The 57,671-nt window shown below is 61.2% G+C and carries 46 protein-coding genes, 1 tRNA gene and 1 pseudogene (2 of these 48 only partly in view); 19 read left to right on the top strand and 29 right to left on the bottom strand.

The genetic code is table 11. The features are described 5' to 3' along the window. Positions 1–36 (top strand): annotated as a pseudogene (locus ACODSZ_RS10670) (helix-turn-helix domain-containing protein) (its annotated part extends 108 nt beyond the left edge of the window); the annotation flags it as partial. A gap of 14 nt (positions 37–50) precedes the next feature. After that, complete coding sequence (locus ACODSZ_RS10665; RefSeq protein ID WP_488927548.1) at positions 51–1,040, top strand: tyrosine-type recombinase/integrase; 990 nt, start codon at positions 51–53, stop codon at positions 1,038–1,040. A gap of 85 nt (positions 1,041–1,125) precedes the next feature. Here ACODSZ_RS10665 and ACODSZ_RS10660 read toward each other — a convergent pair. Then, positions 1,126–1,215, bottom strand: a tRNA-Ser gene (locus ACODSZ_RS10660). A gap of 274 nt (positions 1,216–1,489) precedes the next feature. Here ACODSZ_RS10660 and ACODSZ_RS10655 point away from each other — a divergent pair. Further along, positions 1,490–3,370, top strand: a complete 1,881-nt coding sequence (locus tag ACODSZ_RS10655; protein ID WP_488927547.1) for a GGDEF domain-containing protein — start codon at positions 1,490–1,492, stop codon at positions 3,368–3,370. Positions 3,371–3,473: 103 nt separating this feature from the next. Here ACODSZ_RS10655 and serS read toward each other — a convergent pair whose 3' ends face one another. Further along, positions 3,474–4,775: a serine--tRNA ligase gene (gene serS, locus ACODSZ_RS10650; protein ID WP_488927546.1), complete on the bottom strand. Its 1,302-nt coding sequence runs from the start codon at positions 4,773–4,775 to the stop codon at positions 3,474–3,476. Positions 4,776–4,979: 204 nt separating this feature from the next. Between serS and ACODSZ_RS10645 the strand changes: the two genes are divergently transcribed. Continuing rightward, complete coding sequence (locus ACODSZ_RS10645; RefSeq protein WP_488927545.1) at positions 4,980–5,603, top strand: anaphase-promoting protein; 624 nt, start codon at positions 4,980–4,982, stop codon at positions 5,601–5,603. A gap of 6 nt (positions 5,604–5,609) precedes the next feature. Here ACODSZ_RS10645 and ACODSZ_RS10640 read toward each other — a convergent pair whose 3' ends face one another. Next, positions 5,610–6,557, bottom strand: coding sequence for a LysR family transcriptional regulator (locus tag ACODSZ_RS10640; protein ID WP_488927544.1), 948 nt, complete (start codon positions 6,555–6,557; stop codon positions 5,610–5,612). A gap of 96 nt (positions 6,558–6,653) precedes the next feature. Here ACODSZ_RS10640 and ACODSZ_RS10635 point away from each other — a divergent pair, with 96 nt between their 5' ends. Further along, positions 6,654–7,295 (top strand): alanyl-tRNA editing protein, encoded by a 642-nt coding sequence (locus tag ACODSZ_RS10635; protein ID WP_241822524.1) that lies wholly within the window; start codon positions 6,654–6,656, stop codon positions 7,293–7,295. Positions 7,296–7,388: 93 nt separating this feature from the next. On the opposite strand, the gene ACODSZ_RS10630 is transcribed toward ACODSZ_RS10635, so the two are convergent. After that, positions 7,389–8,693 carry a replication-associated recombination protein A gene (locus ACODSZ_RS10630; protein ID WP_175342389.1) on the bottom strand — a complete coding sequence of 435 codons (1,305 nt, stop codon included), beginning with the start codon at positions 8,691–8,693 and terminating at the stop codon, positions 7,389–7,391. A gap of 265 nt (positions 8,694–8,958) precedes the next feature. Here ACODSZ_RS10630 and fdxA point away from each other — a divergent pair, with 265 nt between their 5' ends. Continuing rightward, positions 8,959–9,297, top strand: coding sequence for a ferredoxin FdxA (fdxA, locus tag ACODSZ_RS10625; RefSeq protein ID WP_008327929.1), 339 nt, complete (start codon positions 8,959–8,961; stop codon positions 9,295–9,297). 64 nt (positions 9,298–9,361) lie between these two features. On the opposite strand, the gene lolA is transcribed toward fdxA, so the two are convergent. Together lolA and ACODSZ_RS10615 are read right to left on the bottom strand one after the other, a co-directional pair. Further along, complete coding sequence (lolA, locus tag ACODSZ_RS10620; RefSeq protein WP_008327926.1) at positions 9,362–10,075, bottom strand: outer membrane lipoprotein chaperone LolA; 714 nt, start codon at positions 10,073–10,075, stop codon at positions 9,362–9,364. Between the two features lie 98 nt (positions 10,076–10,173). Next, entirely contained in the window at positions 10,174–12,519 is a 2,346-nt protein-coding gene (locus tag ACODSZ_RS10615; protein WP_008327922.1) for a DNA translocase FtsK, read from the bottom strand. A 393-nt stretch (positions 12,520–12,912) separates the two neighbouring features. Here ACODSZ_RS10615 and trxB point away from each other — a divergent pair, with 393 nt between their 5' ends. The 3 genes from trxB (at position 12,913) to ACODSZ_RS10600 (ending at position 15,070) form a co-directional block, all read left to right on the top strand. Then, entirely contained in the window at positions 12,913–13,866 is a 954-nt protein-coding gene (gene trxB, locus ACODSZ_RS10610; RefSeq protein ID WP_008327920.1) for a thioredoxin-disulfide reductase, read from the top strand. A gap of 141 nt (positions 13,867–14,007) precedes the next feature. After that, positions 14,008–14,349, top strand: a complete 342-nt coding sequence (locus ACODSZ_RS10605; protein ID WP_008327914.1) for an I78 family peptidase inhibitor — start codon at positions 14,008–14,010, stop codon at positions 14,347–14,349. Between the two features lie 67 nt (positions 14,350–14,416). After that, positions 14,417–15,070: a Smr/MutS family protein gene (locus ACODSZ_RS10600; RefSeq protein ID WP_175342387.1), complete on the top strand. Its 654-nt coding sequence runs from the start codon at positions 14,417–14,419 to the stop codon at positions 15,068–15,070. A 17-nt stretch (positions 15,071–15,087) separates the two neighbouring features. Here the strand turns inward: ACODSZ_RS10600 and ACODSZ_RS10595 are convergent, their stop codons facing one another. Then, a complete protein-coding gene (locus tag ACODSZ_RS10595; protein ID WP_488927543.1) occupies positions 15,088–16,413 on the bottom strand; it encodes a leucine-rich repeat-containing protein kinase family protein in 1,326 nt (441 codons plus the stop codon). Positions 16,414–16,472: 59 nt separating this feature from the next. Next, positions 16,473–17,717: a PA0069 family radical SAM protein gene (locus tag ACODSZ_RS10590; RefSeq protein ID WP_008327909.1), complete on the bottom strand. Its 1,245-nt coding sequence runs from the start codon at positions 17,715–17,717 to the stop codon at positions 16,473–16,475. A gap of 188 nt (positions 17,718–17,905) precedes the next feature. Between ACODSZ_RS10590 and ACODSZ_RS10585 the strand changes: the two genes are divergently transcribed. After that, positions 17,906–19,921 (top strand): sigma-54-dependent Fis family transcriptional regulator, encoded by a 2,016-nt coding sequence (locus tag ACODSZ_RS10585; RefSeq protein ID WP_488927542.1) that lies wholly within the window; start codon positions 17,906–17,908, stop codon positions 19,919–19,921. On the opposite strand, the gene ACODSZ_RS10580 is transcribed toward ACODSZ_RS10585, so the two are convergent. The 4 genes from ACODSZ_RS10580 to ACODSZ_RS10565 all read right to left on the bottom strand — a co-directional run bounded on the left by ACODSZ_RS10580 (position 19,902) and on the right by ACODSZ_RS10565 (position 24,748). Then, positions 19,902–20,282, bottom strand: a complete 381-nt coding sequence (locus tag ACODSZ_RS10580; protein ID WP_175342384.1) for a DUF779 domain-containing protein — start codon at positions 20,280–20,282, stop codon at positions 19,902–19,904. The genes ACODSZ_RS10585 and ACODSZ_RS10580 overlap by 20 nt on opposite strands. 104 nt (positions 20,283–20,386) lie before the next feature. Continuing rightward, positions 20,387–21,907, bottom strand: a complete 1,521-nt coding sequence (adh, locus tag ACODSZ_RS10575; protein WP_175342383.1) for an aldehyde dehydrogenase — start codon at positions 21,905–21,907, stop codon at positions 20,387–20,389. Positions 21,908–22,170: 263 nt separating this feature from the next. Further along, positions 22,171–22,509, bottom strand: a complete 339-nt coding sequence (locus ACODSZ_RS10570; protein ID WP_006463535.1) for a P-II family nitrogen regulator — start codon at positions 22,507–22,509, stop codon at positions 22,171–22,173. A 181-nt stretch (positions 22,510–22,690) separates the two neighbouring features. After that, positions 22,691–24,748, bottom strand: a complete 2,058-nt coding sequence (locus tag ACODSZ_RS10565; protein WP_488927541.1) for an NAD(+) synthase — start codon at positions 24,746–24,748, stop codon at positions 22,691–22,693. A gap of 119 nt (positions 24,749–24,867) precedes the next feature. On the opposite strand from ACODSZ_RS10565, the gene ACODSZ_RS10560 reads away from it, so the two are divergent. Beyond that, complete coding sequence (locus ACODSZ_RS10560) at positions 24,868–26,022, top strand: GNAT family N-acetyltransferase (protein WP_488927540.1); 1,155 nt, start codon at positions 24,868–24,870, stop codon at positions 26,020–26,022. 157 nt (positions 26,023–26,179) lie between these two features. Here the strand turns inward: ACODSZ_RS10560 and ACODSZ_RS10555 are convergent, their stop codons facing one another. From ACODSZ_RS10555 to ACODSZ_RS10530, 6 genes are all read right to left on the bottom strand, one after another. Next, on the bottom strand, positions 26,180–27,352 hold the full coding sequence (locus ACODSZ_RS10555; protein ID WP_488927539.1) for a DUF6708 domain-containing protein: 1,173 nt from the start codon (positions 27,350–27,352) through the stop codon (positions 26,180–26,182). 53 nt (positions 27,353–27,405) lie between these two features. Continuing rightward, positions 27,406–28,599, bottom strand: coding sequence for a DUF6708 domain-containing protein (locus ACODSZ_RS10550; RefSeq protein ID WP_488927552.1), 1,194 nt, complete (start codon positions 28,597–28,599; stop codon positions 27,406–27,408). Positions 28,600–28,777: 178 nt separating this feature from the next. Further along, positions 28,778–32,251 (bottom strand): T6SS effector BTH_I2691 family protein, encoded by a 3,474-nt coding sequence (locus ACODSZ_RS10545; RefSeq protein WP_488927538.1) that lies wholly within the window; start codon positions 32,249–32,251, stop codon positions 28,778–28,780. Positions 32,252–32,294: 43 nt separating this feature from the next. Next, positions 32,295–33,305, bottom strand: coding sequence for a hypothetical protein (locus tag ACODSZ_RS10540; RefSeq protein ID WP_488927537.1), 1,011 nt, complete (start codon positions 33,303–33,305; stop codon positions 32,295–32,297). 327 nt (positions 33,306–33,632) lie between these two features. Beyond that, entirely contained in the window at positions 33,633–34,667 is a 1,035-nt protein-coding gene (locus ACODSZ_RS10535) for a Fe(3+) ABC transporter substrate-binding protein (protein ID WP_008327901.1), read from the bottom strand. Between the two features lie 288 nt (positions 34,668–34,955). Beyond that, on the bottom strand, positions 34,956–36,413 hold the full coding sequence (locus tag ACODSZ_RS10530) for a Ppx/GppA phosphatase family protein (RefSeq protein ID WP_008327900.1): 1,458 nt from the start codon (positions 36,411–36,413) through the stop codon (positions 34,956–34,958). A gap of 201 nt (positions 36,414–36,614) precedes the next feature. Between ACODSZ_RS10530 and ACODSZ_RS10525 the strand changes: the two genes are divergently transcribed. Continuing rightward, on the top strand, positions 36,615–37,379 hold the full coding sequence (locus tag ACODSZ_RS10525) for an SAM-dependent methyltransferase (RefSeq protein ID WP_175342380.1): 765 nt from the start codon (positions 36,615–36,617) through the stop codon (positions 37,377–37,379). Between the two features lie 74 nt (positions 37,380–37,453). Here ACODSZ_RS10525 and ACODSZ_RS10520 read toward each other — a convergent pair whose 3' ends face one another. The 4 genes from ACODSZ_RS10520 to rluC form a co-directional block, all read right to left on the bottom strand. Beyond that, entirely contained in the window at positions 37,454–38,485 is a 1,032-nt protein-coding gene (locus ACODSZ_RS10520; RefSeq protein ID WP_488927536.1) for a S49 family peptidase, read from the bottom strand. A 49-nt stretch (positions 38,486–38,534) separates the two neighbouring features. Beyond that, the gene (locus tag ACODSZ_RS10515) at positions 38,535–38,915 is read right to left on the bottom strand and encodes a Rieske (2Fe-2S) protein (RefSeq protein WP_008327897.1); all 381 of its coding nucleotides are present in this window, start codon (positions 38,913–38,915) and stop codon (positions 38,535–38,537) included. Positions 38,916–38,920: 5 nt separating this feature from the next. Continuing rightward, positions 38,921–39,580, bottom strand: coding sequence for an HAD-IIIA family hydrolase (locus ACODSZ_RS10510; RefSeq protein WP_008327891.1), 660 nt, complete (start codon positions 39,578–39,580; stop codon positions 38,921–38,923). Positions 39,581–39,705: 125 nt separating this feature from the next. Further along, positions 39,706–40,773, bottom strand: coding sequence for a 23S rRNA pseudouridine(955/2504/2580) synthase RluC (gene rluC / locus ACODSZ_RS10505; RefSeq protein ID WP_488927535.1), 1,068 nt, complete (start codon positions 40,771–40,773; stop codon positions 39,706–39,708). Between the two features lie 821 nt (positions 40,774–41,594). On the opposite strand from rluC, the gene ACODSZ_RS10500 reads away from it, so the two are divergent. The 4 genes from ACODSZ_RS10500 to moeA all read left to right on the top strand — a co-directional run bounded on the left by ACODSZ_RS10500 (position 41,595) and on the right by moeA (position 48,205). Next, the gene (locus tag ACODSZ_RS10500; RefSeq protein ID WP_488927534.1) at positions 41,595–44,804 is read left to right on the top strand and encodes an Rne/Rng family ribonuclease; all 3,210 of its coding nucleotides are present in this window, start codon (positions 41,595–41,597) and stop codon (positions 44,802–44,804) included. A gap of 346 nt (positions 44,805–45,150) precedes the next feature. Then, positions 45,151–46,266 (top strand): GTP 3',8-cyclase MoaA, encoded by a 1,116-nt coding sequence (moaA, locus tag ACODSZ_RS10495; RefSeq protein WP_488927533.1) that lies wholly within the window; start codon positions 45,151–45,153, stop codon positions 46,264–46,266. Positions 46,267–46,295: 29 nt separating this feature from the next. After that, positions 46,296–46,913 carry a molybdenum cofactor guanylyltransferase MobA gene (gene mobA, locus ACODSZ_RS10490; RefSeq protein WP_175342378.1) on the top strand — a complete coding sequence of 206 codons (618 nt, stop codon included), beginning with the start codon at positions 46,296–46,298 and terminating at the stop codon, positions 46,911–46,913. Beyond that, positions 46,910–48,205 (top strand): molybdopterin molybdotransferase MoeA, encoded by a 1,296-nt coding sequence (gene moeA, locus ACODSZ_RS10485; protein WP_488927532.1) that lies wholly within the window; start codon positions 46,910–46,912, stop codon positions 48,203–48,205. The genes mobA and moeA overlap by 4 nt, the downstream gene beginning before the upstream one ends. Before the next feature lie 87 nt (positions 48,206–48,292). Here moeA and ACODSZ_RS10480 read toward each other — a convergent pair whose 3' ends face one another. From ACODSZ_RS10480 to ACODSZ_RS10465, 4 genes are all read right to left on the bottom strand, one after another. Then, positions 48,293–49,780 (bottom strand): DNA recombination protein RmuC, encoded by a 1,488-nt coding sequence (locus ACODSZ_RS10480; protein ID WP_241822513.1) that lies wholly within the window; start codon positions 49,778–49,780, stop codon positions 48,293–48,295. Positions 49,781–49,799: 19 nt separating this feature from the next. Continuing rightward, entirely contained in the window at positions 49,800–50,201 is a 402-nt protein-coding gene (locus tag ACODSZ_RS10475; RefSeq protein ID WP_488927531.1) for a group II truncated hemoglobin, read from the bottom strand. A gap of 92 nt (positions 50,202–50,293) precedes the next feature. Continuing rightward, complete coding sequence (locus ACODSZ_RS10470) at positions 50,294–52,792, bottom strand: ABC transporter permease (RefSeq protein ID WP_488927530.1); 2,499 nt, start codon at positions 52,790–52,792, stop codon at positions 50,294–50,296. Positions 52,793–52,883: 91 nt separating this feature from the next. After that, the gene (locus tag ACODSZ_RS10465) at positions 52,884–53,234 is read right to left on the bottom strand and encodes a hypothetical protein (protein WP_175342375.1); all 351 of its coding nucleotides are present in this window, start codon (positions 53,232–53,234) and stop codon (positions 52,884–52,886) included. Between the two features lie 219 nt (positions 53,235–53,453). On the opposite strand from ACODSZ_RS10465, the gene ACODSZ_RS10460 reads away from it, so the two are divergent. From ACODSZ_RS10460 to ACODSZ_RS10450, 3 genes are all read left to right on the top strand, one after another. Continuing rightward, the gene (locus ACODSZ_RS10460; RefSeq protein ID WP_008327867.1) at positions 53,454–53,843 is read left to right on the top strand and encodes a lysozyme inhibitor LprI family protein; all 390 of its coding nucleotides are present in this window, start codon (positions 53,454–53,456) and stop codon (positions 53,841–53,843) included. Positions 53,844–53,933: 90 nt separating this feature from the next. Continuing rightward, positions 53,934–54,224, top strand: coding sequence for a PsiF family protein (locus ACODSZ_RS10455; protein WP_008327861.1), 291 nt, complete (start codon positions 53,934–53,936; stop codon positions 54,222–54,224). Positions 54,225–54,377: 153 nt separating this feature from the next. Continuing rightward, positions 54,378–54,944, top strand: coding sequence for a hypothetical protein (locus ACODSZ_RS10450; RefSeq protein WP_441318670.1), 567 nt, complete (start codon positions 54,378–54,380; stop codon positions 54,942–54,944). Here the strand turns inward: ACODSZ_RS10450 and ACODSZ_RS10445 are convergent. From ACODSZ_RS10445 to ACODSZ_RS10435, 3 genes are all read right to left on the bottom strand, one after another. Further along, positions 54,910–55,644 (bottom strand): hypothetical protein, encoded by a 735-nt coding sequence (locus ACODSZ_RS10445; RefSeq protein WP_441318669.1) that lies wholly within the window; start codon positions 55,642–55,644, stop codon positions 54,910–54,912. The two genes, ACODSZ_RS10450 and ACODSZ_RS10445, sit on opposite strands and share 35 nt — an antisense overlap. Before the next feature lie 367 nt (positions 55,645–56,011). Then, positions 56,012–56,221: a KTSC domain-containing protein gene (locus ACODSZ_RS10440; protein WP_441318668.1), complete on the bottom strand. Its 210-nt coding sequence runs from the start codon at positions 56,219–56,221 to the stop codon at positions 56,012–56,014. 10 nt (positions 56,222–56,231) lie between these two features. After that, positions 56,232–57,671: the 3' portion of an ATP-binding protein gene (locus tag ACODSZ_RS10435; protein WP_441318667.1), read on the bottom strand. The gene runs 426 nt beyond the window's last position; the window shows 1,440 of its 1,866 coding nt (coding positions 427–1,866); its start codon lies beyond the right edge, outside the window; its stop codon occupies positions 56,232–56,234.

The following is a 57,671-nucleotide window of genomic DNA, read 5'->3' as shown; positions in this document are numbered from 1 at the left end:
GGTCGCCGGATCACTTTCAACCGACAAGACATTCTCGACTATCAAGAATCATGCCGATTTATCGCGACAAAAAGAGAGGTTGCTTCGTCTTTGAGTTCGACCGCCGTATCGATGGCCAGAGGGTCCGGACTCGAAAAGCTCTTCCAAAAACATGGAATCAAGCCCAGGCTGACGCCTACGACCGGCAAGAAAGCGCGAAGCTCTACGCCGTCGCAACCAGCGTCGAACGTGCTCAGCATTCAATCGATGAAGCTGTCGCCGTCTACATAAAGCACCGCCTGCCCCACCTCAAGACCGGCAAGAACGTGGAGCGGGAACTAGCGCTCATGTTCTTCGCCTACCAGGGGCGCCCCCTCACCCCGTCCGGCGTCTCGGATGCCTGCAAGTTCTACATCGCCAAGGCCACCCGAGACAATGAGGGCATGGAGACCCCGCTCTCGGCCGCCTCGCTGCGCAACCGTATCCGCTACCTCACCGCCGCCTGCCGCTATGCCTGGAAGGAGCACGGTATGGGCCAAGAGGATCCAGCTGCCAAGGTGGTGGTGCCCGCCGTGCGCAACGAGCGTCAGGAATATGCCAGCAGGCAGGACATGATCCGCATGGTCCTGGCCATCCAGAACAGGAACGTGCGCCGGGCCTTCCGCATCCTTTTTTACAGTGGCATGCGCTTATCTGAGTTGCTGAAATACAAACTAAGTGGGGAAGTTTTTGCCCTGGCTGATACCAAGAACGGATCGCCTCGCATGGTGCCGGTACATCCCCGGATCAAGTACGCCGCCCGGGTGTTCGACCAGTCCATCCCCAAGATCACCATCCAGGCGAACTTCCGGAAAGCTCGGGAGCGGGCTGGCCTCGATCACCTGCACCTGCATGACCTGCGCCACAGCGCGGCCAGTGAGCTGATAAACAACGGGGTCGACCTCTACACCGTGGGGCGGGTGCTGGGGCACAAGGATTCGCGCAGTACCCAACGGTATGCGCACCTGGCCATCGATACCCTGACCGATGCCGTGGCGAAGATCGGGAAGAAGCGCGCCTGATTTCTTGGTCAACTTCTTCCCCACCAGACGTAAAAAAAGCCGCACAAGGCGGCTTTCTCTACAGCGCGGAAACCCGCGTAAATACTGGCGGAGAGGGTGGGATTCGAACCCACGGTACGGGAAACCGTACGCCTGATTTCGAGTCAGGTACATTCGACCACTCTGCCACCTCTCCGGTCAACTTCGGTCGTTTCACTGCGTGGTGCAGCGAAGACAGCGACTATAGCAGAACTATTTTCAGAGTGAAACTATTTTTTAAAAAAATTCAAAAAAATTATCTTCCCGTCATTGCTTCTGCCGCCGGACAGACTAAAGGAAGCAAAGTTCACACATAAAAGCATAAAGCTGAATTGCTTATCATCATCTTGTCATAAATCACTTCTAGCATCCGTAAACTATTTCGCCTTGCTTTGTCGTTCTTTGACTCTTTCGAACCCGGATTCAGCCAGATGGCTCCCCTTTCCAGCCCAATCTTTCCGCTCGGCGCCGAAGTCGTCGACCTGATCGCCGGCGCCTCCGGCGCGGCCCTGCGCGGCGCCGATGACCCGATGTTGTCGCTGCTGCACGAGATCATCGCGCAACGCAAGCTGTCAGCCTTGTTCCAGCCCATCGTACGCATGCGCAACGGCGAAATCCTGGGCTATGAAGGTTTGATCCGCGGCCCCTCCAATACCCCGCTGCATTCGCCCCTGGCGCTGTTCAAGGTAGCGCGCGCACACAATCTGTCGGTACAGATGGAGTACCTGTGTCGCCACATCGTGATGACCCGCTTCGCGCAACTGGGTCTGCCGGGCAACCTGTTTCTCAACGTCTCGCCGGGTGCGCTCATGCAGCCCGAGGCGATCCAGGGCGAAACCCTGCGCTACCTGGAAAAGCTGGGCGTCAATCCGCAGCGCATCATCATTGAGCTCACCGAGAACGAGCCGACCTACGACTATGCCCTGCTGCGCAATGCCGCCATGCACTACCGCGACATGGGTTTCCAGATTGCCATCGACGATCTGGGTGAAGGTTTCTCCAGCCTGCGCCTGTGGTCGGAGCTGCAGCCGGAATACGTCAAGGTGGACATGCACTTCGTGCAGGGCATCAACCACGATCCCATGAAGCTGCAGTTCGTGCGCTCGATCCAGGAGATCGCCGAGAAGTCCGGTTCCATCGTCATCGCCGAAGGCATCGAATCGCAGGCCGAGCTGCTGACCATCCGCGATCTGGGCATCGCCTGCGGCCAGGGCTATCACATCTCGCGTCCGCTACCGGAGCCGCCGGTGTCGATCTCGGACGATGTCACCAAGACCCTGCGGCGCGACAAGGTACCGCTGGCGGCCAACAAGTATGGCCCCGGCAAGCGCAGCGCCACGGTCGCCAAGCTGCTGCGCGAGACCCAGTACGTGAGCCCGGAGGTCACCAATGACACGGCTTACGACATGTTCGTCAACGATCCGCAGTTGCAGGCCCTGCCGGTGGTCAGCAATGGCCTGCCGATCGGGCTCATCAACCGCTACAGCATGGTCGAACGTTTCGCCCGCCTGTACGGGCGCGAACTGTATGGCAAGAAGTCCTGCGCCTTCTTCATGGACCCCAACCCCATCCTGACCGAGCAGGACACCAGCCTGCAAGAGCTCTCCAACCTGCTGGTGCATGCCGAATCGCACCACCTCTCCAACGGCTTCATCATCACCGACCGCGGCCAGTACGTGGGACTGGGCACCGGCCACGATCTGCTGCGCGAAATCACGCAGATGCAGATCGACGCCGCGCGTCACGCCAATCCGCTCACACAATTGCCGGGCAACGTGCCCATCAACGATCACATCGAATACCTGCTGCAGAGCGGCGTGGAGTTCTGCATCTGCTACTGTGACCTGGACCACTTCAAGCCTTTCAACGACGTCTACGGCTACCGCAAGGGCGACGACATGATCCAGACCACCGGCCGCGTGCTGCAGCAGGCCTGCGACCCCAACCTGGACTTCATCGGTCACATCGGCGGGGACGATTTCCTGATCCTGTTCCAGAGCGAAGACTGGGAAAAACGCTGCCGCGCCATCCTCGACGGCTTCGAGGTTCAGGCGCGCGCTTTCTACTATGACGAAGACGTACAGCGCAACGGCTACTACACCGAGGACCGCCAGGGCAATCGCGTCCTCCATCCGCTGGTGTCGCTGTCGCTGGGGGCGGTCAAGATCGAGCCTTCGCAATACTCCTCGCCGCACCAGATCGCTTCAGCCGCCACCCGCGCCAAGAAGGAAGCCAAGAAAATCCAGGGCAACAGCCTGTTCATCGAGCGCCGCATCCCCACCACCTTCTCCTGGGCACTCAAGGACGCCTAGCCAGCGCCGTCAAGAAAACGTTTTCGCAAACCTTGCGACGATAAAAAAAAACGGCTGTCTCTCGCGAGACAGCCGTCTTCATTTCCTGCACCGTCAAACTGAATCAGGCGCCCGGTACCAGCTTGGTCACGCCGCCCATGTAGGGCTGCAGCACCTCGGGGATATCCACGCTGCCATCGGCCTGCTGGTAGTTTTCCAGCACCGCCACCAGGGTACGGCCTACGGCCAGGCCCGAACCGTTCAGGGTGTGCAGCAGTTCCGGCTTGCCCTGGGCATTGCGGAAGCGGGCCTGCATGCGGCGTGCCTGGAAGGCTTCGCAATTGGAGACCGAGGAGATTTCACGATAGGTGTTCTGCGCCGGCAGCCAGACTTCGATGTCATAGGTCTTGGCTGCACCAAAGCCCATGTCGCCGGTGCACAGGGTGATGACGCGATACGGCAGGCCGAGCTTCTTCAGAATGGTTTCGGCATGGCCCAGCATCTCGTCCAGCGCTTCGTAAGACTTCTCGGGATGCACGATCTGCACCATTTCCACCTTGTCGAACTGGTGCTGGCGGATCATCCCGCGCGTGTCGCGGCCGTAGGAACCGGCTTCCGAGCGGAAGCAAGGCGAGTGGGCGGTGAACTTCATCGGCAGCGCATCCCCGGCGACGATTTCATCCCGCACGAAGTTGGTCAGCGGCACTTCAGCGGTCGGGATCAGGTACAGCGCGGCATTCTCGGCCTCGCCTTCCTGACCGCCCTTCTTGGCCGCGAACAGATCGGCCTCGAACTTGGGCAGCTGGCCGGTGCCGCGCAGGCTGTCGGCGTTGACGATGTAAGGGGTGTAACACTCGGTATAGCCATGCTCCACGGTGTGGGTGTTGAGCATGAACTGCGCCAGCGCGCGATGCAGGCGGGCGATACCGCCCTTCAAGACGGCAAAGCGCGAACCGGTCAGCTTGGTCGCGGTATCGAAGTCCAGGCCCAGCGGTGCGCCGACGTCGACGTGATCCTTGATCTCGAAATCGAAGCTGCGGGGCGTACCGACCTTGCGCAGCTCGACGTTGCCGCTTTCGTCATTGCCGGCGGGCACCGATTCATGCGGCAGGTTGGGTATGGCCTGCAGGAACAGGTTCATCTGCTGCTGCACTTCTTCCAGACGGGTGGCGGAGGCTTTCAACTCGTCGCCGATACCGTTGACCTCGGCCATCACGGCGGAGGCGTCCTCGCCCTTGCCCTTGAGCATGCCGATCTGCTTGGACAGCGTATTGCGCTTGCCCTGCAGTTCTTCGGTACGGGTCTGGATCTGCTTGCGCTCGGCTTCCAGCGCATTGAAGCCGGCCACGTCCAGGACGAACTTGCGGGCCGCCAGGCGGGCTGCGACGTTCTCGATGTCTTTACGGAGGAGTTGAATGTCGATCATGGGAAGAAATTACGATAGATTTGGTGCTCGAAACTGCGATTGTACCAAGTCGCGCGCCCGCTACGGGCTTCCCGTGCACCCCCGCCACAATAAAATGCGCCGGCCCCGGTAGCCGCCAGCGCCCATGCGGGTTACCATGCGGCCCATTGCAGCCCTCTTCAGCCCTCTTCAGCCTTCTTCAGCCTTCTTGAGACCCGATTGCCCATGTCCGTCCAGCCCGAATCCCGTCCGCCACGCGAAGTCCCTGTCCTGTTCTCCCTGCTGGGCCTGGTGGCCGCCTTTGCCCTGGGCTTGTGGGCCGGCATCCATTACATGTCCAACGAGGCCAGCCTGTTCTATGGGCTGATCGCGGGCCTGTCCTTCGGCGCCGCCTTCGCCTTCGGCCAGCAGATCAAGAACCGCTTGGTGCCGCCCAAGGTCCGCAAGACCGACTGGAAGGTGCAGGCACCGGGTGCGACCGAGCTCTCGCCGACACGACTGGCCGCGCAGCAGGCACGCAAGATCAGCGTGGAATTCGACGACGAAGAAATCCGCACCATGGTGCGCGGGACCAAGCGCGAAGGCATAGCCTGGCGTGAAGTGGATGACGTCACGATTCGCATCAGCGAGGATGCCCTGCCGCAACCGCAATGGATCCTGGCGGGCAAGAGTGCCGAGGGCATCAAGGGGGTGCTGATCCCCAACGATGCCGATGGCCTGGAAGCGCTCATGGATGCCATGAAGACCCGCCTGCCCGGCTATGACGACGACAAGAATTACGAGACCGTGATCGCCGCCATGTCGGCCATGGAAGGCAGCTTCCACGTCTGGCACCGTCCTGCGGCCTGACGGGCTTCAAGGCACAGGCTTGGCACCCGGCGCCAGGGCCGGTTCCTGCGCCAGGCGCTGCGCCAGGAACTGCACGAAGGCGCTCAGGCGCGGTGGCAGGTGGCGCGTGGCCGGATACAGCGCCCACAGCTCGCCGCAATAGCGCGTCCTGAAACTCCACTGCGGCAGCACCTGCACCAGACTCCCCTCCTCCAGCCGTGGCCTGGCGATGAAATACGGCAGGCTGGCAATCCCCAGATGGCGCAAGGTGGCATCGAGACGCACGCCCGTGTGGTTGGCCGCATACCTCCCCCGTACCTCGACATTGACTGATTTGCCCTGGCGGCGAAAGCGCCAGCGCGCGTCTGCCGGCGACTCACCCAGGTAGATGCAGTCATGCTCCTTCAAGGCCCGGGGATGGTCCGGCATCCCGTGGCGCTGCAGGTACTGCGGCGTGGCGCACAGCAGATGATCGATGCGCATCAGGCGCCGCCCCATCAGGCCCGGCGGCGGCTGGTCGGTGATGCGGATGGCCAGGTCGACCTGGTCGTCGATGAGATCCATGTAGCGGTCTTCCAGCCTGAGCAGCACGTCCACCTTGGGATGGGCCGCCAGGAAATCCGGCATGTGCGGGTGAATCAGTGCATGCCCGACCGCCTTGGGCACACTCACCCTCACCTGCCCCTGCGGCTCGGCGTCGAAGGCACCGGACACCGACAGCACGGCCTGCGCGGCGTTGAGCATGTCGCGGCAACGGGCGTGGATCTCCTCGCCGCTTTCGCTCAGGCGCAGCTTGCGGGTGGTCCGTTGCAACAATTGCGTGCCGAGGGCTTTTTCCAGGCGGGCGATGGCGCGGCTGGTGGCCGACGGTGTTGCGCCCAGCTGGCGGGCCGCTTCCGAGAAGCTGCCGGTCTCCACTACCTTGGCGAAGATGGCCATTTCGTTGAGCAGGGCGATGCTTTTATTTGTGCTCATGGAGCAAAGATCCTTTGCAGTGTTGCTGGATTATCGCAAGTCCATCCTGTCGATACAATGCACGACACTCGCCGCAGTTTCATTGAAAGCCTCGTCATGACCGAACGTCTCTACCTCACCGACCCCGCCTTGCGCGCCGACATCCAAGTGCTGGACTGCACTGCGCAGGACGATGGCCGCTACGCCGTGCGGCTGTCGGCCACACCCTTTCATCCGCAGGGTGGCGGACAGCCCAGTGATACCGGTCGGATCGGTGCGGTGGAAGTACTGCGCGTGAGCAGCGAAAGCGAGGGCATCGTCCACTACACCACCGCCCCCGTGGCGCCTGGCCCGGCGCTGGCCTGCGTGGATGCGCAGCCGCGCCAGCTGCACGCCCGGCTGCATTCAGCGGGCCACGTGATCGGGCAGGTACTGGCCGAACTGGGATGGAAGCCCACCAAGGCGCATCACTGGCCGGGGGAAGCGCGCGTGGTGGGCGTGGCTGCCGCCGCAGATGGCACAGCCCAGGAACTGGTGCCGGCAGAGCTGGAGCGCCGCTGCAATGACTTGCTGGCGCAGGATTTACCCTGCGTGATGGCCATGGAGAATGGCTTGCGGCAGATCGGTTTTGGCGAGCTGCCCGCCTACCCCTGCGGCGGAACGCACGTGGCGTCGCTGGGAGAGATCGGGCGAATTCGTATTGACTCCGTACGGGTCAAGAAGGGGGAGGCGTCGGTGCGTTATGACGTTACTCCCTGAGCGAATATCTGCCCTCAAAAAACACTGGTTTGATTCGCGCTCATGGCGGTGAAAAAAACCGTCTCAAAAGACGGCTACTCCCCAAGAATTGACTCACTCTTTTTGCGCATCTTCATCCCACTGCCGCAAGGTCGCCAGCTTTTCGCCTATCTTGATTTCCAACCCCCTTGGAACCGGCTGGTACCAGCCCGGCTCAGCGATCCCCTCCGGCAAATAAGTCTCCCCCGCCGCATAGGCATTGGGCTCATCATGGGCATACCGGTATTCATGCCCGTAGCCCAATTCCTTCATCAACTTGGTCGGCGCATTGCGCAGATGCACCGGCACTTCCCGGCTCTTGTCCTGCTTCACGAAAGCGCGCGCAGCGTTGTAGGCGTTGTAGCCGGCATTGCTCTTGGCCGCCACCGCCAGGTAGATCACCGCCTGCCCCAGTGCCAGTTCGCCCTCGGGGCTGCCCAGGCGCTCATAGGTCAGCGCAGCATCGTTGGCGATCTGCATGGCGCGCGGGTCGGCCAGGCCGATGTCTTCCCAGGCCATGCGCACGATGCGCCGCGACAGGTAGCGCGGATCGGCGCCACCATCGAGCATACGGGTCAGCCAGTACAACGCCGCATCCGGATGTGAGCCGCGTACCGACTTGTGCAAGGCCGATATCTGATCGTAGAAATTGTCTCCACCCTTGTCGAAACGACGGCTGTTGAGCGTCAGCGCATTCTGCAGGAACTCGGCCGTAACCAGCTGCGTGCCGGTCGTGCGGGCGGCCGTCTGGGTCTGCTCCAGCAGATTGAGGAAGCGGCGAGCATCGCCATCGGCGTAGCCGATGATGGTGTCGGTGGCCTGTCCGTCGAATTGCAGATCCCCCAGCGCCTTGTCCTGCGCACGCTTGAGCAACTGCTTCAGTTCCTCATCGGTGAGCGACTTGAGCACGTAGACCTGCGCCCGCGACAACAGCGCCGAATTGACCTCGAAGGAAGGATTCTCGGTGGTGGCGCCGATGAAGGTCACCAGGCCGCTTTCCGCATAGGGCAGCAAGGCATCCTGCTGCGACTTGTTGAACCGGTGAATTTCATCCACGAACAGGATCGTGTGCTTGCCCATCGCCAGATTCTGCTCGGCCTGCTCCATGGCCGCACGAATATCCTTGACCCCCGAAAACACCGCCGACAGCGCAATGAATTCACACGCAAAGGCGGTGGCGGTCAGCCGCGCCAGCGTGGTCTTGCCCACACCCGGCGGCCCCCAGAAGATCATCGAATGCGGCTTGCCGGACTGGAAGGCCAGCCGCAAGGGCTTGCCTTCGCCCAAGAGATGCGACTGCCCGATCACCTCGTCAAGCGTCTTGGGGCGCAGCGCTTCAGCCAGCGGCGCAGCGGGTTCTTGCGCGAACAGGTCAGCCATGCACCGCCCCCCGCAAACTCGGAAGATCGGAGAAGAAGAACCGCAACAGGGCGGCCAGGGAAATAAAGTTCATAGTCATCAGGATGCGGGCGCGGCGCCGGATTGCAAGGCGCATTCACCAAAGGCCGTAGTCTAACGCAGCAGGCCCCTACAGGGGCGATGGCGCGGTCATGCCCGCGCCTGCAACCATCCGGCCCAGCGGGTAGAATGCAGCCTGCGCTTTTTTCTTCATATCGCCCTTTTTCCTGCCTCTCCCTGCGTCTCCATGCCCTTCGTCGTCACCGATTCCTGTATCCAGTGCAAGTACACCGATTGCGTCAGCGTCTGCCCCATGGATTGCTTCCTGGAAGGCCCCAATTTCCTGGTCATCGACCCGGACGGCTGCATCGACTGCTCCATGTGCGTGCCGGAATGCCCGGTCGGTGCCATCTACAACGCCACCGACCTGCCCGCCGCCCTCTCCCACTTTGAGGACCTCAACGCCCGTCTGGCCAAGCTGCCCGGCTGGAAGCCCATCACCCAGGCCAAAGCGCCCCTGCCCGACCACGAGCAATGGAAGGACCTGCCCGACAAGCTGCCCCAGCTGAAGATGCCCGACCTCTGAAGCACCAGCAAAACAGCCCCGCAAGCGCAAGCCTGCGGGGCTGTTTTGCTACGGGCGGACAAGCTCAGTTGTTGAATACGTCCGCACCCTTGGGAATGGTGAAGCTGAAACTGTTGCTCTTGAGCGGCGGATTCTTCTCGAAGCTGTCGAAGCTCAACAAAGAAACCTGGCCGAAGGAATCATGCAGCTCCATCGCCACCGGGGTGCCGTTCTTCAAGCCAATGCCGATGGTGTCGAAGGTCGTGTCCTTGCTCTTGGGGATGGCTTGTAGCCATTCCAGGCCATCCTTGGTGCCGGCTTCCTTCAGTGTGAAGTTTTTTTCCAGATCATTGCTGCCGAAGAGGATGGCGGCCGGCGAAGAGCCCAGCGCATTGCCCAGTTTCTTGGTGGTGACCTGGTTGAGGTCCTTGTCGTAGATGAAGAGTTTTTCCCCATCGGCCTGGATCACCTGTTCATACGGCTTCTGGTAGGTCCAGATGAACTTGCCGGGACGCGAAAACACGAAGCTGCCGCTGGAGGTGTTGACCACCTTGGACGTGCCATTCTCCACCCGCACCATGCGCTGGGTGAACGCACCCTTGGCCGACTGCGTGCTGCTGACGAATTGCTTGAACTGGTCCAGCGCGGCAGCCGAGGCACGGTTTGGTGTCAGCGCGGTGATGGCGATGGCCCCGGCCACGGCCAGCGCGGAAAGACCGGCCGCCATCATCAGGCGGCGCAGGTTGAAGGTACGGGCTTGCGCAGGGCGCGAGCGGAAAGCGTTTCTGGAATTGTCCATGTTGTTTGATTCCTTCTTGACTAGGCGCCACCGGCAAGGTGGCGGCCGGCGCGACGGTGGCCGGCCTTCAGGGCAGCTTGATGTGGAGGGAAGACCGCTTATTCAGCCGCATCGCCAGCACCCGCCGGCACCAGGATTTCACGGTTGCCATTGGACTGCATGGTGGAGACCAGACCGCTTTGCTCCATCTGCTCCAGCAAGCGCGCCGCACGGTTGTAGCCGATGCGCAGGTGACGCTGCACCAGCGAGATCGAGGCCCGGCGATGTTTCAGGACCACGGCCACGGCCTGGTCGTACATCTCGTCGCCTTCTCCACCGCCTCCGGCGCCAGCTGCGGCACCGCCGCCAGCACCGCCGTCGGCGTCCTCCAGCACGCCTCCCTCTAGGATGCCCTCGATGTAATTCGGTTCCCCCTGGGATTTCAGGTGCTCCACCACGCGGTGCACTTCATCATCCGACACGAAGGCGCCGTGCACCCGCACCGGCAAGGCCGTACCCGGCGGGTTGTAGAGCATGTCGCCCATGCCCAGCAGGGTTTCAGCGCCCATCTGGTCGAGAATGGTGCGGGAGTCGATCTTGGAAGAGACCTGGAAGGCAATGCGCGTCGGCACGTTGGCCTTGATCAGGCCGGTAATGACGTCCACCGACGGACGCTGCGTGGCCAAAATCAGGTGGATGCCAGCCGCGCGCGCCTTCTGGGCGATGCGGGCGATCAGTTCTTCCACCTTCTTGCCCACCACCATCATCAGGTCGGCCAGTTCATCGATGATGATGACGATGGTTTCCAGCTGCTCCAGTGGTTCGGGGGCATCGGGCGTGAGGCTGAAGGGATTCGGAATTTTCTCGCCGCGCTTCTCGGCATCGATGATCTTCTGGTTGTAACCAGCCAGGTTGCGCACGCCCAGCTTGGACATCTTCTTGTAGCGGCGTTCCATCTCTTCCACCGCCCAGTTCAGCGCGTGGCCGGCCTGGCGCATGTCGGTCACCACCGGCGCCAGCAGGTGCGGAATGCCCTCGTAGATCGACAGTTCCAGCATCTTGGGATCGATCAGGATCAGGCGCACCTGGCGCGGTGAAGATTTGTACAGCAGCGAGAGGATGGTGGCATTGATGCCCACCGACTTGCCCGAGCCGGTGGTGCCGGCCACCAGCAAGTGCGGCATCTTGGCCAGGTCGGCCACCACCGGATTGCCGGCGATGTCCTTGCCCAGCGCCACGGTCAGGCTGGAATGGCTGTCGTTGTAGACCTTGGAGCCCAGGATCTCCGTCAGGCGCACGATCTGGCGCTTGGGATTGGGCAGTTCCAGACCCATGAAATTCTTGCCCTGGATGACTTCCACTACGCGAATCGAGGTCAGCGACAGCGAACGCGCCAGGTCACGCGCCAGGTTGACGATCTGGCTGCCCTTCACACCGGTGGCCGGTTCGATCTCGTAGCGGGTGATCACCGGGCCGGGATAAGCCGCCACCACCTTGACCTCGACGCCGAAGTCGGCCAGCTTCTTTTCGATCAGGCGGCTGGTAAATTCCAGCGTTTCCACCGAGACCGTCTGCTGCGCAGGCGGGGCCTCATCGAGCAGCGACAGTGGCGGCAGTTCGCTGTTCAAGTCATCGAAGAGGCTGGTCTGCTTTTCCTTCTGGACGCGGTCGGACTTCTGCACCTCCACGATCTGCGGTTCGATGCGGATCGGCGGGGCTTCCACGATCTTGGCGCGCTCCTGCACCACGGTTTCCTCACGCTTGACGGCCGCTTCCTGGCCGGCGCGGCGGTCGGCGCGGGCGGCGAAGAAGTCGCGCACCCAGAACAGGCCATCCTCGATCATGCCACCGATGCGTTCCACCGCCGCCAGCCAGGACACCTGGAACAGCAGCGAGAAGCCCAGCCCGAACAGCAGCAACAGCAGCAGCGTGGCGCCGGTGAAACCGAAAGTGGGCTGCATGGCCGAACCGATCATCTCGCCCAGCACGCCACCGGAGGAATGCGGCAGCTTGGGGGCGAAACGCTGCATGCGGGTGAACTCGATCCCCATGCTGCCGGTGAGCATGAAGACAAAGCCGACGGCGCGGATGAGCGGTTCCTGTCGATGTTCCGGCTCCACCGGCTGGGACACCAGGAAGCGGTTGGACAGGCGCCGATAACCGGTCCACACCGAGCGCGCCAACAGCACGCACCACCACCAGGCCGACAGCCCGAAGATGTACAGCATCAGATCGGCCATCCAGGCACCGACCCGGCCGCCCCAGTTGCCCACGCGGGGCACCGAGCTGGCCACCGACCAGCCGGGGTCGGTCTTGGCATAGCTCAGCAGGATCAGCACCAGATAGGCCAGCAGGGCCGCCAGCGCCAGCCAGCGCGCTTCCGATAACAGCCTGACCAGGCGGCTGGGCATCGGGGGCGCCGGCGTCTTGGTGGTGCGGATGTGGGCTTGACTCGTCTTGGACATAACTTCCGTACAAAAAAAACACGCCGTCATTGTAACGGCATTGAATTGGCGCTTCGCGGTTTTGCGCAGGCCAGCGGGAAACCCGCTGCACTGACCGTCACTGGCCGCTATCGTTCTGGCTGTGCTGTCTTTTTGTTCATATTCTGGACAGTAGCCCTGCCACTGCCCCCGCAGCCGCCGACTATTGCCGACATAGCGTAATTCCATGAGCCCCGCAGAGGGCATGGACTATAATCTTACCCGTTTTGCAGCGCGGCAAACCGCAAACTTGTGCGCTGGCAAGCACCCGCTTGTGCCGGACGGCCTGGCTGACGTGCCGGGCCGTCCGGAATTGAAATCTCCGGGAGTCGCCTCATTTGCAGAAGCGATCCCACAACATTTGATGAGTAGCTTATGAGCACGCCCAAACATGCCAAGGTCCTGATTCTCGGCTCCGGCCCCGCCGGCTATAGCGCCGCCGTCTATGCCGCGCGCGCCAACCTGAACCCGGTGCTCATCACCGGGGTGGAACAAGGTGGCCAGCTGATGACCACCACCGACGTCGAAAACTGGCCGGGCGATCCGCTGGGCGTGCAAGGACCGGAACTGATGCAGCGCCTGCTGCAGCACGCCGAACGCTTCAAGACCGAAATCATCTTCGATCACATCCACACCACCAAGCTCTCCGAACGCCCCTTCCGCCTCATCGGCGACAGCGGCGAATACACGGCCGATGCCCTGATCATTGCCACCGGCGCCTCGGCCCAGTACCTGGGCCTGCCCTCGGAACAAGCCTTCATGGGCCGCGGCGTATCGGCCTGCGCCACCTGTGACGGTTTCTTCTACCGTGGCCGCGAAGTGGCCGTGGTCGGCGGCGGCAACACTGCCGTGGAAGAAGCGCTGTATCTCTCCAACATCGCCAGCAAGGTCACCATCGTGCACCGCCGCGACAAGTTCCGTGCCGAGCCCATCCTGATCGACCGCCTGCTGCACAAGGTCAGCGAAGGCAAGATTGCCATCCAGTGGCACGCCACCCTGGATGAGGTGGTCGGCGACGACAGCGGCGTGACCGGCATCAAGATCAAGTCGACCCAGGACGGCGCCATCACCGAAATCCCGGTGCACGGCCTGTTCATCGCCATCGGCCACAAGCCCAACACCAGCATCTTCGAAGGCCAGCTGGAGATGCACAACGGCTACCTGAAGACCCGCACCGGCACCGAAGGCTTCGCCACCGCCACCAGCATCGACGGTGTCTTTGCCGCCGGTGACGTGCAGGACCACGTCTACCGCCAGGCCATCACCAGCGCCGGCACGGGCTGCATGGCAGCACTGGATGCACAGCGCTATCTGGAAGGCCTCGAATAAGGTAAATCAATGTAAAATGCTGCGCTGCGAGAACTCGCAACGCGACAGGCACTCAAAAGGCCGGTGACGAGTTGTCGTCCCGGCTTTTTTGTTTCACTCGAGCAATCAAACACAAGAATCATCAAGACCGAGGAAAGCATCGTGCCCTATCATTCATCTCCCTCCCGTTCCGGGCGCAGCTCGCCGGCATTGAAGGCGGTATTGGTCACGCTGGGCCTGGGTGCCGTGCTGGTCGCCTGCAGCGCTTCGCGCGACACCCCGGTGGCCGATGCCACGGCCGGCCAATGCGATGCCTCCCGCGCCGATCACCTGATCGGCGAGAACTACAGCGGCTACGTCGAACGCCAGGCGCTGGCCGAATCGGGTGCCGCCGAGATCCGCGTGCTCAAGCCGGACGATGCCGCCACCCTGGATTTCAACCCGCGCCGCCTGAATCTGCAGGTCGATCCGGGCATGGTGATCATCAAGGTCGCCTGCGGCTGAAGAGCGCGCCCGCTTCTGCTAAAGTAGCCATTCGGGGAACAATACGCTACAGGGTTGGGTGGCTGTCATGGCGACAATGAAAGATTTCTCGGCGCTCCAGGGATTGCGCCGCGATCTGCAGGAACAGGAAAAAGCGCGCGCACTGGCCCTGGCCGAGCGCCAGCGCCAGGAAGCGGCAGCCCGCGAGGAAGCCAACATCTTCCGCAACAGCATCGGGCAGGTGGCGCCCTTGCGCCCCAAGGTGGTCGACAAGGCCCTGTGTCTTCCGGAACCTCCCCTCCCCATTCCGCGCCAGCATTTGGCCGATGAACAGGCCGCACTGCTGGAGTCGCTCTCGGATGAGTTCACCATCGAGACCCTGATGGACAGCGACGAAAATCTCAGCTTCGCCCGCCCCGGTGTGGGCATGGATGTATTGAGCAAGCTGCGTCGTGGCAACTGGGTGATCCAGGCCCAGTTGGACCTGCACGGCTACCGCCGCGACCAGGCGCGCGAGGCCCTGGGTGAATTCCTGCGCCAATCGCGCCGCCGCGGCCTGCGCTGCGTGCGGGTGATCCATGGCAAGGGGCTCGGTTCGGTAAACAAGGAACCCGTACTCAAGCACAAGGTACGCAACTGGCTGGCGCAGAAGGATGAAGTGATGGCCTTTTGCCAGGCGCGCGCGGCCGATGGCGGCGCGGGAGCACTGGTGGTGCTGCTGCGCTCCAGCGAGCGGGCCTGACTACCGCGCCTGCGGCATCAGCCCGCAGACAAATGGTCCAGCATGGCCACGATGGCCTCGAAATGCGGCCGTGCGGCGGCGTCAGGGCTCAGACAAGCCTGGCGCACACCGGCCAGCGCGGCTCGCTGCTTCTGGCCCGCCTCATCTTCCGGCTGGCCATGCGCCAGCAACTCTTCCAGCAGACAGCCATAGGCCCGCACTTCCATGGCCTGCACACCCCAGGCATGGGGCTGTTCGACATCGTAGAACCAGGCCGCACCGAAATCGCCGAGCAGGGCTTCACCCTCCCGATGCAGGATGTTGTGACCGTAGAGGTCGCCATGCACGATGCCCTGCGCATGCAGGTGAGCTGCTGCCGAGGCGATATCGCGTGCAATGACGAGCACCTGGCTCCAGGTCAGCATGAAGCCTTGCGCATAGACATCGCGCGTACAGGATTGCAGGTCAGGCGGGCCGGCCAATACCTTGAAATCGCGATCAATCAGCGGCATGACCAGTCCCTGCACCGCTTGCGGATGACCTTGCAATCGCCCCAGCACGGGAATCAGCCCGCGATGGCGGCCGGCCATGATGCAGGCCGCCATCTCGCGCTCGGGCAGGCCGTCGCTGGTGACGGCCCCCTTGAAGAGCTTCAGCGCCACCGGCTGCGTCTTGTTCGCGTCCTTCCAGCGAGCGGCGTAGATCACGCCGGAAGCACCCTCGCCCAGCTTGTCGGCCAGTTGCAGATCCTGCCAGTGGATTGCCGCCACCTGAGCATGGCGGTCTGCCGCTTCTTCCACCGCCGCGCACCAGGCATTGCCGGCCATGGCCAGCCAGCTCAGACGCGGCAGGGTCAGCAGCCAGTGTGGAAACGCCTCCAGTGTATTGGCCGACAGGCGCAACAGTTCCAGATGGCGGCAGGCCGCCAGTTCCGATGGCAAGGTGCGCAGGCGGTTCCCGGCCAGCATCAGCTTTTGCAGGCGACTGCATTGCCCGATGCTGGCGGGCAGCCGGGTGATGCGATTGTCGGTCAGCACCAGCCAGCGCAGCGAAGGCGGCAGCGATCCGGCGGGGACGTGTTCGATGCGGTTGGCCTTGAACCCGATCATTTCCAGCGCAGGACAGCGCCCCAGCACGGTTGGCAATACGGTAAAGGCATTGTCGGAACAGAACACGATGCGCAAGCGACGCAAGCGCGGCAGGTCGTCGGGCAAGGCAGCCAGCGCGTTGCCGCTCAGGTCCAGAATCTCCAGGGTTTCAGCCAGTGTGAAGATTTCTGGCGGGAATTCGCGCAGGCCGCACGACAGAGACAGGCGGGTAATGCCTTTCAGGGCGCCGCTGCGCAATTGTTCCAGGGTGTGCATGCAGAGAGGTGAAGAAAAACGTCAGAAAGCGCGGAGTTTAACAGTGCCCGCCCGGCCCTTCAGAACAGATCCAGCTGGGCATCGCCTGGTGATCTGCCGGACCTCGCCTGCGGTCGCCGAAAACGGCTGGCATCCAGCGTGGCAAAGGCCCGGTTGCGGTGATCGATGCCGAGCCGCCGGCTGGCCTTCTCGAAACGCTGGTGCAGCAGGTCGGCCCAGACGCCGGTGCCACGCATGCGGGTGGCGAAGTCGGCGTCGTAATCCTTGCCGCCGCGCATGTCCTGGATGCGGTTCATCACCCGCGCCGCCCGGTCGGGGAAGTGCGCCTGCAGCCACTGCCGAAACAGCGGGCTGACTTCCCACGGCAGGCGCAGCACGATGTAGCCCGCTTGCCGCGCACCGGCGTCGACGGCGGCTTCCATCACGCGCTCCAGGTCTGGTTCGGTCACGAAGGGAATCACCGGGGCAATCGATACGCTGACCGGAATACCCGCCTCGGCCAGGGTACGAATCACCCGCAGCCGCCGCGCCGGGCTGGCCGCGCGCGGCTCCAGCGTGCGTGCAATGGCGGCATCGAGCGTGGTGATGGTGACCGCGACGATGGCCTGCCCCTTGGCGGCCATGGGGGCCAGCAAGTCGATGTCGCGCTCGATCAGGGAAGACTTGGTAATCATCGCCACCGGGTTCTCGCAATCGTGCAGGATCTGCAGGATGCGCCGGGTCAGTTGGTGCTCGCGCTCGATGGGCTGGTAGGCATCGGTATTGATGCCCACCGTGATGGTGTCGGGTTCATAGGACGGCTTTGCCAGTTCGCGCAGCAGCAGGTCGGGCGCATTGCGCTTGGCGACCAGCCGGCTTTCGAAATCCAGACCGGGCGAGAGGCCCAGATAGCTGTGCGAAGGCCGTGCAAAGCAGTAGATGCAGCCATGCTCACAACCCCGGTAGGGATTGAGCGAGAGCGAGAACGGCAGGTCCGGCGAGCTGTTGCGGCTGATGATGGAGCGCGCGTCTTCCTCGGTGACGATGGTCTTCAGGCGCGGCGGCTCGTCATCCTCCATCACCTCGGCTGCAAGCGGCTCGACGGCGGCAAAACTGACCGCCTGCCAGCCATCATCGAACTCTTCCCGCGCCACCGATTCGTAGCGCCCGCGCAGATTGGTGACGGCTCCCCGCCCCTTGCGCGCGACCTGGTTGCGATGGACGAAGGTTTCCGGCGTGAGGGTGGCGTCATCCTCGCCAGGAGGCGCAGGCTGGTCAGGAAAAGGCCGGGCAATGCCCTGCGGGAATTTGGGGAAGGAAGCCAAGGCAAGCTCAACGATACTGTATATATGAACAGTATTTTGCCTTCACTTGGGGCGCACTGCAAATGCTGTTTCAATTTGTCCGGGTGCCGCATTAATCGGTTATGCTTGTTCACCCTCAGCTTCCCATCAGCGAAGAAAGCGACCACAAAGGGGGAACAAGGACCACCCGAGGTCCCAAGGAGACAAGGATGCAATACCAGGCAAACCGGCACGCTGCCGGTGCATTGCTGGGCGCCTCGCCCCTGGTGCAGTCCGGCGCCGATGCGCTGCTGGATCTGCAGGCTATCGAACGCTCGCACCAGCGCAGCTCGTCCTACGGCATCACGCGCGGCCAGCGCCCCGATCTGGACGCGCTCTCGCGCGCCGACCTGGCGCAGACGCTGGAAGCCAACCAGGCCCTCTCCGGCCACGCCCGCCCGGTCATGGAAACCCTCTACGACCAGATCCGCAATACCCACAGCATGGTGATCCTGTCGGACGCCGAAGGTACCATCCTGCACACCCTGGGCGACAGCGATTTCCTGGCCAAGGCCGACCGCGTGGCGCTGGGTCCGGGTGGATGCTGGTCGGAACAATTGCGTGGCACCAATGCCATCGGTACGGCCCTGTTCGAGCAGAAGCCGACCACCGTACATGCCCAGCAGCACTATCTGGATGCCAACCGTTTCCTGACCTGTTCAGCCGCCCCCATCTTCGACCATCGCGGCCAGGTGCTGGGGGTGCTGGACGTCTCCGGCGAATGCGGCAGCTTCCACAAGCACACCATGGCGCTGGTACGCATGTCGGCGCAGATGATAGAAAACCACCTGCTGGCCGGCAGCTTCCCCGATTGCATCACCCTGCACTTCCACAGCCGTGCCGAATTCGTCGGCACGCTGGTCGAAGGCATCGTCAGCTTCACCCCGGGCGGACGCTTCCTGGCGGCCAACCGCAGTGCGCAGTTCCAGTTGGGGCTGACGCTGGCGGCGCTGCAATCGCATACCTTCGCATCGCTCTTCGGGGTACCGCTGTCGCTGCTGTTCGAGCACCATCGCAAGGCCGCCCCGGGCTTGCTGGAGCTGTGCCTGCACAACGGCATCCGCATCCATGGACGGGCCGAACTGCGGCTGCGCGACCAGCATTTCCAGAATGCGCGCGAAGCCATCATCGATACGCCGCACACGATCCCCGCCGCCCGCCCGGCGCCCGTAGCACGGCCTCATGCAGGCCCGCCGCGTCCCGGACTGCAGGCACTCGATACCGGCGACGCCCGCATGAGCGCCCTCATTGCCAAGTTGCGCAAGGTCATCGACCGCGATATTCCCATCCTCATCACCGGCGAGACCGGTACCGGCAAGGAATGGCTGGCTCAGGCCATCCACCGCGAGAGCGCGCGCTTCCGGGCCACGCAAACCCGGACAGGCGCAGCGCCTTTCGTGGCCGTGAATTGCTCGGCCATTCCGGAGAATCTGATCGAGGCCGAACTGTTCGGCTATGAAGACGGCGCTTTCACCGGTGCGCGTCGCAAGGGAGCGCTGGGCAAGATCGCCCAGGCCCAGGGCGGCACCCTCTTCCTCGATGAGATCGGCGACATGCCGCTGGCCCTGCAAGGCCGCCTGCTGCGGGTCTTGCAGGAACGCGCGGTGACGCCCCTGGGCAGCCAGCGCGTCATCCCGGTGGACTTCGCGCTGGTGTGCGCCACCAACCAGCCACTGCGCGAGATGGCCGCGCGTCATGCCTTCCGCGAAGACCTGTACTACCGTATCAACGGCTTGCAGGTGAAGCTGCCAGCTCTGCGCGAACGCAGCGACCTGGTCGGCCTGATCGAGCGCATTCTGGAGCAGGAAGGCGGCGCCGACGCGCCGCGCTTCGATACCCAGGCCCTGGCCCTGCTGCAGGCCAGCCGCTGGCCGGGCAATCTGCGGCAGCTCTCCAACCTGATCCGCACCGCCCTGGCCATGGCCGAGGGCCAGGCCTGGATAGGGGTGGAACACCTGCCAGATGACTTTCTGGAAGAGGCGGCGCCCGTGCAGGCGGCTTGCGAGATGCCGGTACACATGGCATATGAAGAAAAACGCGAAAAATCGCTCTCCATGCACGACAGCGAATGGGCTGCCATCGAGCGCGCCCTGCGCACCCATGACGGCAACGTCAGCGCCGCTGCCAAGGCGCTGGGCGTGTCGCGCAATACGCTCTACCGGCGCTTCAAGTCACGCGGGCACTGAGCGGCGCCAGCGCGTCGTACTCCTCATCGGTAAACAGCCGCGAGCGCGTCAGGAAGCGCTTGCCGCTGCCGTTCTCCAGCGAGAACATGCCGCCGTTGCCATTGACCACGTCAATGATCAGTTGCGTATGCTTCCAGTATTCGAACTGGTCGGCGCCGATGTAGAACGGCACGCCATCGATCTCTCCCAGATGCACATCGGTATCACCCAGCGTGAAGTCGCCGGCGGGATAGCACATCGGCGCGCTGCCATCGCAGCAACCGCCGGACTGGAAGAAGATCAATTCACCATGCCGCCTCTTCAACTGACGCAGCAAGTCCACCGTGGCCTCGGTGGCCGTTACCCTGGGCAATGCCTTCATCGCCATTCTCCTGTCGGATCTACCATAAAAGCGGCGCCGGCCGCGGGGAGGCGGACCGGCGCCGAAGCTGCCTTGCTGCAAGGAGTCAAACGAAGATCACGCGATCAGAAGAAGCCCAGCGCCTTGGGGCTGTAGCTGACCAGAAGGTTCTTGGTCTGCTGGTAGTGGTCCAGCATCATCTTGTGGTTTTCACGGCCGATGCCGGATTGCTTGTAGCCACCGAAGGCCGCATGCGCCGGATACAGGTGATAGCAATTGGTCCATACGCGACCAGCCTGGATCTCGCGACCCATGCGGAAGGCACGCGTGCCATCGCGGGTCCACAGACCCGCGCCCAGGCCGTAGAGGGTGTCATTGGCGATGGACAGGGCTTCTTCCTCATCCTTGAAGGTGGTCACCGAGACGACGGGGCCGAAGATTTCTTCCTGGAAGATGCGCATCTTGTTGTTGCCCTGGAACACCGTGGGCTTGACGTAATAGCCCGTGGCCAGGTCGCCGCCCAGTTCTTCACGTCCGCCGCCGGCCAGCACCTTGGCGCCTTCCTGCTTGCCGATGTCGATGTAGGAGAGGATCTTTTCCAGCTGCTCCTGCGAGGCTTGCGCGCCGATCATGGTGCTCTTGTCCAGAGGATTGCCCTGCTTGATGGCGGCCACGCGCTTCAAGGCACGTTCGATGAAGCGCTCGTAGATCGATTCCTGCACCAGCACGCGCGAAGGGCAGGTGCAGACTTCGCCCTGGTTCAGCGCGAACATGGCGAAGCCTTCCAGGGCCTTGTCGAAGAATTCGTCATCCTTGTCCAGCACGTCGGCAAAGAAGATGTTGGGCGACTTGCCGCCCAGCTCCAGGGTCACCGGGATCAGGTTCTGCGAGGCGTACTGCATGATCAGGCGGCCGGTGGTGGTCTCGCCGGTGAAGGCGATCTTGGCGATACGCTTGTTGGAGGCCAGCGGCTTGCCCGCTTCCACACCGAAGCCCTGCACGATGTTGACCACGCCGGGCGGGATCAGGTCAGCGATCAGTTCGATCAGGACCATGATGGAAGCCGGGGTCTGCTCGGCCGGCTTCAAGACCACGCAGTTGCCGGCGGCCAGCGCCGGGGCCAGCTTCCACACCGCCATCAGGATGGGGAAGTTCCAGGGGATGATCTGGCCGACCACGCCCAACGGCTCATGGAAGTGGTAGGCATAGGTGTCGTTGTCGATGGGGCAGATGCTGCCTTCCTGGGTGCGCACGGCGGCGGCGAAATAACGGAAGTGGTCGATGGCCAGCGGGATGTCGGCGGCCATGGTTTCGCGGATGGGCTTGCCGTTGTCCAGGGTTTCGGCGGTGGCCAGCAGCTCCAGGTTGGCTTCCATGCGGTCGGCGATCTTGAGCAGCATGTTGGCGCGCTCGGTGGGGGAAGTCTTGCCCCAGCTCTTCTTGGCGGCATGGGCGGCGTCCAGCGCCAGTTCCACGTCTTCGGCGCTGGAGCGGGCCACTTCACAGAAGGCGCGTCCGATCACCGGGCTGATGTTCTCGAAGTATTCGCCCTTGACCGGGGGCACGAATTTGCCACCGATGAAGTTGTCGTAGCGTTGCTTGAAGGGGTCGCGTACGCCGAGTTTGCTGATGTCTGCCAGGTTCATGTCGTCTCCGTTCGGGTTATGGTTGAAATCCCGCCGCGATCATGGCCGCGGCGGAGGTTCATCCCTCTGGATGGCAAATCGCATGCCAGCCTGCAAACCTGCTCTGGAAGCGCCTTGCGCGCCAGCATCATTGTCACGCTGTGTCAATCTGGCGCAGCCCGGGACAGCGCAGAGGGACAGCCTGACACACTCTTTTTCTTGCACTGCGGACGTAAAAAAACCGGCCAGCGGCCGGTCTCTCGTGATGCTTGCGCTGTCCTGAATCAGACGGCATCCGGCCCGGTTTCGCCGGTACGGATACGGATCACCTGTTCCACTTCCTGCACGAAGATCTTGCCGTCGCCGATCTTGCCGGTGCGGGCCGCCTTGATGATGGCGTCCACGGCCTGCTCGACCACCTTGTCGTCCACCACGACCTCGATCTTGACCTTGGGCAGGAAGTCGACCACGTATTCGGCACCGCGATAGAGTTCGGTGTGACCCTTCTGGCGTCCGAAGCCCTTCACTTCGGTGACCGTCAGGCCCGTGACGCCGACTTCGGCGAGGGATTCACGCACCTCGTCCAGCTTGAACGGTTTGATGATGGCGGTCACTTGTTTCATGGCAATTCCTCTCTTGGTATGTCGTAAAGAAACGATTTCAACGATCTGTTGAATAGCGGATACAACCTTCGTTGTTATTTTACTGGCAAGGCCGTGGTGCCCTGCCCACTTGCACATTGTCAATCAGGCGTGCCCGGCTTTCAACCTTCTTGAACCAGCCGGGCCATAAAAAGCCGTTTTTTCAGGCTTCCAGATCGGGAATGCGCTCCAGATCCTGCAACCAGACCGTAGCCTCGCCATCGCTGGGCGCACGCCAATCACCACGCGGCGAGAGCGAGCCGCCCGAGCCGACCTTGGGCGCATTGGGCACGCAGGAGCGCTTGAACTGGCTGGTCTTGAAGAAGCGATAGACGAAGATACCCAGGTTTTTCTTGATCTGCGGCAAGCTGTACTGGTTGCGCGCACCATGCAGGCCATCCGGCCAATGGCCGATGCTGCGGTCTTGCCAGGCGCTGTGCGCCAGGAAAGCCACCTTGGCCGGCGTGAAGCCATAGCGCAGGATGTAATAGAGATTGAAGTCCTGCAACTCGTAGGGACCGATGAAGTCCTGGGTACGCTGGCCCGGCTCGCCGTCCGAGGCACCCGGCACCAGTTCCGGGCTGATTTCGGTTTCGAGGACGTGGATCAGCACTTCCGGCTGTTTCAGTTCCAGCGAACCGGATTCCGCCACCCAGCGCACCAGGTGGGTGATCAAGGTCTTGGGCACGCTGGCGTTGACGTTGTAGTGCGACATGTGGTCGCCCACGCCATAGGTACACCAGCCCAGCGCCAGCTCGGACAGGTCGCCGGTGCCGATGACGATGGCACCGTGATGATTGGCCAGGCGGAACAGGTGATTGGTGCGCTCACCCGCCTGCACGTTTTCGAAGGTGATGTCATAGACCGGCTCACCGCGTGAATACGGGTGATCCAGGTCCTTCAACATCTGTTCGCAGCTGGGGCGGATATCGATCTCCTGCGCCGAGCAGCCGACCTGCGCCATCAGCTGATGCGCCTGCACCAGCGTGCGGCTGCTGGTGGCAAAGCCGGGCATGGTATAGGCCAGGATGTTGGAACGCGGCAGGCCCAGCTTGTCCATGGCCTTGGCGCAGACCAGCAGCGCATGGGTCGAATCGAGACCGCCGGACACACCGATGACGACCTTCTTGATGTTCGAGGAAGACAGGCGCTGCACCAGTGCCTGCACCTGGATGTTGTAGACCTCGCGGCAGCGCAGTTCGCGCTGTTCGGCATTGGCCGGCACGTAGGGGAAGCGTGCCACCCGGCGTTGCAGCGGCAAGGACTGCTCCTGCGGGATCTGCACATCGAAACGTACCACTTCGAAGCGGCGCACTTCGTCGGCGTGGCGGCGCACCGACTGGCCAAACGTGGTCTGGTGGAAGCGCTCACGGGAGAGGCGTTCCAGGTCGATGTCGGCATAGATCACGTGACCGCCTTCGGCAAAGCGCTCGGACTCGGCCAGCAGTTCACCGTTCTCGCAGATGAGCGCCTGACCATCCCAGGCCAGGTCGGTGGTGGATTCGCCATTGCCCGCCGACGAATACAGATAGGCCGCCAGGCAGCGCGCCGATTGCTGCGACACCAGCTGATGGCGGTAACCCGACTTGCCGACCACGATGTTGGAGGCCGACAGGTTCACCAGCACGGTGGCACCGGCCAGCGCGGCAAAGGAAGACGGCGGGATCGGCACCCACACGTCTTCGCAGATCTCGATGTGGAAACGGAAATCGGGGATGTTGCCGATCTCGAACAGCAGATGGCTGCCGAAGTCCACATCCTGACCCAGCAGGCGGGTACGGCGGGTAACGGCGCAATCGGCGCTGCTGAACTGGCGCGCTTCGTAGAATTCGCTGTAGTTGGGCAGGTAGCTCTTGGGCACCACACCCAGGATGCGGCCGTTGTGGACCACCACGGCGCAGTTGTAGAGCTGGTGATCGACCTTCAGCGGCATGCCCACGATGAGAGCGGCGGAGATGCGCATGGACGCTTCCAGCACCGATTGCAGGGCCTGCAGGGAGGCTTCCAGCAAGGCGCGCTGCTGGAACAGATCTTCGCAGCTGTAGGCCGACAGGCCCAGTTCGGGGAAGGACACCAGGGCCGCACCACGGGCGGCGGCCTGTTCGGCCAGGGCGATGGTAGCTTGCGCGTTGAAGCCGGGATCGGCCACCTTGCAGTCCGGCACTGCCACGGCGACGCGGGCGAAACCGTGGTTGTAGAGATTGAAGAAGGGGCTTTGCATAGCGTGTGTTGGACTCCGTGCACTTCGCCAGGGCGGCGACGCGTTCTGTTCATTTTGCGTAGAATGCCTGTTCGAGCGGGCCGTGGGCCGCGCCATCTTTCGCAGGTCACTTGCAGTCCATGGATTATCGCACGCGAATCGTTTCTTCTCTGGCCGAGATCGGCCCGTCCCGCTGGGATGCGCTGGTGACAGCCCAGGCCGAGGGCAATCCATTCCTGTCGTACGCCTTCCTGCATGCGCTGCACGAGAGCGGCAGCGCCAGTCCGGAATCCGGCTGGGAGCCGCATTATCTGACGCTGTGGCAGGCCGATGGCGAGCAGGAGCAACTGGTGGCCGCCCTGCCCCTGTATCGCAAGTTTCACTCGTATGGCGAATACGTCTTCGACTGGGCCTGGGCCGAGGCTTACCAGCGGCATGGCGTGGACTACTACCCCAAGCTGCTCTCGGCCATCCCTTTCACGCCGGTACGCGGCGCGCGCCTGCTGGCCATCGACGAGACTGCCCGCGCGGCGCTGGTGACCGCATTACGGGCGCTGCAGGAGCGAAGTGAAGTTTCCTCCACGCATATCCTGTATCCCCCGCCGGAACAGGCGCAGCTGCTGGCGGACGACGGGTTCCTGCTGCGCAGCGGGGTGCAGTTCCACTGGCACAATGAAGGGTATGGCAATTTTGCGCAATTCGTCGATACGCTGGACCGCAAGAAGCGCAAGAACATCCTGGCCGAGCGCCGCAAGGTAGCCGAGCAAGGGGTGCGCTTCGTCTGGCTGCGCGGGGCCGAGATCACCGAGGCGCACTGGCGCTTCTTCAATCGCTGCTATCGGCACACCTATGCAGCGCACTACTCCACGCCATATCTGAATCTGGATTTCTTCCGCCGCATCGGTGAGACCATGCCGCAGCATTTGCTGCTGACGATGGCACTGCGGGACGATGAGCCAATCGCCTCTTCGCTGACGGTGCATGACGCCGATACGCTCTATGGTCGCTACTGGGGCGCGCTGGAACACGTGCCCTGCCTGCATTTCGAGACCGCGTATTACCAGCCGCTGGAATTCTGCATCGCCGAGAAGATCACCTGGTTCGAAGGCGGCGCCCAGGGTGAGCACAAGATGGCGCGCGGTTTCCTGCCGCAGAAAACCTGGTCGGCGCACTGGCTGGCGCATCCGGGGTTCTACGATGCGGTGGAGCACTTCCTGTCGCGGGAAAGCAATGGCATCGATGGCTATATTTCCGAGCTGAACGAACATAATCCCTTCCGGGATACGCCGCGCTGAAAATGTGCAAAGAACCGGTTCGTGCTACACACGAATCGGTTTCAACTGAAATACACAAATGATTTAAATTGTTTACATTTTCAGACTAGCTTACGCTTGCCAGGATTTCTGCGGGCCATTTGGGTTTGTCTCCGATGTGGAAGCACAACCATGCGAATCAACTACGCGTTTTTTGATTGCCCGACTCAAGGTTGGATGCAGGCACCACACCGCGCCAAGCCTCCAACTCTTTCCCCCTAAGTGGATTACCCCCAACGCTTGCCAGAATTTCTTCAGGCCATTTGGGTTTATCTTTGATGTGGAAGCACAACCAACCCACAAGTCCAAACGGAACGGTGAACCATACAAAACACGCAGTAAACATTTGCGCCAACACCATGCCGACACTCGGCGCATGTCGTCCCGGACCAATGAGGGGTTGGCCCCAGCACAAAGCGCCCCACAATGACTGCGTAGCAGGTGGCACATACGGACCATCATCTTGTACAAACAGCGGCCCTTCATGTTCCATGAAGCGGCGCACATGTTCCCAACGGTCTAGCAGTAGCTGCACCGCCAGCGCATTGGTGCTGCCGCCCACTTCGAACTGGGCTACCACCGTGGGATCTTGTGGGCCTCGCACCACCACACAAGAGAGCGAAGCGAGTTCTTGTGCGGTGTTCCCAGTGAACACACGAGAGCGCGTCACTTGGCCGCGTAGGCAAGACCAGTCGTAGGTCTGGATTTCATACTTGCCACCACCCCACAGCGGTAGCCAGCGAAACAACAGTGTTTGGTCAAAGAACACATGGACCTTGCCTGCGGCGCGATCAAAGAGTACAGGGGCGTAGCGGTAGCCGGTGATGTCCCAGCGGAGTAGAAAGTACACCAGTAAAAAATTAACTACTGTGACTACCCATACAAAAACCGAAGAAAACACACTGAAAACTTTATAGTCTGCAATTCCAGAATGTGCGTACAGGCTTAGCATTGGCAAGCCCAGTAATGCTATAAACGCTGCCGCGCCAGTCATGCTAGCAATCTGATCGGCATAAGCCAAGCCATGCGGATAGGCCTCGATGACCGAGCCGCTTGTATTAGGTGTACGGCTCACGCTCAAGCTGTGCGGTGGCAGCAGCACCGCATCAGTGCCCAACCCCTTAAAGGCAGGCTCGTTATGCAGAGCAAAAAATGCGTCGCTGGCGGCTTGCCCCGTCCAGTCATACAACACGAAGTCACTCTCATGGACAGCTGGGCCATCCGGTTCGAACGAACCATAGGGCTTACCTTGCGCACCTTCTTGTTGCACACGCTGGGCAATGCGTGCGGCTTTACGGTCACCCTTACTCATCGTTTTTACTCATCAAATTTCGCACCTGCTGACGGGACAATTTGCAATGCAAATCAACCACGCGCTTTTTGATTGTCTGGTTCAAGGTTGGATGCAGGCACTACACCGCGCCAAGCCTCTAGGTCTTTCCCGGTGAGTGGGTTACCTCCCACGCTCGCTAGAATTTCTGCAGGCCATTTTGGTTTGTCTTTGATGTGAAAGCACAACCAACCCACTAGTCCAAACGGAACGGTGAACCATACAAAGCACGCCGTAAATAATTGCGCCAACACCATGCCAACACTCGGCGCATGTCGTCCCGGACCAATGAGCGGTTGGCCCCAGCACAATGCGCCCCACAATGACTGTGTAGCCGGTGGCACATACGGGCCATCATCTTGCACAAACAATGGCCCTTCATGTTCCATGAAGCGGCGCACATGTTCCCAACGGTCTAGCAGTAACTGCACCGCCAGCGCATTGGTGCTGCCGCCCACTTCGAACTGGGCTACCACCGTAGGATCTTGAGGGCTTTGCACCACCACACAAGAAAGCGAAGCGAGTTCTTGCGCAGTGTTGCCCGTGAACACGCGAGAGCGCGTCACTTGGCCTCGTAGGCAAGACCAGTCGTAGGTCTGGACTTCATTCTTGCCACCACCCCATAGCGGTAGCCACTGAAACAGCAGCGTTTGATCAAAGAACACATGTACTTTGCCTGCGGCACGGTCAAAGAGTACAGGGGCGTAGCGGTAGCCGGTGATGTCCCAGCGGAGAAGGAACCAGACCATTAACACACAGAATACAAACAAACAAAACGACAATCCAAATGCGAAAATGCTGCCCAAACCACCCTGGTCAATCTGGCTAAATAACCACGGGAACCCTTGTATACCCACTAGAAGAATTGGTAAGCCCATAAATAACGCACCAAACGCCGCCATTCCTAGCCCACCCGCAATCTGATCGGCGTAAGCCAAACCATGCGGATAGGCTTCCATGACCAAGCCGCCTGTATGGGGTGCGCGACTCACGCTCAAACTATGAGGCGGCAGTAACACTGCATCGCTTCCCAAGCCTTTAAAAGCAGGATCATTTTGTAGAGCAAAAAATGCGTCACTGGCGGCTTGCCCCGTCCAGTCATACAACACAAAGTCACTTTTACGGGCGGCTGCCCCATGTGGCTCGAACGAACCATAGGGTTTACCTTGCGCACCTTCTTGTTGCGCACGCCGGGCAATGCTTACGGCTTTACGGTCACCCTTGCTCATCATCTTTACTCATAAAAATAGTTAGGGCCTGTTCACATTCAATCTGTGAGATGCGTTGCCTGCCGTTGTTGCAGCTCCTTGCCGTGGCACCACCACGGCGCGTCGCTGCGCCTAGGCAGACAACGCTTGGCGACCTCTCGCACTCACAGATTGAATGTGAACAGGCCCTAGTATCGGGTCAGCCGCGCTTGACTTCCAAGGTATCTTGCGCGATGGGCACCCGAGTACGAAGGTCATATATCGTATAGGCAAACCGCACAGACTCTGAGGCTTTCCATGACGGCGCAGCTAGCGGAAGCTTGAGGCTGAACACGTAGTCTCCACTGTCTTCATCTAGCGTCATAGGGGCTGCGTCATCTTTTTGTGGGGGTACGCTGGCGGGAGAAGGTATCAGCTTGTAGGCCACGCGATGGTTTTCGTCACCCGAACTGGCTTCGATGCGAGCCTCCAGCATGTTGGCGCTGACATAGTTGGTGTGCCATGTGAGCGTGGCTTTGACCCCGACGGAAAGAGCATTGAAACCATTGACCTCAGCAGCCAGCCCACGCTGTGCCCAGCGAATCATGGCTTCGGCATCGTTCTTGTTTTGTGGCTCTTCGGAGGCTGCGAACTTGCCTTCACTGCGTTCTCCATTGCCCCAGTAGCTGCGCTTGAGGAAAACTTCATTAAGATCATCTTCCAGACTCTCTGCATACAACATGCCTGCAAAACCCAGCGCCCCCACAACAATGCCAATGCCTGTGAGCGATGCGCCCAGCAGTTCAGCCGCTGCCGCACCACCAAGGCGGGTAACGATGAGCCGTGAAACAGCAAAGCGGGCTACTGTAGCGTTGGCAAAGGAAATAGTGGTGCCACCAAGTAGCGTTAATGAAGAAGCTCCAAATAACCACCCCGTTACAGAATAGACTGTGGCTGCTGCCGCGTCCCCCCTTTTAGAACGAGAACGGAATTTCGCAAACGCAGCAATAGCATCAAACCCCGAACTCGCAGCCCCAGCAACCCCCGCCACCAACCGCAAGGACGCTGCCGCCGCAATACGGCTAGCCAACACCAGCTTGCTACCAGAGGCCTTGATTTCAAACACCGCAGCCGCCAGCCCAAACCCACCCTCGAACAAGCCCGCGCTACTGCCCATCACGGACATCCAGGTATCGGCATAGGCATAGCCTTCTTCGTCCTGGAGTTTGCTCAATGCACTGAGCAATGCCCGGCACTGAAAGAACCCCACGATCGCCACCACACCACCCTGGCGTGACCAGAAGGCTTTCTTGCTGGCCAGGGCAAAACTGGCTTGCTCCTGCACCAGATGCAGTGCCGTGGACTTGGGCAGCTTGAAGCTGCGCGATAGTTTGCCCAAGGTGCCTTCGGCCACCACGTCCACCAACTCCTCGCCTTGACGGATGGCTTGGCGGGTGAGTTCAGCCAGTTTGGCCTCGGTCAATATCACCGGCTGAAACTCCGCAAGCTGGAGCGCGGACGTGTCGTGGGCACTGAGCTTGCGCAGTCGGTTGCGGCTTTGGCGGCGGGTCTGACGGTTGGTGCCGCTTTTGGTCTCCAAGGTGGTTTCGAAGCTTCTGGGGCGAATGCCTTCTGCCGCCGCATCAAGCGTCTGCCCTGTCGGCAGTTTGACAGCGATGGTGACATACCGCTCTGCGCTGGGGTTGAGCATGATGTTCATGATGGCCGCCGTGCGGATATGCACCGCAAATGCCTGCATGACTTTTTCCGGCGTTGCCAGGGCGGCCCCTAGTTGCTTGGCCCGTTGCGGGTCCAGCATGACGGCCTGCAACTGTGCGGCTTGCTGCTGCACCTGGAGCAGGCTATGAATATGCGCTTCATGCTTTTCGTGTCGGGCGTGCAGGGCTTCTTTCACGACTTCGGGCAACTCCCCGATCAGTCCATTGATCTTTTCTGCCGTGTCCTTGTGCTTGCCCGGGTCGCTCTTGATGGCACTGAACAGCCCCCACGGCTCCAGCATGGCTTTATCGATCCATGTGGCCGGTGCCTCAGGGTCTTTGCCATAGGCTTTGGCTAGCTCTTTTACGGTGATGGGCGTGATGGCGCCGCCGCCCCATATCTTTTCCTGTGCGCCCAGGTGGTCGAGGTACTCCTCGACCTGCTGCCGCGCTGTGCCGTGGGCAGCCTGGGGCTTGATGAGCGATAACTGCTGATTGAAGTCGTGACGCACGGTGACGGCCAAGGGAGCAGCGGTCAACCACTGCACGTAGTCGCTGTCAAACTTGGCGATATGGGCTTGCCATTGCTCCAGACCCGCCTTGAATTCGTCACGGAATTGATTCAGTTCAGCCATGCGCAGCTTGCCGTGATAGCGGTCAATGCGTGCTTGGCTGTTGGATCTGGCAATCCCTTCCAAACCTTGTTGCACTCGTGCTTCCGGCAGCGTGACCCGGTATGTCACGGGATTGCTGCCGTTGGCCGTGATGGTGGTGCCTGCCGGGTAATACGGTTTTCCGGTTGAACGCTCCTGGGCACGCATCTGTTGCAACTCTTCTTCGGTCATCGTCAGATGTTCCCGATAGACACCGGCGTTGAGCAGGTCTTTCTGGTAACTGAGCTTTGCTGAAAAAACCCAGTGCTCGATCATTTCGACATGCAAGGCGGAACGCAACTTCCAGCTTCGCAAGGCATCATGGTCTTTTCCATGGGGATTGGGCGCACCGGCCACCCACGCCTTTTGCGCCTCCACGGCACACAGGCGCAGGTGGTTCAACTGCTCGATCACGCCCACGTCATCCGGCAACATGAGCAAGAGCGATTTGTTGACGTACAGGGTCGGGTGATCGACTTTTTCAGCGGCACGCACGGCGTTTTCAAGGGCTTGCGCTTGTCCGAAGCGGGCGCTGTCGAGCGGGCGCAAGACAAGCTCAAACGCCTTTTTATACGCAGGGCTGGCCTCCTTCACAAAGTCTGCGACGTTGTGCTGCAGCGACGCCGCATTGAGCGGCAGGCATCCGGTCTTGGGAAACTCGCCTTGCATGACGTTTTTTTGAGGATGCAGTTCACGTCCGCGCAAGTCCCTGAGCTTCTTTTTGCCTGCCGGCTTGCCATCGGGGCCGGGCACATCCACCAAGGGATTCTCTGCATACTGCTGAAGCACCGTGGGCGACCACATGCGCGGCGTATAGGCCAGCCACACGGTGGCGATGTTCTTGGCGCCAGCGATACTGATGAGGTGCGCCGGCAAATTGGCGCCGCCACGCGAGCATTGTTTGGGTTCTGAAGCATTGACAAAACCGTCTTGCAGTTTGGCGTACTGCTTTACACTGACCTGATGCATGATTTTGCGGGTCAGTCCGTTGGCCATCACTTGCCAGACATCCCAGCGCTCATTGTGCGCAAAGTACAGTTTGATGTAGCCGGCGCGTGCAATGCGGGCGACGGGCACGGTAGCTTCGCGTTTGATGCTGGCGAACTCTGCATCAAAGCTCGATGCCCAAGCGTAGCCCGCATCACGCAAGGCTTGTGCATGCGCTTGCGCAACCACCGAGGGCGTGACCACCAGGATTTGCAGGTCCGCACGATGGCAGGCCTGGCACGCGGCCTTGGCGCTCAGTGGCGGCGTCCCGGCGATGGCGTTGATGGTGTGGTTGGTAACTTGCTGCTGATATTCTGCCGCTGCTTCATCAAGCATGTTGTTCTTCCTGAAATCATGTTGTTATCCCTCCCAACCCGATTTAGTTTTCTTGCTGCTGCAGCGCGCGCTTTGCCCAATAACGGTCCAATAAGGCAGGCAGGCTCTGGCTGAGCTTGTCACCCTGCTGCACCGCGTTCTTTACTGCTGCAATCAACTCGGCATCCTCTGCAAAGCCACTGGGCATCTGCATGGCGGTAATGGCATAGACCGCGATGTCTTCACCATCGAGTCCAATCTGTCGTGCGCAGTGCGCCCATTGGTGTAGCTGCTCCTGGGCGTCCGGCTGGAGGGGGCGGGCAGTGTCGTGGCATAGATTTTTCCACTGCTGGAGCAGTTGCTGCACCAGTGGCACGTTCTCAAGTTGCAGCCACTGCATGGTGTCCAGTCGCACAGCGGAGGGCGGCAATGGACCCAATGCAGCTTCATGCTCAGAGGCATATGTCTTGAGTCTGCCGTTACCATCATGGGCGATCCACACGCCCTGTCCCAGCAGGTTCTGTTTCTGGGTGGCGGTGAGCGTAGGCCAGAGCACCTCCAGATAATCGGGGTTATACCAACGCACCCAGGATCTGCGCCGGTGGATGTCCATGCCGCTGGAGGAGGTACTGATGCGTACACTGATCTGTGCGGCCGTTTCGGTGCTGACTATCCAGCCACATACCGTCCGTTCAACCTGTCCGGGTTCATCATTGGTCTGCAGTATGTTGACCCGCTGGCCGAGCAGGGTTTCTGCATACGACTGCGAAATACTGCTCTCCATCAAGGGGTCGTCCAGGCCCACATCGGTGTCCAGCATATAGGCCGCAACTCGGCGGCAATCCAGCGTGATGAGGCGTGGACATGCGTCTTTAGGCCAGCCGGTCACATTGAGGGTAGCCGGCCTGATCAATGCAGCTTCACGCTTGCTGTCACCCAGCAATTCAAGGGGATCCGCCAGCTCGGGGGCATAGACCAAATGAATGTAAGACCGTGGCTGTTGCCGCTTGACCGCGGCAATGACCTCCAGTATGGCGTGACGAAAGTGTGACAACCCTTGCTGTGCGGGATTCATGAGCATTCGTTAAAAGTCCGAAAACATCGATAGGCAGGTTTTTTGATCTATTGTTTGCAACACAAAATTGTGGTGGCTCACCAGATATTTCTGAATGCAAGCGACAGTCAATCCGCTTGCTTGAAACGCCCACTACAGATTGCATCAAGCGTAACTGCAATGTCGGGACATAGGACTGTTCTTCTCCTGTTCAGTTCATCGGCTCTTCGCATTTCTGAAAGGGAGCGGCTCGCACCGCAGCGCGCCGAATGAGAATGAAAAGGCGTAAAAAAACCGGTCCGTGCATCACACGGACCGGCCTTCACACAAGGATATGAATGATTCTATTTATTTATAGCCAACCCGATCCAGCATCTGCAACACCTTCTGCTGGTTGGCTCCCACCGCGCCCACATTGATGACTTCGGCCTTGAACGGCCCCATCTTCACCAGTGCCGGGTTCTCGGTCTTCACGCTCTTGACGGCAGGCCATTCGTTATTGCCTTCAGCGAAGTAACGCTGGGCCGAATCGCTGGCCAGGTATTCCAGGAACTGCACGGCTTCGGCCTTGTGCGGCGCGTTCTTGGCCACACCGCCACCGGCGATGTTGACGTGCGCACCGTAGCTCTTCTGGTTGGGCCAGACGATGCCGACCTTTTCCATCAGCGCCACGTCTTCCGGCTTGGTCGAACGCAGCAGGCGCGCCACATAGTAGGAGTTGGAAATGGCCACGCCGCACTCACCCGAACCGACCGCCTTGATCTGGTCAGTATCGCCACCGACCGGCTGGCGCGCCTGATTGGCGACCATGCCCTTCAACACGGCTTCGGTCTTGGCCGCGCCGTCATGCTCCAGCAGCGCGCCGAACAGCGACACGTTGTAGGGGTGCGAACCACTGCGGGTGCACAGCTTGCCCTTGTTCTTCGGGTCGCCCAGGGCTTCATAGGTATCGACGTCTTCCGGCTTGACGCTGGCCTTGTTGTAGACGATCACGCGGGCGCGGGTGGAGAAGCCGAACCACTGCGTACCCTCGCTGCCTTCCTTGCTGTGCAGGTTGGCGGGAATGCGCTCGTCGAGCAGCTTGGACTTGACCGGCTGGAACAGCCCTTCGCTCTGCGCCTTCCACAGACGGGCCGCATCCACCAGCAGGATCACGTCGGCCGGGCTGGAGGCACCTTCGCTCTTCAGGCGCGCCAGGATACCGGCATCGTCGCCATCGACACGGTTGATCTTGATGCCGGTGGCCTTGGTGAAATCGGCGTAGAGGGCTTCATCAGTCTGGTAGTGGCGCGCCGAATAGAGATTGATGACCTTCTCCTGCGCGAAGCTGGAAGCGGCAATGGCAGCCAGCACGGCGCCGACGGCGAGTTGACGGTGGAACATGGACCATCCTTTTCAAAAAGAGTGAACGACCGCCGTCATTGAAACGGCGTTTTCTTTTGGCGCGGAAGGCGGTCCGGGAAGGTGGGACTGGGCTGTCGCAGTGGGCAATCTCGGGATCGCCTCGTTGTGGACTCAAGGCGTAATGCCTGAGCGGTTCATGGACCGCTGACGACTATATCACAAACAAGAAGCATTATCATCTGCGCAAATCCATCCGGCGCAGCACGATACAAAACGCCCTTGCCGGCAGCCGCGCGGCAAGGGCGTGTTGGAGGCGATATGAAGCAATCAGATGAGCTTGACCGCAAAGTCCACACCGATGCCGGCCCACCATTCCTGCTCCTTCTGGAACCAGAAGGAAATGCTCGGATGTTCCCTGATGTAGTCGCGGCGGATCTCCAGGTCGATACGGCTCTTGAGCTTGACCCGCACCTTCTCCAGATCCAGCGTGATGTGTGCATGGCGGAACATCACCGCCAGCCGCAAGGCCAGCACCGCCTTGGCGAAATCGACATCGGCCAGCATCTCGCTGATCTTCTTGAGGTTGCCCTTCTGCCCGAGGATCAAGGTACTCATCAGACGCTGTTCGCGCGTGGTGAAACCGGGCAAGTCGGCATTGGCGATCATGTAGGCCGAATGCTTGTGGTAACCGGTGGGCGAAACGACCAGCCCGGTCTCGTGCAGCAGTGCGCTCCAGTAGAGATAGCGCGCGTAGGAATCGGTAGCGGGCTTGAGCAGTTGGAAGAAACCCAGCGCGGTATCGGCCACACCATGCGCACGGGCGGCATCGACGTGAAAGCGGCGGGCGAACTCTTCCACCGAACGGTCACGACGGTCGGCCTTGGTGGCGCGCAATTGCAGGTCCCACATCACGCCCATGCGCAGGCCGGCTTCCACCGGCGTGATCAGCGCAATGCCGAACTCCTGCATGAAACCGATCAGCACCGCCAGCCCGCCCATGATCACGCCGGCGCGATCAGCCTTCATGCCATCGAGCGCGATCTGGCTGACGTGGCCGAAATCGATCAGGCGCTGCATCAGGTCGGCCAGGCTGGGCAGCGTGATACGGCCATCACCCATGTTGTTGCGACGGATGGTATCGGCGATGGCGCGCATGGTGCCGGAAGATCCGTAGACGTTGACACTGGTCGCATCAAAGCTGAAGAGATGCACCGCATCTTCCACATGCGAACGCGCCGAAATGATGGCGCGCTCGAAAGCGGCCGCCGTAATGGCGCCGTCGGGGAAGAAGGCCAGGCTCTGGTTGACGGTGCCGATGCCGAAGGATTCGACGTGACGGATATGTTCGCCCAGACCACGGATGACTTCAGTGGAACCGCCGCCAATGTCGATGACCATGCGTTCCTCGCCGCCATCGGCCAGCACCCCGGCCACGCCCATGTAGATGAGGCGCCCTTCTTCCTCACCGGAAATGATCTCGACCGGATAACCGATGGCGCGCTCCAGTTCGGGCAACAGTTCGGTGGCATTCCTGGCTACGCGCAAGGTATTGGTGGCCACTACCCGTACGGCCGTGAGCGGATAGTCGCGCAGAATGGAGCGGAAACGGGTGAGCGAATCAATGGCACTCTGGCAGGCCTGCGGCGTCAGATTGCCGGTCTTGTCGATGCCCGCCGCCAGGCGGATGGGGTCACGGGCGCTCTTGATGACGCGTATGCCGTCGTCCTCGTACTTGCCGATATGCAAGCGAAAACTGTTGGAACCGAGATCTACCGCAGCAAACATTCATTTCCTTTCGCAAGGGCTGTACGCCGAACGGCACACAGCAATTGCTAAATAATTTAAACCGCATCCTGTCTCCCAGCCGACAAGATAATGGGCGCGCATTACACTTTGATGACAGCCTGCACCCTGTAAAATGGCGGGTCGGCGAAGTCGTGCTGCGTTGCAAATATTATTTTATACAATTTATCCCATTTCCCTTCCATGCCCGGCATTCTTTACCTGGTTCCCAACACGCTGGGAAGTACCGAACTCCTCACCGACGCTGGCGCCATGCACCCGCTGGAAGCCATCATCCCGCGCCAGGTGCAGGCCATCGCGGCGCGCCTGGATTATTTCGTGGCCGAAAACGCCAAGACCACGCGCGCCTTCCTCAAACTATTGGGGAGCAATACCCCGCTGGCCCAGCCCATCCAGGCAATCCAGATCAGCGAGCTCAACGTCAACACGCCCCCTGCCGCCCTGCCCGCCCTGCTGGCACCGCTACTGGCGGGCCGTGACGGCGGCCTGATCTCGGAAGCGGGCGTGCCGGCCGTGGCTGACCCCGGCGCCAACCTGGTGCGACTGGCGCATCAGCATGGCATCCAGGTGCGACCGCTGGTCGGTCCGTCTTCGCTCTTGCTGGCGGTGATGGCCAGCGGATTGAATGGCCAGAGCTTCGCCTTCAACGGCTATCTGCCCACCGATGCCGCAGCACGCACCAAGCGCATCGGCCAGCTGGAAGACCGTTCCCGCAAGGAGAAGCAGACCCAGCTGCTGATCGAAACGCCCTATCGCAACGGCGCCATGCTGGAGGCACTGGCGCAGTCCTGCCAGCCGGGCACGCTGATCTGCGTGGCCACCGATCTGTCGCTGCCTACCGAAGCGGTGCGCACGCAGACCGCCGCGCAATGGAAGGCGGCGCTGGCGGCGAACAAGGCACCGGACTTCCACAAGAAGCCCACGGTATTCCTGCTGCTGGCCGAATAAGCCCTCGCCCCGCCACAAAGACAAAGGCCGATTGCGTCAGCAACCGGCCTTTGTCATGGGGGCTGCGCAATGGCTTATCGCAAATGCGACAGCGGTGCCGACATCAGTGTCTTGGCAAACCCGGCACCGAAGGCCACGCCGAACTTCTTCAACACGCGTTCGGAGAGGTTCTCGGTCTGGGTGTAGTCCACCACGTCCTCGGCCTTGATGACGTCACGCGCCACGCTGTCGACCGTGCCATAGCCATCGGCCAGACCCAGCTCGACTGCCTTGGCACCGGTCCAGACCAGACCGGAGAAGGTGTCCGGGGTTTCCTTGAGGCGCGTGCCACGCCCCTGGCGCACCACGTCGATGAACTGCTGGTGGATCTCCTGCAGCATCGACAGCGCATAGTCACGCTGCTTCGGGCTTTGCGGGCTGAAGGGATCGAGGAAGCTCTTGTTCTCGCCCGCCGTGAGCAGGCGACGTTCCACGCCCAGCTTGTCCATCAGCCCGGTGAAGCCGAAACCGTCCATCAACACGCCCACCGAACCGATCAGGCTGGCCTTGTTGACGAAGATCTTGTCGGCGGCCACGGCGATGTAATAGCCACCGGAGGCGCACAGCTCCTCGACCACCACGTAGATCGGCTTCTTGGGGTACTCCTTGCGCAGGCGGGTGATCTCGTCGTTGATCATGCCGGCCTGCACGGGGCTGCCACCGGGGCTGTTGATCTTCAGGATCACGCCCACCGAATCGCTGGCGGCGAAGGCCTTGTCCAGCGCCGGAATGACCACCGCCGCCGAACCCTGTCCTTCGGACTCGATGGTGCCGCGGATTTCCACCAGCGCAGTATGCGGACCCAGCGGCTCGCTCTCGATCTTGTTGTAGGTAAAGGCCATCCAGCCGCCCAGCACGATCACCGCCAGGATGGCGATGCGGAAGAAAATGCCCCAGCGGCGGCGGGCGCGCTGTTCCTTGACGGCGAACAGGGCCAGCTTTTCCAGGACATCACGTTCCCAGCCGCTCTTCTTGTCCTCGCGCACGCTGGCGGGAATGGAGGAAGACGGCGACGGGGAAGACTGGGGAGGACGGTCTTGCGGGTTGTCAGATTGGTTGTTGCTCATAGGCTCACTCTAGGCAGCGCAGCCGCGCTGCACTGGTTTTCCGCGAAGCTCATGCCTCGACGGGCTGGACGATGTCATCCGGACGCCAGAACACCTGGCCGTCCCGTTCCACCGCCATGATCTTACGCAAATGCGCGCCGGTACAAGGTCCGCCTTCGCATTTTCCGGTATCGGGCGCATAAACCGCGCCATGTGTTGCGCACATGAGATACAGGCCGCTGGATTCGAAGAATTCGCCCTCGGCCCAGTCCAGTTCGATGGGTACATGCGCACAGCGATTCAAATAGCCATAGACCACTCCGCCGTAACGCACCACGAAGCCGGTGGTCTCGTCCCCATGCAGCTGCACCGGGAAACGCTTGCCCAAACCGCCCTCCTGAAGGGCGCTGGAGGGGCAGATGAAGATTTCTTCTGGTGTCGTCACGGCCATGCGCCTCAGGCGTGCTCATTGAGCCACTGATGCAGCTCGCGGATGGAAGGGGCTGAATAAAGTGGCGACAACGCCTGCAACTGCTGCGGCGGATGCGCGCCAAACTCCACCGCCACGCCCCTGGCACCGGCATTGATGGCCATCTGCAGGTCATGGGTGGTGTCACCGATCATCAGGGTGCGGTGCATGTCCTGGCCCAGTTCGCGGGTCAGTTCCTGCAACATGGCCGGATGCGGCTTGGAGAAGGTCTCATCGGCGCAGCGGGTGGCGTCGAACTTGGAGAGCAGGCCGGTGGTATTCATGGCCCGGTTCAGCCCGACGCGGCTCTTGCCGGTGGCCACCGCCAGGAAGTAGCCCTGCTGTGACAGGTCGGCCAGCATCTCCGGCACGCCCTCGAAGAGCGTCAGATCCTTGTCCTGGCCAAGATAATGATGGCGATAACGCTCCACGATGCGCGGATAGTACTTCGGATCCACATCCGGAATGGCCGCCTGCATCGCATCCTGCAAGCCCAGGCCGATCACGTAGGAGGCCGCGCTCTTGTCGGGAATGGGCAGACCCAGGTCGCGCGCAGCCGCCTGGATGCAGCGCACGATGGTGGAGGTGCTGTCCATCAGGGTGCCGTCCCAGTCGAAGACGATCAGGTCGAATTGCTTTCTTGCCATGTGTCGAGTTCTTTCTGCTGGCATGTCCTGGCGCTGCTTGCCGGATCGGCAATTGGCAGAGGGACATGCGATTGTGTCAATGCCGGGCAGAAAGTATCACATCCCGGACCGCTGCGTGCACCCCTTCACTGTTCTGTCCCGGCCAGCATGTTGTGGGGCAGCAGATCGCCCTCGGCACCGCCTTCGAGGCTGCGCAGGAAACGCGCGCATTCTTCGGGCAGCCCAGCCTTGAGAGTGACGGTCTCGCCGCTTTCCGGATGGCGGAAGCTGATGCGCCAGGCGTGCAGGAACATGCGCTTGAAGGCCACGCGGCTGCCCTCGGCCTTTTGCAGCGACTTGTTGAGGGTGAAGTCCCCGTACTTGTCGTCGCCCACGATGGGAAAACCGCTGGAAGAGAGGTGCACCCGGATCTGATGGGTGCGACCGGTCTTCAGTTCAGCTTCCAGCAGGGCAAATTCACCGAAGCGGCGCAACAGCGAAAAGATCGTGTGCGAAGGCTGGCCGTCGGCCTGCACCCGCACGCGGCGCTCGCCATCGGGCGTGCTGTACTTGAACAGCGGCAACTTCACGTGCTGGCGCGCGTTCTTCCAGTCCCCCTGCACCAGCGTGAAATAACGCTTGTCGGTGGTGCCTTCGCGCATCTGGTCGTGCAGGTTGGTCAGGGCCGAACGCTTCTTGGCGATCAGCAGCACGCCCGAGGTATCGCGGTCCAGGCGGTGCACCAGCTCGAGGAACTTGGCCTGGGGGCGCGCCGCGCGCAACTGCTCGATCACGCCATAGCTCACGCCGGAGCCGCCGTGCACGGCCACCCCGGCCGGCTTGTCGATGACCAGCATGTGGCTGTCTTCCAGCAGGATGCGGAATTCGGCACCGGGCACGATCTGCTCTTGCTTTTCTGCAACTCGTATTGGCGGCACGCGCACCACGTCGCCTTCGGCCAGGCGGTAGGTCTGGTCGATGCGGCCCTTGTTGACGCGCACCTCGCCCGAACGCAGGACACGGTAGATATGGCTCTTGGGAACGCCCTTGCAGATGCGCAGCAGGAAATTGTCGATCCGCTGCCCCGCTTCCTCGTCGGAAATGGTCAGCAACTGCACCTGGGGAAGGTTCTGCGAGGCTGCTTCGCTCCGGGAGGCGGGCGCGGCTGCGGCGCTTTCAGAAGCCCCCCTAGAAAATCTCGCTAAGTCCTTCATTTTGAATATATAATCGATTGACGCCGATCAAAAAACGGCGTCAGTAGAATAAAAAAGGAACATTCTACACAAGAGGAGTCTTCGTCAGCCTCGCTCATTTGCAAAATAGACGAAGGGGGCCCCGAAAACCACGACGCGCGGCATCGCAGACGCAATAAAAGCGCTGCAACGGTTGACAATACAGCCGATCATGTCGCTTGCCTGGTCCACGTAAAGGCCTCGAAACGAGTACGCACCTTCCTTGCGCGATTCCAGTTTGCACCGCAGTTGCAATCGGACAGCGCGCCTGGAAGTGGAACAGAATTGTTTGGATCATCAGGATAAAAGTCTGGCAAGACTCGCATCCGGTGTTCCGGTTCAGGTCCGCAGCGCACAGCCCCCGGCAATATGCTGCAACATGCAGCATCATGCAGCGCAACCGGTGGCAGGCTCATCCGCCCGCCCCTCTTGCAGCGCATTGCCCGGGCCCTGCCGCAGTCCTGACCGAAGCACCGCGAGGCTTGCCGGTTGATGCAGCAGAACCCGATCGCCGTCGCCAACCCATCACCATGTTACGTTTGGCTCCACAGACCAGCTTACCGTCCGCAGTTGCCTGCGCGACCGCCTATGGCGGAGCGCGCGGCGCGGATACGGTGCTGCCCGGCGTTCCCGTCTGCCGCATCCGCGCCCCCTTGTGCTGGAGCGCCCGCTAAGGCGCACTGACACAATCAAGGCAATTGCCTCCCCAATCACTTCGTTCTCGCGTACATCCCCTGTACTTTTGGCCCGCTACCACATACGGACGGGCCATTTGAAGGATCTTCGGATCCCGGAGTGAAAACATGAAACGTATGTTGTTCAACGCCACGCAGCAGGAAGAACTGCGCGTAGCGATCGTTGACGGTCAGAAGCTGATCGACATCGACATCGAAACCACCGGACGCGAGCAGCGCAAGTCCAACATCTACAAGGGCGTCATCACCCGCATCGAGCCCTCGCTGGAAGCCTGCTTCGTCAACTACGGCGAAGAACGCCACGGCTTCCTGCCCTTCAAGGAAGTGGCCCGTTCCTACTTCAAGGAAGGCATCGACGTCCGTAACGCCAGCATCAAGGAAGCGCTGCGCGAAGGCCAGGAAATCATCGTCCAGGTCGAGAAGGAAGAGCGCGGCAACAAGGGCGCGGCCCTCACCTCGTTCATCTCCCTGGCCGGCCGCTACCTGGTGCTCATGCCCAACAACCCGCGCGGTGGTGGCGTGTCGCGCCGTGTCGAAGGCGAAGACCGCCAGGAACTGCGCGAAACCATGGACAAGCTGGACCTGCCCAATGGCATGTCCGTCATCGCCCGCACCGCCGGCATCGGCCGCAACGTCGATGAACTGCAGTGGGACCTGAACTACCTGATGCAGCTCTGGCGCGCCATCGAAGGCGCCGGCCAGACCGCCTCGGGCGCCTTCCTGATCTACCAGGAATCCTCGCTGGTCATCCGCGCCATCCGCGACTACTTCCAGCCCGACATCGGCGAAATCCTCATCGACACCGACGACATCCACGACCAGGCCCAGCAGTTCATGGCCCACGTGATGCCGGACATGGTCCACCGCGTCAAGCGCTACCGCGACGACGTCCCCCTGTTCTCGCGCTTCCAGATCGAACACCAGATCGAGACCGCCTACTCGCGTACGGTCCCGCTGCCCTCGGGCGGCGCCATCGTGATCGACCACACCGAAGCCCTGGTGTCGGTGGACGTGAACTCGGCGCGCGCCACCCGTGGCAGCGACATCGAGACCACCGCCTTCAACACCAACCTCGAAGCCGCCGATGAAGTGGCCCGCCAGTTGCGCCTGCGCGACCTGGGCGGCCTGATCGTGATCGACTTCATCGATATGGAGAACTCCAAGAACCAGCGCGAGGTGGAAGGCCGTCTCAAGGACGCCCTGCACCACGACCGCGCCCGCGTTCAGATGGGCAAGATCTCCCGCTTTGGCCTGATGGAACTGTCGCGCCAGCGCCTGCGTCCGTCGCTCTCCGAAGGCAGCCACGTGACCTGCCCGCGTTGCAACGGCACCGGTCACATCCGCGATACCGAATCCTCGGCCCTGCAGGTGCTGCGCATCATCCAGGAAGAGGCCATGAAGGAAAATTCAGCTGCCATCCACGTGCAAGCGCCCGTGGACGTGGCCGCCTTCCTGCTCAATGAAAAACGGGGCGAAATCCTGAAGATCGAGACGCGCCATCGCGTCACCGTCATCATGATCCCCAACAAGCACCTGGAAACTCCGCACTACAAGATGGAACGGATCAAGCACGACGATCCGCGCCTGGACGACGCCCAAGCCAGCTATACCATGGCCGAGCAAGCCGATACCGACATCGGCTACAGCCAGCGCCAGAAGGAAGAAGTGCGTCCGCGCCAGGAAGCCGTGGTCAAGGGCATCACCCCCGACCAGCCGGCCCCCATCGTCGAGCGCAAGGCCCCGGAACCGGTGGCCGCTGTCGTACCGCCGCCGACCCTGGCACCGGAGTCCGGTCTGCTGGGCAAGATCTTTGCCTTCTTCCGCAAGAAGCCGGTTGCACCGGTGGAAGCACCTGCTGCCGTCGAAGCCAAGACCCCGGCCAAGCGTGAGGGTGAGCGCAATGGCCGCGGTGGTGATCGCAATGGCCGCAACCGCAACCGTGGTGAACGCGGTGAACGTGGCGAGCGCGTTGAACGTGGCGAGCGTGGCGAACGCAACGCAGAACAGCGCGCAACACGTGGCCCGGCCGCCGTCGAACTGAAGGCCGGCGAAACTGCCGAAGCCAAGCAGGCCCGTCCGCCGCGTGGTCCGCGCGAACCGAGGGAAGGCCGCGAGCCGCGTGAAGCCCGCGAAGGCCGTGAGCCGCGCGAGGCCCGCGAAGGCCAGGAACCGAAGGAAGCCCGTCGCAACGAAGCGCGTGAAGGCCGCGAGCCGCGTGAAGGCCGTGAACCGCGTGCCCCGCGTGAACCGCGCGCACCGCGCGGTGAACGCAAGGACCCCAAGGCCGAGGAAGGTCTGCCGCTGGAAGCCGCGCTGGCTGCCGGCGCAGCCACCACCGCAGGCGTGGCCGTGGCCCTGTCCGGTGACGAGCAGGCTGCCCAGGTGGATGCCGCACAAGTCGAAGGATCCGAAGGCGCTGAAGGCGTCGAGGGTACGCAAGCCGCTGAAGGCGCTACCGAGCCGCGTCGTCGTCGCCGTCGTGGTGGCCGCAACCGTCATCGTCGCGAACGCGATGAAAACGGCAACGTCATCGACAATGGCGAAGGTGAAGCCAATGAGACCGCCGAAGGCGTCGAAGCTGTCGAAGGCGTCGACACGGCGGTCGTGGCCAGTGCCGCCGCCGTCAGCATGAACGTCGAGACCGTCGCTGCCGACACCCCGGCGACACCGGTGGAAGTCGCCCAGGCGGCAGTGGCGCAAGCCTCCTTCGCCGCCTCGCCAGTGCCGGAACAAGCCCAACCCGAAGTGGCTGCCCAGGTCGAAAGCGGTGTGAATTCCGTGGAAGCCGTGGCCGCTGCCGCTGCCGAAGCGACCCAGGCCGTGTTCGCGAACCAGCCGGTCATCGAACCGGCAGCACCGTCCATCGATGCCAGCTTCGCCCCGGCCCCGGCCTTCGAGCCGGTCCAGGCCCCCGTTGCTGCTCCGGCCGCATCGGAAGCCCCGGTCGAGGTGGTGCAAGCCGCTCCGGCTGCTCCGGCAGCTCCTGCGGTGCCGCAACAGATCAGCCTGCTCGATAGCGTCGAGGCCGTGGAAGCCAGCCCGGCGCCAGCGGTCATCGAACCGGCACCGGTGGCAGCCCCCCCTGCTGCCGCGCCTGCCGCCCATGCCAGTTCCACCGGCAACGGCGCACAGTGGGACTCGCTGCAGCAGATGCTGTCGCAAGCCGGCCTGACCCTGGCCACGACCGATCCGGTCAAGCTGCGCGCCGCCCAGGAAGCCGCCGCCTCGTTCGTCCCGGCACCGCACGTGCCGCGCGAGCGCAAGCCGCTGCCGCCGCCATCGACCGAACCGTTGGTGCAGGTCGAAACCCGCCGCTGAGACAGGATGACAGGCGGTGTGCCGCAAGGCCCCGCCTGACACTGAAATAGCGGCAGTGAACAAGGGAGCTTCGGCTCCCTTTTTCATGTCTATTGCACCTGATGTGAAGCCTCAAGCACAAGGCCGCATCGGCAAACCAGAACCTATTTGCGAACAGTTGCCCGCTTCCGGCAACGATACAGTCAGCGCCCCCGAAATGGCCGCACAAGCCCGATGCCAGCGGGGCCGCACGGGTGGCGGCCTTGCGCATGGAATTCAGTTGCAGCGATACACTATATGTACGATTGTGCATCTACGCGGCGACCTCAGGCGTGCTATCGTTACACACCTCTTATCGTCAGATCGTATGAACAAGCGCGTCATTCCCATCGTCGATGTCCGGCAAGCCCCGTCCGCCAGCCCCTCAGGACCTGGCGTGCCGATTGCCGTGCAGCCCGTCGGCTGGCTGGCCGACAGCCTGGGGCGTCCACTGCATGATCTGCGCATCTCGGTAACTGACCGCTGCAATTTCCGCTGCGTGTACTGCATGCCCAAGGATGTCTTCGACAAGCAGTACCAGTTCCTGCCGCATTCCGACCTGTTGACCTTCGAGGAACTGACCCGCGTGGCGGCCCAGTTCGTGGCCCACGGCGTGCGCAAGATCCGCCTGACCGGTGGCGAGCCGCTGCTGCGCAAGAACATCGAGACCCTCATCGCCATGCTGGCCGCCCTGCGCACGCCGGACGGCGAGGAAATCGACCTCACCCTCACCACCAACGGCACCCTGTTGAAGCAAAAGGCCCAGGCGCTCAAGGCCGCCGGGCTCAAGCGCGTGACCGTGTCGCTGGATTCGCTGGATGACCAGAGCTTCCGCCGCATGAATGACGTCGATTTCCCGGTGGCGCGCGTGCTGGAGGGCATCGAAGCGGCGCACGCCGCCGGTCTCGGTCCGGTCAAGATCAACATGGTGGTCAAGAAGGGGGTCAACGACGACCAGATTTTGCCCATGGCGCGCCATTTCAAGGGAACGCCGGCCATCCTGCGCTTCATCGAATACATGGACGTGGGCTCCTCCAACGGCTGGCGCATGGACGAGGTCCTGCCTTCGCACGACGTGGTGCGGCGCATCTCTGCAGAGATGCCGCTGGAAGTGGCCGACCCCAACTACACCGGCGAGACCGCCGAGCGCTGGCGCTATGTCGATGGCAGCGGCGAGATCGGCGTCATCTCCAGCGTGACCCAGGCCTTCTGCCAGGACTGCTCGCGGGCGCGCCTGTCCACCGAGGGCAAGGTCTACACCTGCCTGTTCGCCAGCCAGGGCCACGACCTGCGCAGCCTGGTGCGCAACGGCAGCAGCGACGCCGAACTTGCCGGCGCCATCGCCGCCCTCTGGGGCCAGCGCGGCGACCGTTATTCCGAACTGCGCAGCGCCCTGCAAGCCGCACCGCTGCGCAAGGTCGAGATGTCCTACATCGGCGGCTGAGGTCGCGCCCTGCCTGCCCCATCTGCATCATGTCTTCCCGTACCGATCTCTTCTCCGCCAGCCACATCACCGGCCTGGTGCTGGCCGGTGGCCGGGGCACGCGCATGGGCGGGGTGGACAAGGGCCTGCAAGTCCTGCACGGCAAGCCGCTGGTCCAGCACGTGCTGGAACGCCTGGCCCCGCAGGTCGGCTCCCTGGCGATCAACGCCAATCGCTCCCAGCTGGAGTACGCCCGTTTCGGCTATCCGGTCTGGCATGACCTGCAAGGGGATTTCCCCGGCCCGCTGGCCGGCCTGCAATGCGGCCTGACCCATTGCCACACGCCGCTGCTGGCGACCGTCCCGTGCGACTCGCCGCTGATCCCCTATGACCTGGTGGCGCACCTCTACGACGCCCTCACCGCCAGCGGTGCACAGGCTGCCATCGCGGTCACTGACGGCGTACACGGACGGCAGCGCCATCCTGTATGCTCGCTGCTTCAGACGACTACGCGCGCTTCGCTGGACGCCTTCCTGGCCGCCGGTGAACGCAAGATGGACCACTGGTTTGCCAGCCTGGATTGCATCGAAGTGGATTTCCCCGACGAGCGCGCCTTCAGCAACATCAATACCGGGCTGGATTTGCAACAGCTCGAAGCAGAACAATGACCGAGACCCACACCGCCACACTCCACGACATCGTCAGCTGCATCAGCGGCTATGATCCCAACGCCATGACGGTAGCGCGCGCGCAAGCCGTGATCCAGGAATTCATCACGCCCATCGAGGCCGTCGAAAAGCTGGCCATCCGCAGCGCCCTCTCGCGCGTGCTGGCACGCGACATCGTTTCCCGCATCGACGTGCCGGCCCACGACAACTCGGCCATGGATGGCTATGCCCTGCGCGGCGAGGACGTGGCCGAGGGCAAGCAAGTGCGTCTGCAGATCATCGGTGCGGTGCATGCCGGCGAGCGCTTCACTGGCCACGTCGGTCCCGGCCAGTGCGTGCGCATCATGACCGGCGCGCCCATGCCGCCCGGCTGCGACACCGTGATCCCGCAGGAACTGACCACCGACGCCGACGAGCAAGGCGTGACCCTGCCCGCCGGTCGCGTGCGTCCCGGCGACAATCGCCGCCTGCGCGGTGAAGATCTGGCTCTGGGCAGCGTGGCGCTGCCGCGCGGCCGCGTGCTGCGGCCCTCCGACATCGGCCTGCTGGCCTCGCTGGGCCTGGCCGAAGTGCCGGTGCAGCGTCGTCTGCGCGTGGCCTTCTTTTCCACCGGCGACGAATTGCGCTCGGTGGGCGAGCCGCTCGATGCCGGCTGCGTCTATGACTCCAACCGCTACACCCTGCACGGCATGTTGACGCGCCTGGGTTGCGAGGTGCTGGATCTGGGCGTGGTGCCGGATGACCCGGCCGCGCTGGAAGCCGCCTTCCGCAGCGCCTGCGAAGAAGCCGATGCCGTCATCACCTCCGGGGGTGTCTCCGTGGGCGCGGCCGATTACACCAAGCAGATCATGGCCAGCCTGGGCGAGATGACGTTCTGGAAGATCGCCATGCGCCCCGGCCGCCCGCTGGCCTTCGGCCGCATCAGCTCGCGCGGGCGCAATGCCTATCTGTTCGGCCTGCCGGGAAATCCGGTGGCGGTACAGGTGAGTTTTTCCTTCTTCGTGCGCGATGCCCTGCTGCGCCTTGCCGGTGCCGAAGCCAATCCGCTGCCGCGTCTGCGCGTCAAGTCCGCCACGGCCATCCGCAAGAAGGCCGGCCGCACCGAATACCAGCGCGGCATCCTGGCCCCTGATGAAGAGGGCCGATGGAACGTGCGCCTGACCGGCATGCAGGGCTCCGGCATCCTGCGCTCGATGTCGGATGCCAACTGCATCATCGAGCTCGAACATGAGCGCGGGGACGTGGCCGCAGGCGAAGAGGTGGCGGTGGTGCTGTTCGACGGGCTGGTGTGAGGGGTTTCAGGCCGATATGAAGAAAAAGGGACGGCAAGCCGTCCCTACACCGCCCCCTCCTCCGGGGTGACTTCCCGGGATGAAGAATCAGACGCTTTCACCCTCCTCGCCCAGATCCAGCTCCCCCGTCCCCAACAGCTTCTGCGCATTCTCCACCGGCAAGGCTTCCACCGACTTCAGCTTGCGCGTCATCTGGCGGGTGCGGGTCTCGGCCTGGTCGATGTTCTTGGCCACGCGTTCCAGTGCGCTCTTGGTCGAAGCCAGCACTTCACCGAACTTGCCGAACTCGGTCTTGACCGCGCCCAGCACCTGCCACACTTCCGAGGAGCGTTTTTCCAGCGCCAGCGTACGGAAGCCCATCTGCAGGCTGTTGAGCAAGGCCGACAAGGTCGAGGGACCGGCAATGGTGACCCGGCAGGTCCGTTGCAATTCATCCGACAATCCCGGTCGACGCATGACCTCGGCATACAGCCCTTCGGTCGGCAAAAAGAGGATGGCGAAGTCCGTCGTCAGCGGCGGTGACAGGTATTTCTCGGCAATCGTCCTGGCCTCACTACGCACAGCTCGCTCCAGTTCGCGGCCGGCCGTGGCCACGCCCTCGGCATCGGCGCGCTCGGCTGCATCGACCAGGCGCTCGTACTGTTCCTTGGGGAATTTGGCATCGATGGGCATCCAGACCTGGCCCGCGTCTTCCTTGGCACCCGGCAGGCGGATGGCGAATTCCACGCGCTCGCCGCTGGCCGGGACGGTCTCGACGTTCTTGGCGTACTGGTCGGGCGTCAACATCTGTTCCAGCAGGATTTCCAGCTGCACTTCACCCCAGGTGCCGCGTGTCTTGACGTTGGTCAGCACGCGCTTCAGGTCGCCCACGCCGGTGGCCAGTTGCTGCATTTCGCCCAGACCCTGATGCACCTTGTCCAGCCGGTCCGAGACCAGCTTGAAGGATTCACCGAGTCGCTGCTCCAGCGTGGCATGCAGTTTTTCGTCCACGGTCTTGCGCATCTCTTCCAGCTTTTGCGCATTGTCGTTCTGCAGGTCCTTGATCTTGGCTTCGAGCGTAGCGCGCACCTCGGCCATGCGCTGGGCGTTCGATTCGGTCAGCGCCGACAGTTGCTGGTTCAGCGTATCGCCGAAGCGCTTGAGCGAGACCGCCTGCTCTTCGCGGTTCACCTGCGCCTGCAGGGTGATGGACTGGCGCATGCTTTCCAGTTGCTGCGCATTGCTTTCGTTGAGCTTGACCAGTTGCTGCGCGAACCCATCGATCTGCTGGTTCTGCAAACCCGCCACGCTCGTCAGTTGTGTCGCCAGCGTCTGCTGCAACTGGGCGAAGTTGGCGCCCAGTTCCTGGCGCGTGCTCTGGGCGCTGGCCTGCACCTGGCTGCGCAGCTCGCGCTCGATGCGTTCACCGGTGTCCTGCTGATGGCGCTGCAGGTCCTGCTTGACCTGCAGCAGCGCATCTTCGATCACCAGTGCGGTGTCATCGTCATGACGCTGGCCGGACCGCAGCAGGATCAACAATTGCAGGACGAGGCCGACCACGACCAGCCCGGCAAGGATCATTTCGAAAAGAGACATGTCACCAGTCCAGTGCGATTTACTCGGGCTTGTTGCGCATCCAGTCGGCCGTCTGGTAGAGCGCCGCCAGCAGGCGTTTCATCAGGTCTTCCGGCAGGCCCACGTCCTGCATGGCCCAGGCCATGCAGCGCAGCCACTGGTCACGCTCCGAGATGCCGATGGGGAAAGGCAGGTGGCGCGCCCGCAGGCGCGGATGACCGAATTTTTCCATGTACAGGCTGGGACCGCCGGTCCAGCCGGAGAGGAACATGTAGGTCTTCTCGCGCGAACCCTCCAGCGAAGGCGGATGCAGCGCGCGGATGCCGGCGAACTCCGGCTCCAGGTCCATCAGGTCATAGAAACGGTCGACCATCTCGCGCAGCTTCTCAGCGCCGCCGATGAGTTCGAACGTGGTCGGTTGGTTGGGATCTTCGATTTGCATAAGACCGCCATGATACCGCAGCCGGCCTGCCGCGTCGGCGCAGTCCGGCGGCCCTCGCCGGCTTTCTTGATCTGCCTCGTATCCGGCCGGGATCAGGCTTCGCGCAAGGTCTGCAGCGGTGGACGGCGCAGCACGTGACGCAATCCGGCCCAGCCGCCCAAGGCCGAACAACCCGCCCCCAGGCCCATGCCGGCCACCCAAACCAGCGGACTGAAGCTCCACTCGAAATTGAAGATGTAATGCGCCAGCGCCCAACCGATACCCGCCGCACCGCTGGCCGCCAGCAGCCCGGCCAGCGAACCCACCAGCAGCACCTCGATGCGCTGGGCGCGAGAAAGCTCCTGGCGGGTCGCACCGAGGGCACGCAACAGGCCAGCTTCCCGTACACGTTCATCCTGGGACCCTGCCAGTGCAGCGTACAGTACCAGTACACCTGAGCACAAAGTGAACAGGAAGAGGAACTCTACAGCAGCAATCACTTGACCGACCACTTCCTGGATCTGTCTCAGTACACTTCCTATGTCTACCACGGTCAGATTGGGGAAATCGCGGGCCAGTGTATTGCCCAGCGCTTCCTGCTGCGCTCTCAGGTGGACGGCGGTGATCCAGCTTTGCGGCGTATCGCGCATCAATGTCGGGTTGAGGATGACGAAGAAGTTCACCCGCAGCGAGCCCCACTCCAGCTTGCGCAGGCTGGTCACCGGCGCCTCCACCAGCTGGCCGGCGATATCGAATTGCAGGCGGTCCCCCAGCTTGATGCCCAGGGTCTGGGCCAGTCCGCGTTCCACCGAGGCTTCGGGATGGCTGTCGTCGTACCAGCGACCAGCCACGATGCCATTGCCCGGCGGGATGTTGGCCATGGTCGAGAGATTGAACTCCCGGTCCACCAGGCGCTTGGCCCGATCTTCCTGGTAATCCGCCGCATTGACGGCATGACAATTGATCTGCACCAGGCGCCCGCGAATCATCGGATACAGCGCCACATCCTGTACCCCGCCCTGGCGCAGCGCCTGTTGCACGGCCTCGCGCTGGTCCGGCTGGATGTTGATGATGAAGCGGTTGGGGGCATCCGCAGGCGTGGCCTGGCGCCATGCGCCCACCAGATCGCCACGGATCACGGTCAGCAACAGCAAGGCCATGAGCCCCAGCCCCAGTGCCACCACCTGCATGACCGCCGCCGCCGGACGGCGTTGCAGGCCGTCGATGGCAAAGCGCCAGCTCTGGCGATCCACCAGGCCGCGCAGCGAACGCAGGGCGCGCAGGCACAGCCAGGCCACCAGTGCGAACAGCGCGAAGCCGCCGAGGAAACCCGCGATGGTCAGCAAGCCCAGCTTGAGATCGCCCGCCTGCCACAGCAGCAATCCCGAGAACACCAGCGTGCCCAGCACATAGCTGGCCACGGTCAGCGCCTGCGGTGCGCCCTGGTCGCGGCGGATCACCCGGTTGTGCGGCACGTTGCGCAATTGCAGGATGGGCGGCAAGGCAAACCCGACCAGCAACAGCAGCCCGGTGGCCACGCCCTGCAAGGCAGGTGCCCAGCCCGGCGGCGGCAAGGCGGTCGGCAGGAAACTGCCCAGCCATTGCAGCAACGCAAAGTGCGCGGCAAAGCCGACCAGCATGCCGATGATGCTGGCCGCCAGCCCGATGAGAACGAATTCGGTGAGATACAGCCGGGTCACCTGGGCCTGGGTCAGGCCGAAACAGCGCAGCATCGCGCAGGCATCCAGATGGCGCAGCATGAAGCGACGCGCCGCCATGGCCACGGCCAGCGCCGCCAGCATGGCTGACAGCAGGCCGACCAGGGAGAGGAATTGTTCGGCGCGATCCAGCGTGGCGCGCATTTCGGGGCGGCCGTTTTCCAGCGACTCCACGCGTACGCCGCGCAGCTTGTCGGCCTCGATCTGGCCTTCGATCTGCTGCTGGTAACGCTGCACGGCCTCGACGGGTCCGGCGATCAACAAGCGATATGTCACGCGCGAACCGACCTGCACCAGGTGCGTGGCGGCCAGATCGGCCTCATTGAGCATCACGCGCGGCGCGAAGTTGACAAAGGCGCTGCCGCGATCCGGCTCGACCGAGATGACGGCGGCGATCTTCAACGGCAAATCACCCAGTTTCAAGGTATCGCCGAGCTTCACGTCGAGCTGCGACAGAATCTGCGGATCCACCCATACCGTACCGGCCTGCGGGATGCCATCGGCGGGCCGGTCGTGTCCGTCCTTGCCTTCCAGTCGCAGCTGGCCGCGCAAGGGATAGCCCGCCGTGACGGCCTTGATGGAGGACAGCACCGAGCGCGCCGCATCGCCCTCCCCGGCCTGGGCCATGCTGGGAAAGACCTGGGTCTGCGCCTGGAGCAGGCGCTGCCCGCTGGCCTGCTGCAGCCAGGAGGATGGCAGTGGCTGGTCGGCCGCGATCAGCAGATCGGCCCCCAGCAGCTGGTGGGCATCGCGCGTCATCCCGGCGCGCATGCGATCGACGAAGAAACCGACCGAGGACAGCGCGGCCACCGCCACGATCAGGGCGATCAGCAGGAAGCGCAGTTCACCGGTGCGCCAGTCGCGCAGGGTCATGCGCAGTGCTTGTTGGAACATGCAGGGCCAGTCGTAAGAAATCAGGAATCGGAAATCAGGAGTCGTGAAGCAGGAACGGCGAGTCCGCCATCACGAAAGACGCAGGCCGACATCAGCGCAGCCACACCGCCACCACGCCCACGGCCAGCAGTACGCAGGCCGCACCCAGCATGCGCAGGCGGCGCCGCATGCCATCCATGATGGCCACCAGTTGCGCATTCTGCTCGGCCAGGGTGTTGATCAGCTGGCTGGCGTCGAGTTGCTCGGCTTCCAGCTGGGCGATGCGCTGGGCCAACTGGCCGAGCTCGCCGCTCACCGGTGCGGCCGGTGCGGCATCGACTGCCGTCTTGGCCTTGCGCGTGCGCGACCACAGCTCACGCGCGCCCTTGACGATACCCGGGGTGGCCTGGACCACATCCCCCCAGGGAATCAATTTGATGGCCGATAGCCAGCTCAATCCCATCTGCACTACTCCTGAAAAAGGGTTGGACAGGGAAAATCAGATACGACTTGTTGCAATTTCGTCGCAAAAACGGCCGAACCGCACTGCCCTGTCTTCTTCTAAGACAGGCAAAATGTCATTTTATCCCGACAAGCTGCAAGCACCCCGCCGGCCCTGCGATCTCTGGCCCGCGGCACCGCCTGTGCAGTCTCGCCTTCTGAGAAACTGGAGTTCCCATCGATGAAAGCCCCCCTGTCCCTGCTGGCCGCCGCCCTGTTGCTGTGTGCCGGCAGCGCCTTTGCCGCTGATTGCACCCAGGCCGCCACCCAGGCCGAGATGAACGCTTGTGCCTCGGAGACCTTGACCCATAACGACGCGGACCTCAATGCCACTTATATGGCCTATCGCGACAAACTCAACAAGGCACAGCAAAACAAGCTGCGCGAGGTGCAACTGGCCTGGCTGAAGTACCGCGACCTGTCCTGCCGCTTTGAAAGTTCGGCCAGTGCGGGCGGGTCCGCTGCCGCACTGGCCCTGCAAACCTGCCTGGCCGAGAAGACCCGTCACCGTACCGATGAACTGAAGGCGCTGGCAGGCTGCAAGGAAGGCGATCTCAACTGCGTGCGCTAGTCAGGACATAAACTTTCATGCTGTAATGCTCCCGTCTGAAGAATCATACCGATCAGACCCACGAATCCACCTTGCCCCAGGGAGTCTTCCATGAAAAAAATGCTCTTCGCCATGACCTCGTTCGCGCTGGCTGCCCCGCTGCTGCTCAGTTCTCCCGCCATGGCGCAGAATGCCCAGCAGAACAAGATGAAGCAATGTAACGCCGATGCTGCCGGCAAGAAGGGCGACGAGCGCAAGGCGTTCATGTCCTCCTGCCTGAAGAAGGAACAGCCCAAGCCGGCCACCCAGCAGGACAAGATGAAGCAATGTAACGCCGACGCCGCCGGCAAGAAGGGCGATGAGCGCAAGGCTTTCATGTCCTCCTGCCTGAAGAAGAAGTAAGGCGTCCACCGTCATCCGGCCCGGCCCGATCGGGCCGATCAAGCCGATCACGCTCTTATGTCCTTGCTGCAACACTCGTAAAATCAACAACTTACGCGGGCATCTCTCGCGATATCAGGTAATCCCTGTTCCATTTTTTCAGGAGCGGGATTCATGAATATATCTTTAGCAACTCGGCATCTTCGCAAAATTGTCGAGGAGGAATCAAATTGCAATGCAGGTATCGCGGCTCAGCGATTTGTAGTCGGCATGGAAATAGCGCCATCAGGAGGTCCGGAGCTACTTGTTACGGTGCATGTTGACGATCCTTTTTGGGGTTTCTGGTATGGACATATCCTTCAACATCCGCAAAAAACAGATACATTTGTGGCATTGATTGTGTGGACAGATAAGTTCATTAATGCCCCTCGAGTTCCGCTGCTTTTCCAGAGATTTCACTACTGGATTCGAGAGCGACTTTCGTATCAGCCATGCGCCGTTCAAGCAGAAAACGACGCTTACGAAGAGTGTAGTAGCCTCAAGCGTGCTGTCTTTGCATTGGAGAGAATGATTAGATGCTTTGATATAAGAAAAAGAGCTGCATATGAAGGGACTGGTTTTGAGAACTGCCCCTTCGAGGGAAGAATAGTTGAGATATATGGACTCGGCTCCGATGCGGATGATGGTTTTAGCAAATGGCCCGCATTTATGAACCTAGCACTCGTAAGAAATCAGGAGTAATCCAAGAAATGTTCTGAGACTTATCGAGAAATGCCTGTTCTGAAACCAAAAATGGATTGTCTTGAGCTTGAATGGCATCACCATTACTAGAAAATACTTTTAAGAGGCGACACTCTTGTTGACGCATCCAGAGGGCAGATGCCTTGCTGCCCCGTGGTTTCTGAAATGTGAAATGAAATGGATATTCCCGACCATCTTTGGCTTTGGCCGAAAAATTCTCAAGGGTCAGCAGGATATATGGGATCGACCAAACTTGGATGTCAACATACGCCCAGATACGTTTTCTATCTGCTCGACGAATCATTGATCGGAATTTTGCCGCTGAGAGATTTCCTTTTCGACATAACTCTAGGCAGAAGACATACGCACGTGCTAAGAATTGATCATCAAAGAATTGTGATCGGATGAATTGGCCTCGTGTGTCATCATAACCATCTGGTTCTAAGCCTCGAAACCGCGCATTACGATTTGCCAAAATGCAGTCATCTAGCGGATCGGCATCAGCAGGTAAATCTTGATGGTCAAATCTCGGAGTGGTCGCGGGATTGGGTGTATGAACTCCATATAAGTGAACTATTTCATGGCAAGAATCGCAATACGGAAAAATTCCACGCAGCCTGTATCTTGGAGTAGCCCGGGTATGAAATTCTGTTGGAGATACCAAGGGGCCACTTGTGCTTCCGTATCGCGCCTTCTCCATAATCTACCTCCGATATTCTGTTGCTGCTACGAACAAAGATAAATGTACTGCCAAAGACACCGTAAGCCAGTGACGTTACCGTAGGGCTGTGTAGTTCAATTCTCGATGACCATTCGGTCATTCTTGAGGAGGATGGCTATCTTGTTGCGGATGATAGGTCATCGAGCGGCGAGCGGCTCCTTGGTCGCTGCACCGCTCTTAAAAACCAGCACTTGTTCAACATCCCGCCGCAATTTATCCTCATCAGAGCCTACTGGCCGATCATGTTCGTTCTTTTCGAGTGAACTCCATTAATACTTTTCTGCGGCGAGTTATGTCTGATGAAAAGTAAGCTGTGTAACGATGTTTGCGCTTGCCGCGGTGTTGCTCAGACCCGAGAAAATCGGTAAGTACCTTTAACATGCGCAGCTAAAAAACCACCCACGGAATCCGCATGTATGAGGCCGTTATAGAGAGCCTCAGGAACATCAAAGTACTGATATATCGACCCATTGTGAAACTCCACTTCCAGAGTTCCGCTATCTGGATCGTAGCCGACAGATGTCACATTAGAGGACGTAACTGGATCCCTATTCATAACCCCTCCTTCAATTTTTTAGTTTAGAGATTTTGGTACTTTGACTACGCCACGTTTCCACTACTTCATCAAACTTAGGGGATTTCTCCATGCTAATTCCCCAACCGCCTGGGTGCTGCGATTCATCCCCCGGCACTTCATCGTAAACAATAGGATCTTGGCTGTCAGGTCGCCGGTTTTTGGGCGGAGGATCGATTAATGTGCGCATTGGCAATTTGACTGCTTCACCTAGGATGATTGCTTCCCCAGTTTTTAAAATGGGGAGCATCCCGGTTAGTCCATCAAGATTGTCTGAGATGGCAGAAGTGATATGCCCGCGGTCAGTAGCGTTTGCCAAACGCAGAGCAAAGAACGTCCCACATTGAGACAAGATCGTTGAGTTAATTTCTGACGGACGTTGACTCACTATCATGGCTCCAATCCCATATTTTCTTCCCTCTTTCACGATGCGCTGAACGGTTCGCGACGCCATTCCCTTAAATGAATCGTTGAGATAAATATGGGCTTCTTCCATGACGATCAAGAGAGGTCGATGCTTCCCCCCTTGAGATAAATTTCTTGCCCAAAATAGTGCTTCATAGAGAATGCGCAGAACAGCACCGATTGTGGTCTGCAAAATGTCTGTAGGAATGCCTGACAAATCTAATATTGCCACCGCCTTTTCACCAATCCATTCACGCAACAGAACATCCAAATCTCTTTCGACATGGCCGTCACTGGCTGGCGACCAACCCTCCGGTTTGAAGATAAAATTGTATCGAGGAATTCTGAGCTTTGTCCCCAATAACTGAAGCTGCTTCCCCAGATTCAATGCTCCAGGAAGGTAGTTGATTTTTACCTCATTCGCAACATTGACTACATTCTTGAAGATAGGCGCAATCCCATTTGCGGCATTTCCTTTAAGAAGATTTCCTTCAGCATCTACTTCGTAAGCCAAATTATCTAAAGGGTTCCCACCTTGATCTTTGTAATATGTTCCAAAGGTCTCTTTGTAAAGCTCGTACCACAAATCATGCAAGCTAAATGGAATTGGAGAGTCAACGCTTAAGGTATCAACCGATGCTCCTAAACGAGGGTACTTAAGCAAAGAATTAGTTTTGTACTTTTGTACGCGCTCCAAGACGATATTTCGATCTTTTTCATTGTTGAATTCTCCAAAGCAAATTTCGCAAAGCTCGTCAAAGTTAAGAGCCCAAAAAGGGATGTTGAGTGACTTTTCTCCTAATGCTGTCGGATCAGAATTGATCCTAAATACAGACGCTCTTTCTCGAAGGGCGTGTCCATATTCTCCATGGAGATCAAGCATGATGATGCGCGCCGACGGATACCTATTTTCGTCTGAAAGTGCATTCATTATGCTCGCGACAGTAGTTGATTTCCCGGACCCAGTAGTGCCAACAATCGCAGAGTGACGTGTTACGAGCTTGTTGACGTCAATAAGCGCGGGAAT

The sequence above is a fragment of the Herbaspirillum sp. FG34 genome (genome assembly GCF_057809315.1).
This window is presented reverse-complemented; position numbering and strand designations above follow the sequence as displayed.

Excerpts from the sequence above, each read along its gene's own strand:
- ACODSZ_RS10615 (WP_008327922.1), bottom strand. The coding sequence starts at position 12,519 with ATGTCCAAGACGAGTCAAGCCCACATCCGCACCACCAAGACGCCGGCG.
- fdxA (WP_008327929.1), top strand. The coding sequence starts at position 8,959 with ATGCCCTTCGTCGTCACCGATTCCTGTATCCAGTGCAAGTACACCGAT.
- ACODSZ_RS10665 (WP_488927548.1), top strand. The coding sequence starts at position 51 with ATGCCGATTTATCGCGACAAAAAGAGAGGTTGCTTCGTCTTTGAGTTC.
- ACODSZ_RS10555 (WP_488927539.1), bottom strand. The coding sequence starts at position 27,352 with ATGAGTAAGGGTGACCGTAAAGCCGCACGCATTGCCCAGCGTGTGCAA.
- ACODSZ_RS10550 (WP_488927552.1), bottom strand. The coding sequence starts at position 28,599 with ATGAGCAAGGGTGACCGTAAAGCCGTAAGCATTGCCCGGCGTGCGCAA.
- ACODSZ_RS10450 (WP_441318670.1), top strand. The coding sequence starts at position 54,378 with ATGAATATATCTTTAGCAACTCGGCATCTTCGCAAAATTGTCGAGGAG.
- ACODSZ_RS10630 (WP_175342389.1), bottom strand. The coding sequence starts at position 8,693 with ATGGCTGACCTGTTCGCGCAAGAACCCGCTGCGCCGCTGGCTGAAGCG.
- ACODSZ_RS10475 (WP_488927531.1), bottom strand. The coding sequence starts at position 50,201 with ATGCAAATCGAAGATCCCAACCAACCGACCACGTTCGAACTCATCGGC.
- ACODSZ_RS10500 (WP_488927534.1), top strand. The coding sequence starts at position 41,595 with ATGAAACGTATGTTGTTCAACGCCACGCAGCAGGAAGAACTGCGCGTA.
- ACODSZ_RS10570 (WP_006463535.1), bottom strand. The coding sequence starts at position 22,509 with ATGAAACAAGTGACCGCCATCATCAAACCGTTCAAGCTGGACGAGGTG.
- serS (WP_488927546.1), bottom strand. The coding sequence starts at position 4,775 with ATGATCGACATTCAACTCCTCCGTAAAGACATCGAGAACGTCGCAGCC.
- ACODSZ_RS10545 (WP_488927538.1), bottom strand. The coding sequence starts at position 32,251 with ATGCTTGATGAAGCAGCGGCAGAATATCAGCAGCAAGTTACCAACCAC.
- ACODSZ_RS10510 (WP_008327891.1), bottom strand. The coding sequence starts at position 39,580 with ATGGCAAGAAAGCAATTCGACCTGATCGTCTTCGACTGGGACGGCACC.
- mobA (WP_175342378.1), top strand. The coding sequence starts at position 46,296 with ATGTCTTCCCGTACCGATCTCTTCTCCGCCAGCCACATCACCGGCCTG.
- trxB (WP_008327920.1), top strand. The coding sequence starts at position 12,913 with ATGAGCACGCCCAAACATGCCAAGGTCCTGATTCTCGGCTCCGGCCCC.
- ACODSZ_RS10520 (WP_488927536.1), bottom strand. The coding sequence starts at position 38,485 with ATGAGCAACAACCAATCTGACAACCCGCAAGACCGTCCTCCCCAGTCT.
- ACODSZ_RS10580 (WP_175342384.1), bottom strand. The coding sequence starts at position 20,282 with ATGAAGGCATTGCCCAGGGTAACGGCCACCGAGGCCACGGTGGACTTG.
- ACODSZ_RS10440 (WP_441318668.1), bottom strand. The coding sequence starts at position 56,221 with ATGAATAGGGATCCAGTTACGTCCTCTAATGTGACATCTGTCGGCTAC.
- ACODSZ_RS10460 (WP_008327867.1), top strand. The coding sequence starts at position 53,454 with ATGAAAGCCCCCCTGTCCCTGCTGGCCGCCGCCCTGTTGCTGTGTGCC.
- ACODSZ_RS10600 (WP_175342387.1), top strand. The coding sequence starts at position 14,417 with ATGGCGACAATGAAAGATTTCTCGGCGCTCCAGGGATTGCGCCGCGAT.
- ACODSZ_RS10645 (WP_488927545.1), top strand. The coding sequence starts at position 4,980 with ATGTCCGTCCAGCCCGAATCCCGTCCGCCACGCGAAGTCCCTGTCCTG.
- ACODSZ_RS10565 (WP_488927541.1), bottom strand. The coding sequence starts at position 24,748 with ATGCAAAGCCCCTTCTTCAATCTCTACAACCACGGTTTCGCCCGCGTC.
- ACODSZ_RS10595 (WP_488927543.1), bottom strand. The coding sequence starts at position 16,413 with ATGCACACCCTGGAACAATTGCGCAGCGGCGCCCTGAAAGGCATTACC.
- lolA (WP_008327926.1), bottom strand. The coding sequence starts at position 10,075 with ATGGACAATTCCAGAAACGCTTTCCGCTCGCGCCCTGCGCAAGCCCGT.
- ACODSZ_RS10470 (WP_488927530.1), bottom strand. The coding sequence starts at position 52,792 with ATGTTCCAACAAGCACTGCGCATGACCCTGCGCGACTGGCGCACCGGT.
- ACODSZ_RS10445 (WP_441318669.1), bottom strand. The coding sequence starts at position 55,644 with ATGGAGAAGGCGCGATACGGAAGCACAAGTGGCCCCTTGGTATCTCCA.
- rluC (WP_488927535.1), bottom strand. The coding sequence starts at position 40,773 with ATGAAGGACTTAGCGAGATTTTCTAGGGGGGCTTCTGAAAGCGCCGCA.
- ACODSZ_RS10455 (WP_008327861.1), top strand. The coding sequence starts at position 53,934 with ATGAAAAAAATGCTCTTCGCCATGACCTCGTTCGCGCTGGCTGCCCCG.
- adh (WP_175342383.1), bottom strand. The coding sequence starts at position 21,907 with ATGAACCTGGCAGACATCAGCAAACTCGGCGTACGCGACCCCTTCAAG.
- ACODSZ_RS10515 (WP_008327897.1), bottom strand. The coding sequence starts at position 38,915 with ATGGCCGTGACGACACCAGAAGAAATCTTCATCTGCCCCTCCAGCGCC.
- moaA (WP_488927533.1), top strand. The coding sequence starts at position 45,151 with ATGAACAAGCGCGTCATTCCCATCGTCGATGTCCGGCAAGCCCCGTCC.
- ACODSZ_RS10560 (WP_488927540.1), top strand. The coding sequence starts at position 24,868 with ATGGATTATCGCACGCGAATCGTTTCTTCTCTGGCCGAGATCGGCCCG.
- ACODSZ_RS10480 (WP_241822513.1), bottom strand. The coding sequence starts at position 49,780 with ATGTCTCTTTTCGAAATGATCCTTGCCGGGCTGGTCGTGGTCGGCCTC.
- ACODSZ_RS10655 (WP_488927547.1), top strand. The coding sequence starts at position 1,490 with ATGGCTCCCCTTTCCAGCCCAATCTTTCCGCTCGGCGCCGAAGTCGTC.
- moeA (WP_488927532.1), top strand. The coding sequence starts at position 46,910 with ATGACCGAGACCCACACCGCCACACTCCACGACATCGTCAGCTGCATC.
- ACODSZ_RS10525 (WP_175342380.1), top strand. The coding sequence starts at position 36,615 with ATGCCCGGCATTCTTTACCTGGTTCCCAACACGCTGGGAAGTACCGAA.
- ACODSZ_RS10540 (WP_488927537.1), bottom strand. The coding sequence starts at position 33,305 with ATGAATCCCGCACAGCAAGGGTTGTCACACTTTCGTCACGCCATACTG.
- ACODSZ_RS10635 (WP_241822524.1), top strand. The coding sequence starts at position 6,654 with ATGACCGAACGTCTCTACCTCACCGACCCCGCCTTGCGCGCCGACATC.
- ACODSZ_RS10465 (WP_175342375.1), bottom strand. The coding sequence starts at position 53,234 with ATGGGATTGAGCTGGCTATCGGCCATCAAATTGATTCCCTGGGGGGAT.
- ACODSZ_RS10535 (WP_008327901.1), bottom strand. The coding sequence starts at position 34,667 with ATGTTCCACCGTCAACTCGCCGTCGGCGCCGTGCTGGCTGCCATTGCC.
- ACODSZ_RS10530 (WP_008327900.1), bottom strand. The coding sequence starts at position 36,413 with ATGTTTGCTGCGGTAGATCTCGGTTCCAACAGTTTTCGCTTGCATATC.
- ACODSZ_RS10585 (WP_488927542.1), top strand. The coding sequence starts at position 17,906 with ATGCAATACCAGGCAAACCGGCACGCTGCCGGTGCATTGCTGGGCGCC.
- ACODSZ_RS10640 (WP_488927544.1), bottom strand. The coding sequence starts at position 6,557 with ATGAGCACAAATAAAAGCATCGCCCTGCTCAACGAAATGGCCATCTTC.